51 protein-coding genes and 5 pseudogenes (1 of these 56 cut by a window edge) are annotated in these 56209 nt (G+C 71.1%); 32 read left to right on the top strand and 24 right to left on the bottom strand.

The window, feature by feature from the left end:
- Positions 1-624 carry a PIN domain-containing protein gene (locus ACZ3TI_RS34620; RefSeq protein ID WP_465733396.1) on the bottom strand — a complete coding sequence of 208 codons (624 nt, stop codon included), beginning with the start codon at positions 622-624 and terminating at the stop codon, positions 1-3.
- Between the two features lie 194 nt (positions 625-818).
- On the opposite strand from ACZ3TI_RS34620, the gene ACZ3TI_RS34625 reads away from it, so the two are divergent.
- Positions 819-1172, top strand: coding sequence for a transposase (locus tag ACZ3TI_RS34625; protein WP_465733532.1), 354 nt, complete (start codon positions 819-821; stop codon positions 1170-1172).
- On the opposite strand, the pseudogene ACZ3TI_RS34630 reads toward ACZ3TI_RS34625, so the two are convergent.
- The 5 genes and pseudogenes from ACZ3TI_RS34630 to ACZ3TI_RS34650 all read right to left on the bottom strand — a co-directional run.
- Positions 1085-1465: pseudogene (locus ACZ3TI_RS34630) on the bottom strand (HD domain-containing protein); the annotation flags it as partial. The gene ACZ3TI_RS34625 and the pseudogene ACZ3TI_RS34630 sit on opposite strands and share 88 nt — an antisense overlap.
- Positions 1466-2272: 807 nt before the next feature.
- Positions 2273-3610, bottom strand: coding sequence for a Tim44 domain-containing protein (locus ACZ3TI_RS34635; RefSeq protein WP_465733398.1), 1338 nt, complete (start codon positions 3608-3610; stop codon positions 2273-2275).
- A gap of 541 nt (positions 3611-4151) precedes the next feature.
- A complete protein-coding gene (locus ACZ3TI_RS34640; protein ID WP_465733400.1) occupies positions 4152-4718 on the bottom strand; it encodes a Uma2 family endonuclease in 567 nt (188 codons plus the stop codon).
- Between the two features lie 1637 nt (positions 4719-6355).
- The gene (locus ACZ3TI_RS34645) at positions 6356-6697 is read right to left on the bottom strand and encodes a hypothetical protein (protein WP_465733402.1); all 342 of its coding nucleotides are present in this window, start codon (positions 6695-6697) and stop codon (positions 6356-6358) included.
- Positions 6698-7096: 399 nt separating this feature from the next.
- Entirely contained in the window at positions 7097-7387 is a 291-nt protein-coding gene (locus tag ACZ3TI_RS34650) for a hypothetical protein (protein ID WP_465733404.1), read from the bottom strand.
- A gap of 777 nt (positions 7388-8164) precedes the next feature.
- Here ACZ3TI_RS34650 and ACZ3TI_RS34655 point away from each other — a divergent pair.
- Both ACZ3TI_RS34655 and ACZ3TI_RS34660 read left to right on the top strand, forming a co-directional pair.
- A complete protein-coding gene (locus ACZ3TI_RS34655; RefSeq protein WP_465733406.1) occupies positions 8165-9163 on the top strand; it encodes a hypothetical protein in 999 nt (332 codons plus the stop codon).
- Positions 9164-9186: 23 nt separating this feature from the next.
- Entirely contained in the window at positions 9187-9759 is a 573-nt protein-coding gene (locus ACZ3TI_RS34660; protein ID WP_465733408.1) for a GNAT family N-acetyltransferase, read from the top strand.
- 58 nt (positions 9760-9817) lie between these two features.
- Here ACZ3TI_RS34660 and ACZ3TI_RS34665 read toward each other — a convergent pair whose 3' ends face one another.
- Positions 9818-10858, bottom strand: coding sequence for an LGFP repeat-containing protein (locus tag ACZ3TI_RS34665; RefSeq protein WP_465733410.1), 1041 nt, complete (start codon positions 10856-10858; stop codon positions 9818-9820).
- A gap of 733 nt (positions 10859-11591) precedes the next feature.
- Here ACZ3TI_RS34665 and ACZ3TI_RS34670 point away from each other — a divergent pair.
- Positions 11592-12125, top strand: a complete 534-nt coding sequence (locus ACZ3TI_RS34670; RefSeq protein ID WP_465733412.1) for a hypothetical protein — start codon at positions 11592-11594, stop codon at positions 12123-12125.
- A 603-nt stretch (positions 12126-12728) separates the two neighbouring features.
- Entirely contained in the window at positions 12729-12863 is a 135-nt protein-coding gene (locus tag ACZ3TI_RS34675) for a hypothetical protein (RefSeq protein ID WP_465733414.1), read from the top strand.
- 356 nt (positions 12864-13219) lie between these two features.
- On the opposite strand, the gene ACZ3TI_RS34680 is transcribed toward ACZ3TI_RS34675, so the two are convergent.
- Positions 13220-13675 (bottom strand): hypothetical protein, encoded by a 456-nt coding sequence (locus ACZ3TI_RS34680; RefSeq protein WP_465733416.1) that lies wholly within the window; start codon positions 13673-13675, stop codon positions 13220-13222.
- Here ACZ3TI_RS34680 and ACZ3TI_RS34685 point away from each other — a divergent pair.
- The 3 genes from ACZ3TI_RS34685 (at position 13674) to ACZ3TI_RS34695 (ending at position 17899) form a co-directional block, all read left to right on the top strand.
- The gene (locus ACZ3TI_RS34685; protein ID WP_465733418.1) at positions 13674-13946 is read left to right on the top strand and encodes a hypothetical protein; all 273 of its coding nucleotides are present in this window, start codon (positions 13674-13676) and stop codon (positions 13944-13946) included. The genes ACZ3TI_RS34680 and ACZ3TI_RS34685 overlap by 2 nt on opposite strands.
- Before the next feature lie 803 nt (positions 13947-14749).
- Entirely contained in the window at positions 14750-16024 is a 1275-nt protein-coding gene (locus ACZ3TI_RS34690) for a serine/threonine-protein kinase (protein ID WP_465733420.1), read from the top strand.
- A 909-nt stretch (positions 16025-16933) separates the two neighbouring features.
- Positions 16934-17899 carry a hypothetical protein gene (locus tag ACZ3TI_RS34695; protein ID WP_465733422.1) on the top strand — a complete coding sequence of 322 codons (966 nt, stop codon included), beginning with the start codon at positions 16934-16936 and terminating at the stop codon, positions 17897-17899.
- 146 nt (positions 17900-18045) lie between these two features.
- On the opposite strand, the gene ACZ3TI_RS34700 is transcribed toward ACZ3TI_RS34695, so the two are convergent.
- The gene (locus ACZ3TI_RS34700; RefSeq protein WP_465733424.1) at positions 18046-18444 is read right to left on the bottom strand and encodes a zinc-binding dehydrogenase; all 399 of its coding nucleotides are present in this window, start codon (positions 18442-18444) and stop codon (positions 18046-18048) included.
- Positions 18445-18891: 447 nt separating this feature from the next.
- Here ACZ3TI_RS34700 and ACZ3TI_RS34705 point away from each other — a divergent pair, with 447 nt between their 5' ends.
- From ACZ3TI_RS34705 to ACZ3TI_RS34725, 5 genes are all read left to right on the top strand, one after another.
- Positions 18892-19557: a 3'-5' exonuclease gene (locus ACZ3TI_RS34705; protein ID WP_465733426.1), complete on the top strand. Its 666-nt coding sequence runs from the start codon at positions 18892-18894 to the stop codon at positions 19555-19557.
- Positions 19558-19795: 238 nt separating this feature from the next.
- Positions 19796-20020 (top strand): hypothetical protein, encoded by a 225-nt coding sequence (locus ACZ3TI_RS34710; RefSeq protein WP_465733428.1) that lies wholly within the window; start codon positions 19796-19798, stop codon positions 20018-20020.
- A 404-nt stretch (positions 20021-20424) separates the two neighbouring features.
- On the top strand, positions 20425-22128 hold the full coding sequence (locus ACZ3TI_RS34715; protein WP_465733430.1) for a hypothetical protein: 1704 nt from the start codon (positions 20425-20427) through the stop codon (positions 22126-22128).
- A 695-nt stretch (positions 22129-22823) separates the two neighbouring features.
- Complete coding sequence (locus ACZ3TI_RS34720) at positions 22824-23093, top strand: hypothetical protein (RefSeq protein ID WP_465733534.1); 270 nt, start codon at positions 22824-22826, stop codon at positions 23091-23093.
- The gene (locus ACZ3TI_RS34725; protein ID WP_465733432.1) at positions 23086-26172 is read left to right on the top strand and encodes an ATP-binding protein; all 3087 of its coding nucleotides are present in this window, start codon (positions 23086-23088) and stop codon (positions 26170-26172) included. The genes ACZ3TI_RS34720 and ACZ3TI_RS34725 overlap by 8 nt, the downstream gene beginning before the upstream one ends.
- A 269-nt stretch (positions 26173-26441) precedes the next feature.
- Here the strand turns inward: ACZ3TI_RS34725 and ACZ3TI_RS34730 are convergent.
- Both ACZ3TI_RS34730 and ACZ3TI_RS34735 read right to left on the bottom strand, forming a co-directional pair.
- Positions 26442-26678: pseudogene (locus ACZ3TI_RS34730) on the bottom strand (helix-turn-helix domain-containing protein); the annotation flags it as partial.
- 7 nt (positions 26679-26685) lie between these two features.
- Positions 26686-27027 (bottom strand): hypothetical protein, encoded by a 342-nt coding sequence (locus ACZ3TI_RS34735; RefSeq protein WP_465733434.1) that lies wholly within the window; start codon positions 27025-27027, stop codon positions 26686-26688.
- 776 nt (positions 27028-27803) lie between these two features.
- Between ACZ3TI_RS34735 and ACZ3TI_RS34740 the strand changes: the two genes are divergently transcribed.
- Entirely contained in the window at positions 27804-27992 is a 189-nt protein-coding gene (locus ACZ3TI_RS34740) for a hypothetical protein (protein WP_465733436.1), read from the top strand.
- 93 nt (positions 27993-28085) lie between these two features.
- Entirely contained in the window at positions 28086-29894 is a 1809-nt protein-coding gene (locus ACZ3TI_RS34745) for a DUF6895 family protein (protein WP_465733438.1), read from the top strand.
- 143 nt (positions 29895-30037) lie between these two features.
- On the opposite strand, the gene ACZ3TI_RS34750 is transcribed toward ACZ3TI_RS34745, so the two are convergent.
- A complete protein-coding gene (locus ACZ3TI_RS34750; RefSeq protein ID WP_465733440.1) occupies positions 30038-30640 on the bottom strand; it encodes a DUF2867 domain-containing protein in 603 nt (200 codons plus the stop codon).
- Positions 30641-30752: 112 nt separating this feature from the next.
- On the opposite strand from ACZ3TI_RS34750, the gene ACZ3TI_RS34755 reads away from it, so the two are divergent.
- On the top strand, positions 30753-31310 hold the full coding sequence (locus ACZ3TI_RS34755) for a TetR/AcrR family transcriptional regulator (protein ID WP_465733442.1): 558 nt from the start codon (positions 30753-30755) through the stop codon (positions 31308-31310).
- 608 nt (positions 31311-31918) lie between these two features.
- On the opposite strand, the gene ACZ3TI_RS34760 is transcribed toward ACZ3TI_RS34755, so the two are convergent.
- The 3 genes and pseudogenes from ACZ3TI_RS34760 to ACZ3TI_RS34770 form a co-directional block, all read right to left on the bottom strand.
- Positions 31919-33280: a helix-turn-helix domain-containing protein gene (locus ACZ3TI_RS34760; RefSeq protein WP_465733444.1), complete on the bottom strand. Its 1362-nt coding sequence runs from the start codon at positions 33278-33280 to the stop codon at positions 31919-31921.
- Positions 33281-33353: 73 nt separating this feature from the next.
- Positions 33354-33566, bottom strand: coding sequence for a hypothetical protein (locus tag ACZ3TI_RS34765; RefSeq protein ID WP_465733446.1), 213 nt, complete (start codon positions 33564-33566; stop codon positions 33354-33356).
- Positions 33567-34279: 713 nt separating this feature from the next.
- A pseudogene (locus ACZ3TI_RS34770) lies at positions 34280-34675 on the bottom strand (NUDIX hydrolase); the annotation flags it as partial.
- A gap of 211 nt (positions 34676-34886) precedes the next feature.
- Here ACZ3TI_RS34770 and ACZ3TI_RS34775 point away from each other — a divergent pair.
- The 3 genes from ACZ3TI_RS34775 to ACZ3TI_RS34785 all read left to right on the top strand — a co-directional run bounded on the left by ACZ3TI_RS34775 (position 34887) and on the right by ACZ3TI_RS34785 (position 36589).
- A complete protein-coding gene (locus tag ACZ3TI_RS34775; protein ID WP_465733448.1) occupies positions 34887-35342 on the top strand; it encodes a hypothetical protein in 456 nt (151 codons plus the stop codon).
- 64 nt (positions 35343-35406) lie between these two features.
- Positions 35407-36246: a transposase family protein gene (locus ACZ3TI_RS34780; RefSeq protein ID WP_465733536.1), complete on the top strand. Its 840-nt coding sequence runs from the start codon at positions 35407-35409 to the stop codon at positions 36244-36246.
- A gap of 82 nt (positions 36247-36328) precedes the next feature.
- Positions 36329-36589: a hypothetical protein gene (locus tag ACZ3TI_RS34785; RefSeq protein ID WP_465733450.1), complete on the top strand. Its 261-nt coding sequence runs from the start codon at positions 36329-36331 to the stop codon at positions 36587-36589.
- 957 nt (positions 36590-37546) lie between these two features.
- Here ACZ3TI_RS34785 and ACZ3TI_RS34790 read toward each other — a convergent pair.
- The 4 genes and pseudogenes from ACZ3TI_RS34790 to ACZ3TI_RS34805 form a co-directional block, all read right to left on the bottom strand.
- On the bottom strand, positions 37547-38710 hold the full coding sequence (locus ACZ3TI_RS34790; protein WP_465733452.1) for a ParB/RepB/Spo0J family partition protein: 1164 nt from the start codon (positions 38708-38710) through the stop codon (positions 37547-37549).
- Positions 38710-39348 (bottom strand): ParA family protein, encoded by a 639-nt coding sequence (locus ACZ3TI_RS34795; RefSeq protein WP_402223622.1) that lies wholly within the window; start codon positions 39346-39348, stop codon positions 38710-38712. The genes ACZ3TI_RS34790 and ACZ3TI_RS34795 overlap by 1 nt, the downstream gene beginning before the upstream one ends.
- Positions 39349-39944: 596 nt before the next feature.
- A pseudogene (locus ACZ3TI_RS34800) lies at positions 39945-40049 on the bottom strand (IS3 family transposase); the annotation flags it as partial.
- 304 nt (positions 40050-40353) lie between these two features.
- The gene (locus ACZ3TI_RS34805; protein WP_465733454.1) at positions 40354-40986 is read right to left on the bottom strand and encodes a hypothetical protein; all 633 of its coding nucleotides are present in this window, start codon (positions 40984-40986) and stop codon (positions 40354-40356) included.
- 153 nt (positions 40987-41139) lie between these two features.
- Here ACZ3TI_RS34805 and ACZ3TI_RS34810 point away from each other — a divergent pair, with 153 nt between their 5' ends.
- From ACZ3TI_RS34810 to ACZ3TI_RS34845, 8 genes are all read left to right on the top strand, one after another.
- Positions 41140-41271, top strand: coding sequence for a hypothetical protein (locus ACZ3TI_RS34810; protein ID WP_465733456.1), 132 nt, complete (start codon positions 41140-41142; stop codon positions 41269-41271).
- A gap of 100 nt (positions 41272-41371) precedes the next feature.
- Positions 41372-41956: a TetR/AcrR family transcriptional regulator gene (locus tag ACZ3TI_RS34815; RefSeq protein WP_465733458.1), complete on the top strand. Its 585-nt coding sequence runs from the start codon at positions 41372-41374 to the stop codon at positions 41954-41956.
- A gap of 82 nt (positions 41957-42038) precedes the next feature.
- A complete protein-coding gene (locus tag ACZ3TI_RS34820; RefSeq protein ID WP_465733460.1) occupies positions 42039-43274 on the top strand; it encodes an MFS transporter in 1236 nt (411 codons plus the stop codon).
- 48 nt (positions 43275-43322) lie between these two features.
- The gene (locus ACZ3TI_RS34825) at positions 43323-44273 is read left to right on the top strand and encodes an MBL fold metallo-hydrolase (protein ID WP_465733462.1); all 951 of its coding nucleotides are present in this window, start codon (positions 43323-43325) and stop codon (positions 44271-44273) included.
- A 105-nt stretch (positions 44274-44378) separates the two neighbouring features.
- Positions 44379-44588: a hypothetical protein gene (locus ACZ3TI_RS34830; protein WP_465733464.1), complete on the top strand. Its 210-nt coding sequence runs from the start codon at positions 44379-44381 to the stop codon at positions 44586-44588.
- A complete protein-coding gene (locus ACZ3TI_RS34835) occupies positions 44575-45966 on the top strand; it encodes an amidase (RefSeq protein ID WP_465733466.1) in 1392 nt (463 codons plus the stop codon). The genes ACZ3TI_RS34830 and ACZ3TI_RS34835 overlap by 14 nt, the downstream gene beginning before the upstream one ends.
- Positions 45967-46425: 459 nt before the next feature.
- On the top strand, positions 46426-46617 hold the full coding sequence (locus ACZ3TI_RS34840) for an Imm21 family immunity protein (protein WP_465733538.1): 192 nt from the start codon (positions 46426-46428) through the stop codon (positions 46615-46617).
- Entirely contained in the window at positions 46565-47188 is a 624-nt protein-coding gene (locus ACZ3TI_RS34845; protein ID WP_465733468.1) for an Imm21 family immunity protein, read from the top strand. The genes ACZ3TI_RS34840 and ACZ3TI_RS34845 overlap by 53 nt, the downstream gene beginning before the upstream one ends.
- Positions 47189-47345: 157 nt before the next feature.
- Here the strand turns inward: ACZ3TI_RS34845 and ACZ3TI_RS34850 are convergent.
- Positions 47346-48540, bottom strand: a pseudogene (locus tag ACZ3TI_RS34850) (serine hydrolase domain-containing protein).
- Positions 48541-49141: 601 nt separating this feature from the next.
- Between ACZ3TI_RS34850 and ACZ3TI_RS34855 the strand changes: the two are divergent.
- Both ACZ3TI_RS34855 and ACZ3TI_RS34860 read left to right on the top strand, forming a co-directional pair.
- Complete coding sequence (locus tag ACZ3TI_RS34855) at positions 49142-49282, top strand: hypothetical protein (protein ID WP_465733470.1); 141 nt, start codon at positions 49142-49144, stop codon at positions 49280-49282.
- 61 nt (positions 49283-49343) lie between these two features.
- Positions 49344-50054 carry a hypothetical protein gene (locus ACZ3TI_RS34860; protein ID WP_465733472.1) on the top strand — a complete coding sequence of 237 codons (711 nt, stop codon included), beginning with the start codon at positions 49344-49346 and terminating at the stop codon, positions 50052-50054.
- Positions 50055-50065: 11 nt separating this feature from the next.
- Here the strand turns inward: ACZ3TI_RS34860 and pspAB are convergent, their stop codons facing one another.
- The 4 genes from pspAB to ACZ3TI_RS34880 form a co-directional block, all read right to left on the bottom strand.
- The gene (pspAB, locus tag ACZ3TI_RS34865) at positions 50066-50317 is read right to left on the bottom strand and encodes a PspA-associated protein PspAB (RefSeq protein ID WP_465733474.1); all 252 of its coding nucleotides are present in this window, start codon (positions 50315-50317) and stop codon (positions 50066-50068) included.
- Between the two features lie 115 nt (positions 50318-50432).
- On the bottom strand, positions 50433-50663 hold the full coding sequence (locus tag ACZ3TI_RS34870) for a helicase associated domain-containing protein (RefSeq protein WP_465733476.1): 231 nt from the start codon (positions 50661-50663) through the stop codon (positions 50433-50435).
- A gap of 96 nt (positions 50664-50759) precedes the next feature.
- Positions 50760-51734, bottom strand: coding sequence for a helicase associated domain-containing protein (locus ACZ3TI_RS34875; protein WP_465733478.1), 975 nt, complete (start codon positions 51732-51734; stop codon positions 50760-50762).
- 685 nt (positions 51735-52419) lie between these two features.
- Positions 52420-52548: a hypothetical protein gene (locus tag ACZ3TI_RS34880; RefSeq protein ID WP_465733480.1), complete on the bottom strand. Its 129-nt coding sequence runs from the start codon at positions 52546-52548 to the stop codon at positions 52420-52422.
- A gap of 237 nt (positions 52549-52785) precedes the next feature.
- Between ACZ3TI_RS34880 and ACZ3TI_RS34885 the strand changes: the two genes are divergently transcribed.
- The 3 genes in view from ACZ3TI_RS34885 to ACZ3TI_RS34895 are tightly spaced (at most 7 nt apart) and all read left to right on the top strand, a layout consistent with a single transcriptional unit that may run on beyond the window.
- Positions 52786-53370 (top strand): DNA-binding protein, encoded by a 585-nt coding sequence (locus ACZ3TI_RS34885; RefSeq protein ID WP_465733482.1) that lies wholly within the window; start codon positions 52786-52788, stop codon positions 53368-53370.
- Between the two features lie 7 nt (positions 53371-53377).
- A complete protein-coding gene (locus ACZ3TI_RS34890) occupies positions 53378-55594 on the top strand; it encodes a hypothetical protein (RefSeq protein WP_465733484.1) in 2217 nt (738 codons plus the stop codon).
- Positions 55591-56209: the 5' portion of a helix-turn-helix domain containing protein gene (locus tag ACZ3TI_RS34895; protein ID WP_465733486.1), read on the top strand. 89 nt of this gene lie beyond the right edge of the window; the window shows 619 of its 708 coding nt (coding positions 1-619); the start codon lies at positions 55591-55593; its stop codon lies beyond the right edge, outside the window. Before ACZ3TI_RS34890 ends, ACZ3TI_RS34895 begins: the two co-directional genes overlap by 4 nt.

Below are 56209 nucleotides of genomic sequence, written 5' to 3' on the forward strand. Positions count from 1 at the left end.
CTACACGGCAGACTGCCGCGCGTGACCAGCACGAGCACCGGGGCACGGAATCACACCAGGCCCGTGACCTGCCACTTCACGATGCACACCACTCATTGGGTAACGGTAAGAGGTCCCGTCCCCGAAGTCCTTCTCGTTGTTCGTGACAAACCAGACATGAGCCTGCGGGTTCTCCCGCATGAACTCGAGGATCGAGAACCAAATCGCGGCATCCCGAGCGCCCTCGGAGTGGTCCTCGGCGCGCTTCGCTGGCGGCAGCGCCATGGCTTCCCGGGCCAGTGCCTTACGCGCGACGTCTCCGCTGGTGTCGATCACCTCGAAGATCTTCCCGTAGACGGCCCGCCAGTGGTCGAGAAGACGCTCCAGATCGAGCGGTTCCAGACTGCTCTGCATCGCCCACGGGACCTTCTCGGCCAGCTTTCCAAGCGCCTTCACCACCGCGTGGTACTGGGCCGGGTAGTGCTTGGCTTGGTGCGCGGAAAGCTCCTCCAACACCATCCACGGCACAGCCACCCGGTGATGGCCGGACTCCTTGAGCTTGCGGATGATGTCCGCGGTGAGACTGTCGGGGTTGAGTAGGTTCACCGCGTTCGTATCGAAGATGATCCACTGCTCGTCGGTCACCTCCACCTCCTCCCACTCGTGGACGTTCACCGTCAGTCCAGTCGGCCACCCAACACCAGACGCATCACTCTGCTCGGTAGATCGACGGCCGTCTAGGGTCTTTTCATAAGTGGATCAAGGTCTGCCATGATCCACTCGTGGGGCCTGGAGATCTGGCGAGCGAGCAATGGGCCAGGCTGGAATCGCTGTTGCCAGTGGGGAAGAAGCCGGGGCGACCTCCCGTCTGGCCCAAGCGGCAGCTGATCAACGGCATACGCTGGCGGACGCGGACCGGTGCGCCCTGGCGCGACGCTCCCGCACGCTACGGCAAGTGGGACGTCTACGGCCGGGCAGCGCGACGGCACCTGGAGCCGGATCCTCACCCAGCTGCAGGCCGAAGCCGACGCGAAAGGCCTGATCACCTGGGACGTGATCGTGGACTCCACGGTCGCGCGAGCGTCCGTTACGAGGCCACGGTCACCATTGCTTCGGGCGACTCCTTGCCTTCGTATTCGGCGACGAGGTCCTTCACGGTCGATGCCAGGACCTCGGGCATGCCCTTGACCTGATCGGCCGTGACCGTCTCGGGGTCGGCGCTGCTCGCGTACTTCTTGCCGACGTAGTTGACGTCGCCGGTCCGCGTTTCGGCGACGTCGTGCCATGTGGCGAGGAAGGCGGCCTGGGCGGGATCGGCGCCTTCGAGCTTGGCGATGATCGAAGCGAGAAGCGATGTCCTCCAGGAGTGTTCGGCGACCGACTCGGGATCGCGGACGCCGGCCATCCACCAGCCGGTGCGCTTGGTGTGCTTGAGGGTCCCCGCCTCGAAGAGGAACCGCGCCACCGGGAACAGGTCGTCGGCCACCGTCTGACTCCTCTCACGCCTCGGCGAGACGAATTGCGTAATGCATGTTCTCCAGCTCGCACCGTCGACGCAGCGGCACGTCAGCGCTATCCAACATCACGGGGAGCCTATTGCGTAGAGCGGCTGCTGCCACTCCTGAGCGAAGCAAGGTCGGTCGGACCTGGAGCAGCGACCGCGCTGGGCCTCTCGGTTCGTTGCTGGTGAGCGAGCCACGATCGGGTGTCGCTTCGGTCATCGAGGCCCGCGAGGCCCGCGAGGTAGAGCAGCTGCGTGCTGGTCCTCGGCCTCTGCGGTGCGACCGACTTCGAACTGCGCCGCCTGGCCGACACCGCCCTGCCCGGCGATGTCGCGTGGCGCTGGCCCGGCGCCCACGTGGTCGTTCAGGAGACGCCCGATGCGGTGGTGGTCCACACCGACCCTGCCGCTGCGTTCCCGGTCTACGCGACGCGATGGCGGGACGGGTGGGCCTGGTCGACGTCCGCCCGGACGCTGGCCGCTCTGACCGGCGGCGGTGTCGACGTCCAGCGGCTCGCCTGCTCGGTGTTCCTGCCGTCCGTCCCGGCCGTGGCGGGAGCTCGCATGTTCTTCGCCGGGATCGAGCAGCTGCTGCCCGGCGCGCGCACCGAGCTGCCCGCCGACGGCATCACCGAGGACACGTCGCTGCGAGACCTGCTGCCCGACGTACCGGACGAGGCACCCGGCGGGCGGGTGACTGTCGGGCAGATCCTCGCGCACAACTCATTGCCTCTACCGCCCGGGACAGGGGGCTGTGGGGGCGAGGACCCCATGGTGGCGGTGGGGGTGTGGCTACTGCGTGTCGGCGGCGACCACGGTCCATGCCTTGGCCGAGGTGTCGTCCAGCCGCAGGTCGAAGGTGAAGGCGATCGGCCCGCTCTTGTGTGCGTCACCGCGCAGTACCTGTTCGGTGCGGCGGTCGACTTCGTAGTAGACGCCCTGCGCGTTCACCGCGACTCGGAAGACGACCGGGTCCCGTGAGACCAGCGAGCGCACCGTGACCGACGTGACGGTGGCCTCACGCAGGACGGTCCGGCGGGCCGTGCGGACCGGGGTGAAGTCGAGGCTGCCGTCGTTCATGACCCACTCCTCGAGGAACCGCTCGACGGCGACCTCGAGAACCGCTCTGTCGAACCGGCCGTCGAGAACACTCAGATCGCCGGCAGCATGGTCGGCGTCCGTGCTCCACGAGATGTTGGTGAGGGAGAGGATGTCGCTCGCCCCGGTGACCGTGCTCCTCTGCGCGACCTCGAGCACCGCATCCCGGGCAACATCCTTCTGATCCCAGCCGTCAGTCTCGATGGCACTGCTCAGGTGATGCGCTCCCTCGGCGGCCTGCTCGAGTGAGGACACGATCCACTCGCCGGCCGCGCTCTTGCGAAGCGTCCAGTACTCGACCGGGCGCGTCGATCCGTCCTTGCGCACAGCCTGCCGGCCGTCGCCGCGACGTACGTAGTCGCGCAGCGTCGCGGTGATCCGGAAGGTGACGGTGTCGTTCACCTCACCCGCCCGGTTGGCGACGTCGACCAGCTCGACCACCGGACCGTCGACGATCTCCACGACGTTGACCTCGCCACGCGACTCGTAGTCGCGCAGCTCCTCGGCCCACTTGCCGTACAGCACTGGGGACAGGATCCGCTGCAGCGTCGCGTGATCGTGTCCGGTCCACGCCCGCTGGGCCGTCACGTACAGCCACACCGCGCGGCGCTCGAGCGCCGCGCGGTCGAAGGTCGCATCGGTGTCGGCGATGGCATCGACCCGGGCGGAGACCCGGGCAGCGCGCTCGCGCGCCTGTGCGTCCGCGCGGTGCGCGGTGCGGTCCGAGACCGTGTTCAGGCCACCTGCCAACGCCGCCTTGCGGCGCCGGGACCTGAGCCACAGGATCAGCAGGAGCACGGCCACGATCACCAGCACGGCGACGAGCCCACCGCCACCGGCTCCGAAACCGGTCCCGAAGCCCACTCCGGAGCCGCCGCCCGTCGACCCGTGGAAGCCGCCACCACCACCGCCATGGCCGCCACCGCCACCCCCGAACCCGTGACCGCCGCCCCCACCGCGGGCATACGCGACCGTCGGGCTGCTCAGCGCGACGGCTCCCGCGACCACACATATACACCGGCGGACGCGCACCGGGCCCTCCCTTCAAACACCGCAGATCTTCCAAGCAGGCGCAAGCGTACAAGCCGGGGGTGAGCGGGAAGCCTTCGAGACGACGGGCCGCCTCGGCAGGAGCGCGTTGCGGGCCAGCGGACCGACGAGCCGCGCCCTGCTCACCAGTGGGAGGGCCTTGGGACCGAGGCTGCGCTGGGGGGCGAGCCCCTGGTGGACGGTGGTGTCCAGGGTGCTGAGCGGCCCCACCGCGCCGCGGCCGACAGCGCCGGGCACAGCCGGACCGACCGCCTGCAGACCGGTCGCCTCCCCTGCACGAACGGCAGCGGAGGCCGTTTCTCGGCGACGGTCAGCGCTCCGGTCCGGGCCGATGAGTGTCCGAGGCGGGCGTCAGGCTGCCGCGGCCCTGTGAAGGCACCAGAAGCCGCCACCCCGCAGGGTGCCGGCCTCCCGACGTTCCGTTCATGGCTCCGTCCTCGGAGCAGGCCCGGCGTCTCAGGAGGCGCTCCGTGCTCCGGTTCCGCCGCCGCGCTTCACAGCGGTGACCGTCGCCTTCGCGGACTCAGAATCCCGCTGTGTCGAGTTCGAGGTTCAATGGCGGCGGGAGCTGCAGCGGCGTGCCGAAAGGGTGGGGGCCTTCGATCAGGGTGTAACCGAGCTGGCCCGGCTGGGAGAAGAGGGTGCAGGTGCGTTCCTGGCGGTCGACCAGGAGATACACAGGAGCGCCGAACTGCGAGTACCGCCGCCGCTTCGCCGTTCGGTCGGTGTCGCCGTTCGACGGCGAGGTCACCTCGACGACGAGTACCGTCTGGTCCGGCAGAAGCGCCCCTTCGGTCTTCGCCAGCTCGGCGGGTACGACGGCGAGGTCTGGGACGTAGTAGTTCTCGGTGCCGGGCAGGTCGAGGTTTCCGGAGCCGGCACGCAGGCCGAGTTCGCGCATACGGGGACCGATCTGTTCGCGGATCAGGTCGACGGCGGTCTCGTGGGCCCAGGATGGTGACACGGGGGTGATGACTCCCTCGACGATCTCGACGCGGTCACCCGCGATGTGCTGAATCGCGTACTTCAGTGCCTGCTCCGGATTCGGCACCTGGCTGTAGTCACCCGGGCTGGCATGCGCCGTGCTCACCTGCTGCTCTCCTGTCCGGATCTCAGTCCTCGGAACGAATCAGTGACAGTTGGATGTGGCCCGGCTGTGGTCCGGCTGTCACAGCTGTCGTGTTGGGCAGGCTCCCGCCGAGCAGGGGTGCTCACGGGAGCCCGGCACTTGGTAACGTTAGTAGGTGCCACCCTGGGCCATCTCCACATCGGCAGAGCGGTCAGCGGAGATCACCCAGGGTCTGCGTCCCGAATTTCGGGAGTAACTCCCGCGAGCGCGGGGCCGACCCCGCCGAGGCGATCCGGTCCGGCAACGTTACCCGGCTCACCGGCTACCGCCCACGTCGCTCGACGCACAAACAGCGGACCGACGGCCGCTCACGCCACGGATCCTGCCGAGGCGCCGGCCGTCTTGATCTTGGTTGTCAGAGCGGCAGAGACCTGCCCGACCAGCAGGATCGCCAGGACCGCGGCGGCGGCGCGCAGACCCGATGTGGTGGCGCCACGGGTAGGTACTGGCTTCACAGACGGTTCCCCACAAAGGTGTCCGCGGTGATCGTCACCACAGAGATCGCCTGGAGAACAGGAGGAGTTCGAACGAATGTCCATGGGTCGTTCTGGGCTTCTCGTGGCGCCAGGAATCGGAAGACATCGGCCGCTCGGCGTGCCGCGGCCCGGCGGGACGGCCCCGTGAGCCGTCCGCGGCACGCCGACTCCGGAGGAGGCGAACGGCGGTGGCGACGGCACAGGGGCAGCGACGGCGCAAGCGACGGCAAGGGCAATCCGGTCGCCGACGGCGAAGACGCCCCGCCACCCGTCCGATGCCACCGTCCCGTCGGGCTCCTGCCAAATGATCTGCCTACGCGAGGTCCCCGGTGACCGACTTCGTTGGATGGCTGCTGACCTGCTAATATTCTTCACGTCGCGAGGGAGATGATTCCTCACCAGGCGTCAGCGGTGCTACCAGAGCACGTCCTACTTTCAGTAGGAAGAGTCCGTGCAACCCGGGCCTGGCGCTCCACTGCAAGGCGAGGCCCAGTACCCACCCGGGTACTGGGCCTCGTCGGCGTTTGCGGGCCGGCCGCGGGCCGGAAGAACGACGGCCGCCGGCGCGGGACAGCCGCCCCGGCCCGGGACACAGAACGTCAGGCTCGCACCCCTATCGTCCGTCGGCTCCCGACGACGAGTGCCACCGAGGCAAGCAGGCCTCCCGCCCCGAACAGCCACCCTCCCCTGGCCGCTTCAGGAACTCCACCGCACGACCGTGCAGTACGGCGATGCCGCGGGCCGCCGGCGGAGGTCGGGCCGGTCCCGGTCAGCCGGACGCGGCGGTGCGCCAGTGGAACTGGTCGGTGGCCGGCTCGGTCCGCAGGGCGGGTGTGGGCGTGCTGTCGTCGGAGGCTCCGAGGAGGATGCGGTTGTCACCACGGTCGTGTGGAGGAAGACCAGGGTGAATCCTCCCCGCGAGCCCACCTCGGCGAGATGACGAGGCGGAAGCCGACGGCCGGCACGTCCAGGGCCTCGGAGGAGAACGCCTCGACCCGCGCGCGCGGCGAGTCGACGTTTCATCCTGCAGCCGGTCCGACCGCTGCCGTACACCGCGGCAGTCGACCCGTTGAGGCGAGGCGCCCCCGCCCCGTGAGCGGCGTGGTACGGCCGCGGCTGCCGTCAGTGGTACCAGGCCGTGCTGTTGCTCTGGCTGCCGTTGGAGATCGCCATGGCAACCTCGTGGACGCTGTCGTGGTAGAACTGGCCGGTGTCACCATGCCCACCCGGCCCGTAGGAGATGGTCTGGGAGGTCTGTCCTCCTGTCTGGTCGTTCCGCTGGAAGATGGTCAGCCAGCAGGTGGTGGTGTACGAGTCCAGGTGGCCGTAGGCCCAGTTGGCTGAGAGGTTCAAATGGCCGATGCAGCCGGGAACCGAGATGCTCACCGAACCGGTCGTGCCCGCATGGGCGGTTCCCGACATGCCGACGACGCTGATGCCGGCCAGTGAGGCGGCAGCGATCATTGCTCCGATACGACGACGCATGGTTCCTCCGTGATTCGTTGGCCTGGGCACTGAACGGCGGACAACAGCGATCTCTGGCATCGGGCGCCCCCGTCGTTGTCCGCACAGCAGCTTGCCCGTGCACCGGCACGTCGAGGAACGACGTTAGCCAGACGTTTCCCTGATGCTTCGCCTGTTGCGCATCCGCCGGCGCAGCCGCGCGGCGATCGGGCAGTTGGTGCTACGCCGAGACGTGGTGCCGAGCCGGCGGCGAGGGCGAGGGCGGCGGGGGCGGCGGGGCCCGCGGACGTAAGCCGCTGGCACTCATCCAGTCTGGGCCAGTAGTTTCCCTCCAACATCGGCTGACCCCCCGCGGGTGCGGCGAGACCGGCTGGCGACACGAGGTCGAGGCGTCAGGAGTCAGTTCGGCGCCTTCTTCTGCAGGTGCCCTGCAGCCTTCCCGGTTTGGTCCCTCCGCATGGCGGTCATGGAGAGCGCGGCGAGGCGGGGAAGGAAGTTCACGTCGAGCTGTTCGACCGGGTGCAGGAGACCTCGGTCGCAGGTATCGGCGTCCCACACCGTGCAGTTGGCCCGCGGGTAGGCGGGGTTGATATCGATCTCCCTGGCGCGGTCGTCTTCGGCAGTTGCGCTCGCCTCGCTATCCGCCGGGGGCCGCTCTTCCGCCATGCGTCGGGTCGTGGCGTTGTCCATCGGATCCCTCCCATTGCCGGCCTCGGGCCGATGCGCCCGTGGCGCTGGACGGGGTGATCGGCTGGTGCTGCAAGCCGCCCCGATCTCACTCTTCGCTGTCAGTTGTGCGCGGATTGCGAAGTGTCGTCAGCATGGCTGCGGGTGGTGAGGCATGGATACGACGTCGCCGCCGTCATGGTGGCGTCGTCACCGGGCGCTGGTTGGCGTGGCCGACGGCGACGTGCGTCATGACCACCGTCATGGCTGCCGTCATCTGGCCCGGGTGCCCTCCGGACGGGTTTCCTGCGGACCGACCATGGCTATCGTCAGAGCAGACGAACGGGGACGGAGAGGATTCGCAGTGGCCGAAACTCCCACGCTCTTAAGGGTATTGACGCTGCAGCGGCACTGGTAGGTCTACGAGACCTTCCGGCTCCGGTTCGAGGCGACGGCGAACTCGGCCGCCGAGCAGGAGAACGACCCCCGGCTCCGGGGCCTGTCGGTCTCCAAGCGGCAGTTCGAGCGCTGGTACGGCGGCGCGGTGAAGACCCGCCCCTACTGGACCAGTGCCGGGTGCTGGAGGCGATGTTCGGCGTCAGCGTCGACGTGCTCCTCGCGGCCGCACCTGCCGCTTCCCTGCCCGCACCTGCGGTCGCCGCCTCCTTCGTCGTCCCGCCGTCACGGCCGGTCCCTGTCCTTCTCCCCTCCGAGCAGGCAGCGGCACCGCCTGCTGGTAGCCCGTTCAACAGCGAGACCCGCTTCGACGCGGGCACCACGGAATTGGAAAGGCAGGTCGCAATGGCGGCTCGTCGTGCACTTCGGTTCACCGCGATGGCCGAGGGCAGCAGCATCGGCCCGGAGACCCTGGGACAGATCCACGACGAGGTGCGGCGGCTGACCGTCGCCTACCCCAGGCTGGCGCTGCCGACCCTGCTCGGCGACCTGGTCGAGGTCCAGGACCTCACGTTCCGGCTGCTGGAACACGGCCGGGTCAAGCCCGTGCAGGCCCGAGAGCTGTACCTGCTCGCCGGGATCACCTCCGGCATGCTCGCCAAGGCCAGCCACGACCTGGGCAACCCGAGCGCCGCGATGATGCAGGCCCGCACCGCCTTCGTCTGCGCCGACAACGCCGGCCACCACGCCATGCGCGCCTGGGTCCGCTCGCTCCAGTCGCTCATCTCCTACTGGGCGGGCCGCCCCGCCGAGGCCGCCGACTATGCCGCCCTCGGGCAGAGCGCGGCCGGCGACGTCCGCGGCACCACCAGCGTTTGGCTGGCCTGTCTCTCCGCCCGCGCGCACTCCCTCCTCGGCGACGGCGAGTCCACCCGCACCGCAATCCAGCAGGCCGAGGATGCCCGCGTGGCCGTCGAACCCGATGACCTCGACGCCTTCGGTGGCATCATGACCTTCCCGATCCCCCGCCAGCTCTACTACGTCGCCGAGGCCACCGTGCAGCTCGGCGAGGACGCCGCACTCGGCGAGAGCCGGTCCGAAGCGGCCGTCGCCGCCTACCGCAGTGCCTCCGAGGACGAGTGGCCCTTCGGTGACGAGGCCGGCGCCCAGACCGACCTCGCCCTCGCCCGCATCGCCCGAGGCGAGGTCGAGGGAGCTGCCGAGGCCGTCCGCCCAGTGCTCGACCTCCCCATCGAGCGGCGGAACTTCGGCATCGTCAGCAGCGCCCAGCGCGTCCACGCCGCCCTGCACGGCGACGGCCGCCGCAACGGCGGTGCGACGGCCAATCTGCGCGAGGAGATCGAGGCCTACACTGCGACCCCGACCTCGGTCCTCGTCCGGTGACCCCACGGATAGGCTCCGCAGCCATGACCCCAGTCCACCTGGCCGGCCCCCGCCTGGACCTGCGCGAAGTCGAACCCGAGGACACCGACGACCTCCTGGCCATCTACGGCGACCCCGAGGCCACCCGGCACCTCAGCTTCGAACCCCGCACCCGCGAGCAGGTCCAGGCGATCACCGCCCGTTCCATCGCCTCCGCGAACGCCACGCCGCGAACCGAGTACTGCCTCGCCATCACCCGGCTCGGCGAGCACCGGCTGATCGGCTACGCGCGTCTGGCGAACGAGCCGCAGCAGGCTGCCACCATCGGCTTCGCCCTCCATCCGGCCGAGTGGGGCAAGGGCCTCGGCACGGAAACCGTCCACCTGCTGCGCGCCCTCGGCTTCAACGTCCTCGGCTATCTGGGGTTCTCAGGAGCTGTAAGACACGTAAGGGAAGTAGGCCAGACGGCCACGTGCCTGACAGATATCCGGGGGTTCGTCAGCCACGTTCGGTACTCAGCCACCTCGGATGTTGCTGCCGGGTTCCTGTTGCCGGACGACGTCCGCAGCGGCGGCTCGTGTCGCCACGTCGCGGCGCTCGCGCGGATGCTGGGCTGACGCAGAAATAACGAGGTCCCCCTGCCGGCTCGGCAGGGGGACGTGGGTCAGGCGGGGGCTACTCTCCCCAGTTGCATCCGGTCTGGAGTGCTTTGCTCGCGTCGTAGGGGACCATGTCGTAGTGCCAGGCTTCCAGGTCCCAGGTCTCGCCGCCGTAGTGGCTGTCGTCCTTGGGGTAGGAGTACGACGCGTGGCAGTACAGCTGCTCGTAGGTCGAGTGCATCTCGCCCTGCGTGGCGTGCGGGAACATGAGCGTGTTGGACCAGACTTGCTTCCAGTTGTCCGCCGGGTCGCTGGAAGCGGTGTCCGAGCTCGAGGTACTCGCGAACGCGGCGTCGGTCGGGGTGACATGCGTGGAGCGCTTGTTCTGGTCCGCCAGGTTCATGTAGACCTCGGTCTTCTTCACCCACTTCGTGTTGGTGATGCCGCCGTAGCCGATGCATGCGGTGTGGCAGCTTTCGAAGGCGTTGGGCTGGCCGCCGCTGTACAGGATGTAGCGGCCGGACTGGAAGTTCTGCCGTTTGCCCGTGTTGCTGACTTCGGTGCCTCCGACGTAGACCTCGTTGTATTCGTCGGACGTCGGGTAGCCGTAGAACTTGCTCTCGTACCCGTTCTGTCCCCACCACCAGCCGATGACGCCGTGGACGGCGTGGGCGCCGCTGTACTGGCTCCAGTAGACGGTGCCGCCCTGGAACTGCTGGCGTACGCCGTAGCCGTCGGGGTTCGTGAGCTCGTCCGTGAGGGGGTAGCCCAGATAGCCGCGCTCCCAGCCCAGGTCGGCCCAGTACTGGCGGATCGCGCCCCACACGGCGTGTGCGCCGGTGTCGGGGGTCCAGTAGATCAAGCCGTTGTCGAAGCCCTGGAAGCGGCCGATGCCGTCGGGGGTGCCGAGTTCGTCGTTGGTGGGGCAGCCCAGCGACCGCTGGACGCCGGGGGTCTGGGTGTACTCGGTCCAGATGGCGCCGTCAACGGAGTGGGAGCCGCAGAAGACTTCGGCGGACGCGGGGGTGGCGCCGATGGTGAAGCCGGCAGTGACCAGGGCGAGGGCGACGACCGGGGCCGCCAGGAGCGTTCCGATACGCCTGAGTAAGGGATGCATGTCTGCTTCCTGCCCCCGCCCTGGGTACACCAACCACTGCCAGTCGGACGGCCGATGCCCGTGACTGCCTTTGAGCCGAACTTCAACCAGACGACGAACAGCCCCAGTTCCTCGGCCGCCACCCGCCAGTCGCGACCCGTCCGTATGCACCAGCGCAGGTACAGCGTGACGTGCCCGGCGTGCGTACGGGCCGTCAGCTCCGCCTGGTCCTTGCCGAACCGCACGTGCCGCAAGAACGCGTCGGCCGCGGGAACCACGACGAGGTCGTATCCAGCACGGTCCAGTACCGGACGCCAGACGGGAGTTGAACAGGAAAGGCCCGCGAGGGTCTCCTCCATCTCTATGTGCACCGTGTCGCAACGATCACGACAGCCCCCAGAGATGCTGGAGAAATCCCCGGGTCAAACAGTTAGTGCACTGTCACACCACACCCAGAGAAGCCCGGGAGAACGGCGTACAGGACGGTCAGCGGCTTCCCGTGCGCCCGGTTCTGCCGGACGGCCTCGTAGACGAACGTCTTCGACGACTGCCCCCGGCACGAGTACAAGCCGGCGCCCCACTTCGTGGTCACCGGGTACAGCACGCCGGAGATCGAGTCCGTTATCCCGCCATATTGCTCACGCCCGGTTGGTGCGTAGAACCGAGAGAGTTCCCAGCTCAGGCCAGTGAACAGGTCTGCGGCCCGAGCAAATGGTGTTGCCCCTCTGGGTGGTCCTCACGTTTGAATACGGTCATGGAAAACGCTGTGTGGGGCGCTCTGCCCGCCGGAGTGCAGGACCGCGTAGATGCCCTTCTGGCGAAGAAGCACCACGTCCAAGCGATCAAGGCCATCCGGGACGCCTCCCCGCAGCCCGTGCCGGGCATTCATGAGTGCATGGACCTGATCACGGAGCGCTGTGCCGTGCTGGGGCGGTTGCGTGTTCCCCGTGTCCCGACCGCGCCTTTGGACCTCGACGCGCTGACCGCCAAGGTAGAAGGGCTTCCCCGTCGGCCAGCCGCGATCGAGGCCGTGTGGGACGGAGACACCGAGGGATGGTGCGTCCGCCTCCTCGCCGTCATGACCGCGCCGAACGCCGAGCACGACCTTGCGCTGGTCCAATTCGGCGGAGACCTGCGCTTGTTCAATGGCGAAGTGCCGCCCTGGCCGGAGGCGGAGGATGCGAGCACCGTTGGGCGGGCCCTTGCGGAGCGATTCGGGGTGCCGTTCCACTTCGAGAGCCCTGAGGCGCCGACCGACACCTCCTTGCGCTGGTGGGATTCACTCTGAAGAGCACCCGGCCAAGAGGAGCCTCCTTGCGTCAGCGATCTCATGGCATGTGCGGCCGCCGTGGCATGGCTCGGACCTTGGCCGCCTCGGCATCCCGGCCGGACAGTGCTGCATTCTCCAGCGCCATCAGATTGAGGGCGGTCGCGTAGTTCTGGAGCCGCACCTCCAGGAACCGGCAGTGGGCCTGGAGGTCGGTGTGCTTCCTCTTGAGCTCCTCGAAGGCGTTGGCGGACCGGACGTAGCTCCGCCGCTGGGCCTCGTCCGCAGCGACCCGTTCCTGGAAGAGGTCCTTGAGGTCGGGGTGCTGGTGGGTGAGGTGCCAGCGCTTGAGGGCGGCTCGATGGCCAGCTGGGTGACGTTGAGCCGGCCGTTGGACCGTTGCGGGGCTCCGGCGAGGAGCCGGTTGATCGCGGTGATGATCGCCCGACTCCAGTCAACACGTCCCGGACCGGCCGGGTGATGTGTCCTACGTGCCTTACTACTCTCCAAGGCGCTGACCAGCGAGAACGAGCCGGACCACCAGATAATGACAGCCTGCGCCGCATCTGGGCGGCCCGCTCACCGCTCAACGAGGCATCGGCGCGCACCCTGTTGCGGGCCGGCATGACGAAGGACGGGCGGATCCGCGACCACGTCTTCGTCCACGGCGCCTGGCGTGACTCGATCACCTACTCGATCCTGGAGCACGAGTGGTCGCCGAACGGCGTGCTGGGGGTCGCCGCCGAGCACGAGAGCTGAGTTCCGGGCCTACGGGCGGTAGCGGGCCTGCTGGCCGCCCCCGACACTGCCAGCGTGGCCTTTCGCTGGTGGTGGAGCTCCATGATCTGCACGTCTGCGCGCGGGTGATCTGAAAGGCCCACCTGCGCGACCACCTCGTCGTATCGTAGGGATCGCTCCCGAACGTTCCTGGTCAAAGCACTTGTGGTGGCGAATGGCCGGGCCCCGCAGGATCCACTGGTACGGCCACATGCGCGCTCACTCTCGTGCGAGGACTCCAGCGACCGCTTGTCCGGCACCGGTACTGCGGGTACCGGGATTCCGCGGCCGACTGATGAGACTCGGATGCATCTCCCCGTCCCCGTCGGGCTCCGACGTCAGCCGGGTTGGGTCGTTGGGGTTCCTGCGGCCGTCGCCAGGGCGGCGAGCCGGTGGATCTGGGCGGTCACCAGGTCGGTGCGCAGGGCGGGGGTGTGCGAGGTGTCGTCGGAGGTGGTCAACAGGATGCGGTTGTCGCCGACGGCCGCGTAGAGGAAGACCCAGGTGAATCCCCCCTGCGAGGTCACCGCACCGGTGGGAGAGAGAACGCGGAAGCCCACGACCGGAGCCTCAAGGACGTTGTAGGTCACCGGTTCGACCCGCAGCCGGGGCCTGTCCTCGGTGAGCCGGAAGCCTGTGCAGCCACCTTCGTAGACGGCCGCCTTGAGCGAGTCGAACCGCTCCCGTGACCGGCCGTCGGGAAGACTGCCGAGGTCCACGGCGGTCCGGTTGCCGAGCGTGTTGTTGCCGGTGACGTACACGACGCGGGCGGCCTCGGCCGGGTGCTCGAACATGGCCGTGATCACCGGTGCACACGCCGGGTACCGCTGCGCCGCGTCGGCGACCATCGTGTCGGTGGCACCGGACGGCCTCTTCTCGGCTTCGGTGGTGCTGTCCGGCGGCAGGTCGGCGCCGGATAGGAGAGCGGCCGTCAACTGGTCCCGCGAGAGTGGTGCGAGGGGACGCCACGCGGACACGGCCCCCGGCGGCACGGACGACGGCGGCCCGGAGGACGGCAGCGCGGAGGACGGCAGCGCGGCCGACGAGGTACGGGAGGAGGCATGAGGACCGGAGTCAGCCGAGCCGGCGGGTGAGCTCGCGCAGCCGGTGGTCAGAGCGAACAGCGTGAGGATCAGCGGTGCCATGCGGATGGCGAGCCTTGCCACGGCCATCGTGTCTCCTGTCTCGAAGTTCCCGTCGTTGGACGCCCCAACTGCAGGACTGCGCGGCGGGCCTGGGCCATTGTGACCGTTGACCGGGCGGGCCGCCCCGGGTTTTTCGTCCGCGAACGGCGGCAGCTGAATCCGACCGCTGTTCTTCAAGGGGCCTCGCCGTCGGGCAGGACGTACGGTCGTGGCCTCACCCGTGCCGGCGAGCGGCTGCGGTCGGCACAGGGAGAGCGGTCCCACCGAAATCCTCGCCCGAGAACGTCGGCATCGTGGGCACCGGGTCGAGGCCGAGTGCCTCCACGTCCACCTTCCCCGCGTCCTGAAGAGCAGCGGCGAGTCGTGATGAACAGTTCGGTCGATCGCTCGGCATTGCGTCTCGAACCACGACCTGATGCTGTTCCCCATGAAGGCGTTCGTCCAGCCGGGCCCCTTGTTCGCCCAGCTGAGCATGGCCGCGACGACCTTGTCCCGCGAGACCGTCCGGGTCTGAGAATGCTCGGCGGGAACCCGTCCCGGTACTCCAGCCGGAACGCGGTTGGCCAGTACGACCGCGCCGCTTCTCATCACCGGCATGCCGAGATCGTCTCCCGGACGCCTGGCAACCCTCGGTCCGGAAATGGCTGGGTAGCATCGTGTGCCTACTGCGGCGATCCGACACGGGGGACAGGTGCAGTGACGACAAGTCAGGACCGGGAGCGCATGGCGCCACTGCGGCCGGGGGATCCGCAGGACGTCGCGGGCTACCCGCTGCTGCGTCGGATCGGCGAGGGCGGCATGGGGACCGTCTTCCTGTCCCGGACGCGCGGCGGCCAGCCGATCGCCCTGAAGGTGATCCGCGAGGAGTATGCCCGGGACGCGGGGTTCCGGCGCCGGTTCCAGCAGGAGGTCCGCGCGGCCCGTACCGTGCACGGCTACCACGTGGTGCCCGTGGTCGACCACGACACCGGCGGCACGACCCCCTGGCTGGCCTGCCGGTACGTTCCCGGCCTGACGCTGGAGCAGGCGCTGGACCGGTTCGGCCCGCTGCCGCCGCTTACCGGGCTCCAGGTGGTCGGCTGCGTCGCCGAGGCGCTGCGCGCGGTGCACGCGGCCGACATCGTCCACCGGGACCTGAAGCCCGCCAACGTCCTGCTGGCCACGGACGGCCCGTGGGTCATCGACTTCGGCATCGCCCGTGCCGGGGACGGAACCCAGCTGACCGCCAGTGGAAGCCTGATCGGCACGGCCCAGTACATGTCGCCCGAGCATGCGCTCGGCGAACCCGTGACCCCCGCGAGCGACATGTTCGCCCTCGGTCTGATCGCCGCCGTCGCGGCCACCGAATTGCACCCGTACGGGGACGGCAGCGCGATCACGGTCGCCACACGCATCGCCAACACCGAGTTCCGCCCCCCGGACCTGTCCGGCTACCCGCCCGAGATCCGCTGGCTGCTCATCCGTTGCCTCACCGCCGATCCGGCGGACCGGGCCACCCCCGAGGAAGTCATCGCCCTGTGCGACCGGGCACTTTCGCGCCCACGGCGCGCCTTCGAGGGGTGGTTGCCCTCGCCCCTGGCCCAGGAGCTCGCACGCTGTGAGGCGACCGTCCGCCAGGCCCTGGACGACGACGTGCCGGATGCGGATCCTGCAGGGACGTTCACACCCACGTACGTCCCCACCGAACGAGCCGCCCCTATCCCTCCCCAGGCACCGGTGCCCGACGCCGCCTCTCCACGGCCGCCAGTGCCCGCCCCGCGGGTTGTCCAGCCGTTCGAGTCCCTCCCGACCGCTTCCCGTCCGTCGGCGCCCGCCCCGGTCCGGCCGCCACATCCTCCGCAGACCCACCAGCCACAGCCTCCCGCACCGCAGGACGCCGTACCGCAGGACCCCGGTCCGCAGGACCCTGCCGAGGGAGAGCCGCTACGCCTCGGGCTGGGGAAGATCTGGCTGCTGCTGTTCGTGTTCCTCCTCGTCATCTACGTCTCGTTCAAGTAGCCGGACCACTGGGGCGCTGGAACGTTCACCACCTGGACAAGCCCGTCGAGCCCACCGCCGGTGACCACATCGACCTGCGTCGGCCTGCAGGTCGGCGGCCGGAGGGCGTGCGCTGGCGACGGACTGCCTGTTGAGATCCAGCGCAGGGCTCTGGTGGCGGCTCCGTGAGGCGCGGGACCGACCACGGAGCCCAGGCGTGAGGAGGGGTTCGACGGGCACAACTGTTGACTCCTCGGCTGACCCCCGCGGGTGCGGGGAGGACCTTCGCGACCTGGGGCGATGCGGTGGCTTTGCCACTTCTTTGCAAGGTTTGATGCGCCGTCGTTCCAGCGTCTCGACGTTGCGCGTGAGCTGTTGAAGTGTCAAAGGGCTCGCAAATCATCCCACGCGTCTGTACCGAGGAGGTGGCCGAGGGCTGCAGTGCGGAGCGCTCGTGGCCGCGAACGTTGCAGTGTGCCGAGTTCGGGGTGATGCGTGGCCTTCCGCGGCGGGGACGCGGAGCCCTTCCCGGACGAGCCAGCCGTGACGGATGGTCGACGATGCGAGTATTCCGTTGCGCGGCCGGTGTATTCCGGCCAGGAGGCGAGTGGCCAGCTGTGCTACCCGCCCGCCCTGTCCGAGCGGCGGTGCCGGGGGTGCGAGGCGGTGCTTCGACACTCCTGACCGTCTCATTTCCCCACCCGCGCACCCATCGGACGCAGGCCGGGGATGGGGAGCCGCCGGCACGCGAGGGCGTGTGGCGCTGCTCGAACGGGCTTTCCCCTGGCGGGAGTTGTGGTCACATCTGTTTCAGGAGAACAGCCCCTGCCCCGGTGAGCGGCGTGGTACGTTCCGTAGCCCAACCGAAAACAGGCGACCCCGGCGGTGCTGGTAACACCCCGGGGTCCGGCACAGGAGCTGACACTCCCGATGCAGATCCATCGTAGCGCCCCCGCGCGCAACTTCACCGTGCTGCCCAACGCCCTGTTGCAGGGTCGGCGGCTGAGCTTCACCGCCCGCGGCCTGCTGGCCGATCTCCTCTCCCGCCCCGACGGCTGGCGCGAGGACGGCCGGCACATGGCGGACTCCAGCCCACAGGGGCGCGGGGCCATCCGCAAGGCACTCAAGGAGCTGACCCAGGCCGGGTACTACCGGGTCGACATCGTCCGAATGCCCGACGGCACCATCCGCTCCGAGGCCCACGTCTACGACACCCCGCAGCTCGGGCCGCCACCGGGTGTCGCCCGTCCGGCCTCCGGTACAGCGACGACCGGCGCCGCAGACGCCCCTCTTGTAAAGAACCGGCAGAAAGGACCCACCCACCCCGCCGAAGCGGCCCCCGACGGGCCCGAGCAGCGGGAGGACGGCCCCGACCGGAACCCTCCCGCACCGCCCGACGAGCAGACCCGCGAGGCGGTCGCGACCCTGTTCCGCGCCATCCGCCCGGAACCTCGCCTGCGCAGCGGCGAGGCCGAGGCGCAGGAACTGGCCCTGTTCGTCGCCACCTGGCTGCGACGCGGCGCCACCACGGCCGACCTCGCCCGGGCACTGCTGCCCGGCCTGCCCACACCCCTGCACCACCCCGTCGGCGTGCTGCGCCATCGTCTGCAGAACAAGCTGCCGCCCACCCCGAACCCGCAGCAGCCCGCCAAGCCGCGCTACGCCGAATGCGCCACGTGCCACGACCCCGTATCGAAGCCGGGCATCTGCGCCCCGTGCGCCGGCCTCGGCGGACGAGGGGGACAAAGGGGACGAGGGCCCGAGCCCGGCGGCGGTGCGGCAGTCGCGGCCGCCGGAGCCGCCCGCGTCCGAGCGGCGATGCTCCCCGCCAGGGCCGCACTGGGCACACCACGACTCGCCGGACCGGGCGCCACCCCGCCGCTCTGCCCTGCGTAAGGTTCTCGGGCACGTGATCCTTTGGCCGGTTCGCGAGGCCAGAGGATCAAGGAGGCCACGACGGCTCCGGTGCGGGCCGCCGACCGTCGAGCCGTCCCGCCCGCCCCGCATGAGGTGAATCGAGCGGACGGGATGGCGGTTCGGGGTCAGGGCAGGAGGATGACCTTGCCCCGGACGCGGTGGGCCTCGATGTCGGCGTGGGCGCGGGCCGCCTCGGCCAGCGGGTAGGTGGTGCCGATCGGCAGGTCGAGCCTGCCGGCGGCGGCGAGTGCGGCCAGCTCGGGCAGGGCCTGCTCGAAGCGGTCGGCGGGACCGCCGCTGCTGAAGCGGATCCCGTGCTGGGCGGCGGTCATTCCGGCAATGGTGATCACCTGGGCCGCGTCGCCGGTCAGAGCGACGGAGTCCGCGAGCACGCCCGCGCCGGAGGTGTCGAAGACGCGGTCCCTGCTATGGCCGCACGTGCTTCGCGATGAATGATCCCCCTGCTGACTGTCGCCGTAGTCGGTCCGATTGCAGTGGCTTGTCGGCCCATCGGAACAGTCCACTCGCTTCGCGCGGTTTGCATCCGTCTCCGGCGGACCGACCGTGCAGGCCGCTTCCGCTGCCTGGGTTGGTTGCGCGCTCGAACGTCCCAACGGCTGGCCGCTGTCAATCTCCCAGGCGTCCTGGCTGCTCGCCGTCGGATTCGTTGGGCGAGCAGTAGCGCCGAGTGGCCCTTCCCGAGGGCGTGGCAGACGTCCCGGGTGTCATTCGGTTTCCTGCCGAACGGTGCCGATCGGTACCGACTCAAAACAGTGCAGATCGGTACCGCTTGGCATCGAGGGTGGTCCGGATCGGGTTCACGGCAGTCAACGCGCGGGCGCGCCCGCTGCGCACGGACGGCTCCTTCCCCGCGCGCACGCTACGGTGGACGCCCCTGCCGGCCGTCCCGTTCACCGAGCACGACACACCGTCCGGCAGCGGGCGCTGACGATCCGACAGGAGACCGCCGTGTGGACCGGCTGATGCAGGACCCGCGCTTCGCCGAGACGACCTTCGTCGTGATCGACTTCGAAGCGCTCACCCCCGCCGGGCGGGCCGCCGAGCCGATCGAGGTCGCCGCTCTCGCCCTGCGCGCCCATGGCGGCCGACTGGTGGAGGTCGGCCGGTTCGAGGAGCTGATCCGACCGCCCGCCGACGTCCCCGTCACCCCCATGGACACCGCGCAGACCGGACTCACCGCCGAGATCCTCGCCACCGCGGCCCCGGCCTCAGCGGTGATGGCCCGGCTCGACGCACACCTGAGCGCGCCGCCGTACCGGCTGGTGGCCCACCACGCCCCCACCGAGGCCGCGCTGATCGCCCGCCAGCGCGAGCACTGCCCCGTCCTGGCCGGCACGCCACTGCTCGACACGGTGCGCATGGCCAAGCGCGTCCTGCTCGGGCTCGGCTCCTACCGGCTGGACAACCTGCTCGGCCACTACGACATCCCCAAGCCCCCGGACCGGCACCGGGCGATACCGGACGTCGAGGTCACCCACCAGGTCCTCGGCCGGCTGCTCACCGAGGGAAGCGCCTCCGGCCGGTGGCGCACCCTGCTGGAACTGGACATGGCCGCCGGACTCCAGCCCAAGCACCTCACCCCAGGTTCACAGGCGGAGCAGAGCTCCCTGTTCTGACCCCGGGTCTCATGCCGCCAGGCGCAGTGCCTCGCCGACGATCACACCGAAAGGCTGCCTCACCTGGAGGTGGGAGGCCTCGGAGTAGCCGGCGGCTCCCTGCTCGGCGAACCGCCGCACCACCTGCCAACGGCTCCGTCGGCAGCGCCGTCCAGTACCCGGGCGACGTCCGCGGAGGCGGACGAGGCGACGACTCCGGAGCAACACCGCCGTCGCGGCGGACGACCGCACGATCACGATGGAGGTCGCCTGGAGCGGATGCGACTACAAACCCGACCTGGTGGTACGGGAAACAGGCCAGAAGGTCACACTGCTGCTCAAGCGCCGCGACGCATCGGGCCCGGACATCGGGTGCGAGGACGGCGGCATCGCCGAGCTCAGCGCTGTCCTGCGCCGACCACTCGGCAGCCGGGCCCTGATCGACGCGGTCACAGGCGAACCCGTTCCGCACGCTCACGTCTGACAGCAGCCGACCTGCGGACCGCCGCCCGGACCGCCTCCACCGCGAGCCCGGACGCTCCTGACGACCTGCGTTCAAAGGTCCCGCCAGCGTTTGCCCGGGTCAGGAATCGAACGGGCGGTGTCTCAGACATGGGTGTTGCCCCAGGGCCCGAGGTAGTGGGTGGTGTCGATGCGCGGTGTCGACACGTTCCTGCGGCGTGGTTCCGGTCAGGCAGGGGATCGATTCGGGCCAGAGCCAGAGGATCGCGGGGTTCGGCGGGTGGGGGCTGCATACCGTCGACGGGTCTGCACCTGTCCCTGGGCCAGGCGCGTGGCATCGAAGGATCTGAACTCCGTCAACGCCCCGGCTCCTCCGCGCTCCTTCTGTCCGCATCGTGTGAAAGCCAAGGTAGGGAGTCTTCACCCGTGCCCTCCGTGCTGCACTACGAGATCGTCACCGATCCGACCTCACTCCAAGCCTCGCGCCCTGGGGCACCGTCCGTCGGGACGGTGTACATCGTCGTCTCCAATACGCACCTGTCCAAGGTGAAGTGGCAGCACATCGATCTGCTGATCCCGATCGGTACCGGCAGCGGCGACCTGACGGACAAGGCCACAGCGATCACCGCGAGTATCACCAGGAGCTACCCGACGCCGCCCGGCGAGGACGACCCGGACTTCGATTGGCACAGCGGGGGCCGGTTTCGGGCCGCCTCCCCCTCGGCACGGGAGATGACGCTTCCCGCACAGAAGTCCTTGATCCTGAAACTGGAGAACATCCCGGTTTCCGATCATGCGGGGCTGGCTCTCGTCGAGATCCATGAGCTGGCCCACGGCGGCGACGACAAGGCGCCTGCGTTCGACTTCCCCTACATCACCAGGCTCGCGCTGGTGAAGCAGACGCCGCCGGTCCCGCAGAACTTCCGGGCGGAACACTCCCTGGTGGGCGCGGGACAGGACGTCGTCCTGCGTTGGGACGGGCCGGACAGCCTCCGGTACTGGATTCGCTATCCGGACGGGGCCCTGGAACCCGTCGATCCGCCAGTGCGGCCCGCTCCCACACCGTACGGGCCCCACCACCACACACCCGCCCGCCCGCTGACGCGCGGCACCACCTACACTCTCGTGGCCGGCACGGCCGACGGCAACGGGCAGGTGCAGGAGGGGTACTTCCTCACCACCACCGTCCACGCGCTCATCCCCGCGTTCGAGGGCGGGGCGCGAGCCCCGTGGGTCGAAGGGACGACAGACCGGGGCCGGGTCACCTTCACCGGAGACGGCGTGAGGGTCGACGACCGGAACCAGGGCCTTGGGACGGTGAGGGCCGGGACCACCGACGTGCACGACGTGAGGACCGGGATGGTCAAGGGACGGACCGCCGACTCCGGCTGGATCGACTTCCCCGGCACCGGCATCACCGTCCACCATGGCCCGGGCCAGGACCTCGGCTCCGTCACCGCCGGGCGCGTCGACGCCCTCGGCGTCAACACCACGTGGGTCGGCGACCGCGACGGGGGCAAGGGCTGGATCGGGTTCCCCCAGTCGGGGATCGACGTCCGCAAGGACGGCGGCCAGGACTGGGGCACCGTCGCCGCCGACAAGGCCGACCTCAACGGCATCAACACCTCATGGGTCCAGGGCCGTGGCGCCACCGACGGCCGGATCGAGTTCCCCCAGTCCGGGATCAAGGTCCGCAAGGACGGCGGCCAGTCGTGGGGCACCGTCTCGGCCGACACCGCCGACCTGAACAGCGTGACGGCACAGTGGGTCCAGGGGCCCGACGGCACGAAGAGCCGCCTCGCCTTCACCGACACGGGGGTGAAGATCACCGACCCCGACGGCCACAGGGGCACCATCGTCGCGGGCGAGACCAACGTTCGCAGCGTCGTCACCCCCTGGGTGTCAGGCCCTCAGCCCGGCGCGGGATGGATCGCCTTCCGGGTGGAAGGGGTGGACGTGATGCGGGACAGCGAGGTCTCCTTCGGTACGATCCGCGCCGCCTCCCACGAGGACAAGCACGGGGGGACCGGACGCCCCCTGCACCGCAGGCTGCCCCCGTACGACTGGCCGCCGAAGTCGGACAAGCGGACGCCTTCCACCTCCAGCGGCCTGAGCAAAGATCCGGAGTAAGCCGCCCAGGCCCGTCGCGCTCCACCCCTGCGTGGGCATGCACCGCCGGCACCGTTCTGCGACAGAGGAACACCCTGCGCGAGCGCCGCCGCTTGGCGACGCCGCCCGCCACCGGAACCGGGGCCGCCCCTTCTCGCCTGTCCGGAGCGGGAAGGGGGCACAAGACCTTCGCGACAGCCGGTGATTCCCCAGGGCTGTGATCACGTCGTTCCCCGGGCCCTGCCCGCCGACATGAACCGGCCGTCCCGGCCCGGGCTGTCGGCCGATCGAGGAGGCCTACCGTGCCGGTCGCACCACAGCGCGACGAGAAGGCCCCTCCGAGCCGCCTCCGCGTGGAACCCACGCGGTGCGCCGAAGCGGGCCCAGCAGGTACGTCGTCGGACCGCCGATCGCGCGAAGCCGCGACACTGCCTGCCCAGGTGACTCGCGGCACCCCTGGCGTGGGACGGCTGCGACGCGGCTGCGACGCGCCCGCGCGGCAGCCGACAGGGGCTCGCCGCAGTCCCCGCTCGCGTCCCCGCCGGCGCAGGCTCGGGCCGTTGGCAGAATTTCATCACAAATCAGGCCGGTTATGCCGCGATGGTGATCATTTAGGAGTACATGGCGAATGTACGGAATATTCCCCTGCCCTCCCGTCAGGTGTAGGATGCTGAACCCGCGGCTCCGTGCCGGGAGCAATATCAATGGGGGCAGGCATGGCTCGTGGATGGGAAGCCGATCCTTCTGCTTCGCTCGAGAAGCGCCTGGGAAAGTCCGCGAAAGAGCTCGGGACGTCCGAAGGCCGAGACGAATGCCCGGACATCTGGCAGCTCTCGAACGGCGATATCGCCGTGATCGGCCGCGACCTCACGGAGCACTACAGCAACCGCCTCCCCGACGGTGTCGTCCTGGGCCCGGGCGAGCGGCTCGTCGTCATTCCCGGCCTGATGCTGAGCGCGGCGAAAGCGGACATCGCGGATGTATGACCGGCGGGCCCCCGAGCTGCGGCCCGAGTGGGGCGAGGTCCTTGCCCGCCAGGACTACAAGCGCGACTTCCGCGAGCGGGACGCGCGGGTCCGCGGCCGCGACTCCTGGAAGCTGGAGCGGCGCCAGCACTTCGAGGAGCAGGGAAGCGCGAGCTGGGACGCCGTGCGCAGAGGCGACTGGAGCGAGGCGCTTCGCCTGCTCGAAGGCCGCCGCGAGGCGCTGCTCGCGATGGGCCGCGAGGACGAGGAGCGCCGGTCCTTCTTCCACCGCGTCCGGGTGGTCGAGAACCCGCTGACCACCTATCTGCAGTGGGAGCTGCATTCACTGCGGATCCGCGCCGAATGCGGAGAACGGATTCGCATCGTCGATGCCGGATCGATCACCGATTCCGGCGACGAGGAATCCGGCCCGTTGCCGGAAATCGTCATTCTCGGCGGCCTTACGGCCTACCAGGTCCGCTATTCGGAAACAGGGGCCCCACTCGGCGCCGTCCGTTACACCGATCCCGACATCGTCCTCCGCTGGGAGGACTACATCAAGGACCTCTACCGCACCGGCGAGGACGTACTGGCCTACTTCGACCGCGAAGTGGCCCGCCTCCCCCCGCCCACACGGAATCGGAGCACAGTGGCAGGCGAGAACGCTGGGGACACCAGCGGCCCCGGACGTACGCATTCCACCATGTCCGGGTCGTCGGCCCACGACGTCGTCCAGGCGCGGGACATCAGCGGCGGAATCCACTTCCACCGCCCACCCGACCACCAGGGCGCCGCCCCGAAACCCCGCCAGCTGCCCGCCGACGTCCGCGGCTTCGTCAACCGCGTCCACGAGCTCCACGCGCTCGACGCCACCCTGACCGGCGCGGCCGAAGGCCTCCCCGGCACGGGAACAGACGCGGGAACCGGCGCGGACACACGGACCGACGCGGCCGTCATCGTCATCGCCGGCACCGCCGGCGCCGGAAAGACCTCACTTGCCCTGCACTGGGCCCACCGGGCCCGCGACCGCTTCCCCGACGGACAGCTCTACGTCAACCTCCGCGGCTACGACCCCGGCCCGCCCGTCACCGCCCACGAAGCCCTCCACCGCTTCCTCACCTCCCTCGGCGTCCCCGCCCCGTCCGTCCCCACCGACCCCGACGCGGCCGCCGCCCTCTACCGCTCCCTCCTCGCCGACCGCCGCGTCCTCGTCGTCCTCGACAACGCCGCCACCGCGAGCCAGGTCCGCCCCCTCCTGCCCGGCAGCGCCGGCAGCCTCGTCCTCGTCACCAGCCGCAGCCGCCTGTCCGGCCTCGCCGTACGCGACGGCGCCCGCCGCCTCACCCTCGGCACCCTGCCCGAACCCGAGGCCGTCGCCCTGCTGCGCGCCGTCACCGCCGGCCACCGACCCGAAGACGCCCCAGAACAGCTCACCGAACTCGCCCGCCTCTGCGCCCAACTCCCCCTCGCCCTGCGCATCGCCGCCGAACGCGCCGCCAGCCTGCCCCACATGGGCCTCGACGACCTGATCGCCGACCTTCGCGACGAATCCGCCCTCTGGGACGCCCTCAGCGTCGGCGAGGACGAGGACGCCGACGCCGTCCGCACCGTCTTCGCCTGGTCCTACCGCGCCTTACCCGACCAGGTCGCCCGCCTCTTCCGCCTCCTCGGCCTCCACCCCGGCCCCGACTTCGGACTCCACGCCGCGGCCGCCCTCGCCCACCTCACCCCCAACCGCACCCGCCAACTCCTCGACTCCCTCGTCGGCGCCCACCTCGTCGAACAGAGCGCCCCCGACCGCTACCAGTTCCACGACCTCCTACGCGCCTACGCCACCGACCAGGCCCACCGCGAAGAAACCCCGGAAGAACGCCACGCCGCCCTGCGCCGCGTCCTCGACTGGTACCTGCACACCGCCGACGCCTCCCAGCGACGACTACGCCCCACCGAAGCCCGCGTCCCGCTCGACCCGCCCGCCGACGGGATCCAGCCGACCGCCCTCGCCGACTACAACACCGCCGTCGACTGGGCCGAACGCGAGCGCGCCAACCTCCTGTACGCCGTCCACACCGCCGCCGCCGCGGGCGAGGACCGCCGAACCTGGCAGCTCGCCGCCGTCCTCTGGAACGCCCAGGCCCCCTCCGCCCCCGGCGCCGACTGGCTCCCCGCAGGGCACGCAGGCCTCGCCGCCGCCGAACGCCTCGGCGACCACCACGCCCGCGCCCTGCTGCTCACCGACCTCGGCATGGCGTACACCCGGACCAACGCCCTCGACGACAGCCTGGAGCACCACCGCGCGGCGCTGACGCTCTGGCGCGACCTCGGCGACCGCCTCAACGAGGCGCACTCCCTCAACCTGATCGGCCTGGTCCACCTCCACCGCAGACAACTGACCGACGCCGCCCACCACTTCGAGCAGGCCCTCACCGCCTTCCGCCGGCAGGGCGAAGCGCACTGGGAGGCCACCACACTCGCCAACCTCGCCAGCACCCACTACCGCGCCGGCCGCCTGCCCGAAGCCACGGCCGCCGTCGACGAGGCACTCACCGCCCACCGCGCCCTGAAGAACCAACGCGGCGAGGGTAACGCCCTACGGCTGCGCAGCGACATCCTCCGCGAGGACGGCGACACGGCTGGAGCGCTCGCCGCCGCCCACGCCGCCCTCGACATCGCCCTCAACCTGAGGGACCACCGCCTCGAAGGCTTCTGGCTCCTCACCCTCGGCGACGCCCAACGCGCCGACGGACAGCACACCCACGCCCTGGAGTCCTACCAGCGCGCAGCCGCCCTCCACCGCCGCCTCGGCGACCGCAGCCGCGAAGCCCAGTCCTGGCACGGCACCGGCGAGACCTACCGCTGCCTCGACCGCCCCGCCGAAGCCGCCGCGTTCCTGCGCCGGGCCGCCGCCACCCACCACGACCTCGCCGACCCCTGGCACGAGGCCCTCGCCCTCGCCGCCCTCGCCGCAGCCCTGGCGGAAGGCGACCCGTCAGCGGCGCGACGGCACCGGCAGGACGCACTCGCCCTCCTGGCCACCTACGACGACCCGCGCGCGGCCGCGGTGCGGGACCGGATCGTGCGGCAACCGGAGAACGACTGACCGCATTTGCACCGCCCGGGCCGTGGCTCAAGCCCCCGCGATGCGGGGAGGACCGCCGTGCCAACTCGCTGTCGGGTCCCTTGTACGGCTGACCCCCGCGGATGCGGGGAGGACCCTTCGCGACTTGGGGTGATGCGGCGACTTTGCCACTTCTTTGCACTGTCTGCCGCGTTTGAGTCGTGCGAGCGTTTCAACGCTGGAGATGAGCTGTTGAGGTGTCAAAGAGCCTCTGAGATCCTCCCATGCGCTGTGGCGCCAGGGTGGGGTGTGGGTGGCATGTGGGCGGCGGTGATGCGGCGCGGCCTCTCCGACTTGGACACACCGAACAGCGGTGCGATCTGCCTCAGCGTGAGGTTGGTCCGCCAGTAGGCCGCGACCAGCAGGACTCGGTCTTCCAGTGGAAGGCTCCAGGGTCGGCCGGGCCGCACGGTGTCGGCATCTTCGCGGCGGAGCATCGTCATCAGCGTTATCCAGGAAGACTCCGACGCCGTGATCACACCAGCCATGCCAAGATCATTCCACTGCTTCAGGATCATCCTTCACGTAGGCAGCCCGGCAGCGTTCGACCTGCTCGGTGACCTGCTCCATGAACCAGCGCATGATCTCGTACGGGATGACGTGCTCGTCATGGCTGTGGATGTGGACGATCGGTTCCAGAGTCGGATCCTCGTCGGGGACGAACGCCGCCAGAAAGCCAACCCCGTGCGTATGAGTCGGTCTGCCGGGGATCTCGGCCCACGCTGCCGGCGCTGGCACGGCCTCGCTCAGCTCCAGGGTCCAGGCGTCGTCAGGTCCCGCGTAGAAGGACAAGACGGCGTAGTGACGGCCCGCGTGTTCTCTCAGCTCTGCTGGCATGTCCGCAGGCTGCCATAGCCGTCGGGCCGAAGTCGCGCGGATATCTGGCCGAGGACCCCGCTCCTCGGAGCCTCAGCCACGCGGCTCAACCAGCGGTTACGGGACAGCCCTTGTGCAAGACGGCCGCGGCGCCGGCTCCCAGCGGTCGGCCGGGGTGTGCGGAAGCCGTCGATCGCGGCAGACAGCTGGCCGACGCCGCACGGAACTTCGAGCAGGCGCTCGCCGCGTTCCGACTCCCGGACGACGCGCACTGGGAGGCCGCCACCCTCGCCAACGTTGCCGGAACCCCCCCCGGCAGGCGTGGGAGGAGACTTCCCGAACCGGGGCGATGAGGGGTTCCGGTAACGGGTGAAACAAGGGCCGTGGGCAGCGGATCACATGGGCGTGGTGGCACGGCTCCGGCCTCGGACCGGCCGCCGGTCTTACGAGTCTTCCCCGGGGCCGCGACACGAACGACAGCCGAGGGACGCGCGCGTAGCGCGGCCCGTCGGCAGTAGGGAGCGGAGACCTGTCCGTCGGCTGCCGGGCGGGAGCGCGGCGGACGGCCCCGCACCATCGGGACGAGGACGGCCGGCAGGTGTACGGCGCTGTGCCATCGGTTGAGGTGACCACGGTGGAGCTCCCGGCCGAGTACGGCCCAAATAGTATTCAGAATGGCCCGTTCGAGTGAATCATGGTATTCGCCGATGACACTCATGCGAACCATAGACACAATCGAGAACGAGTGCTCCGCGTGACGGAATTCGCGGAAAGCATGCCATCGCCGGAGGTTCGCCATGAACAATTGCTCTGCCGTCGATACCCGGGCCGCGCTCGCTTTCCTGCAGAACAGCGGGCTGATCGACATGAACACCACTCTGGAGCAGCTGGTCAGTGCGACCACCACGCTCGGAGAAGTGGCCGGCTATGTGCTGGCCTGGGACAAGTACGTGCTTGTCGTCCCGTCCGTGGCCGCCGAGGCCTAGCCTGCGACCGCGTCGTGCGGGGTGTCCCGTGCCAGGCGAAACGCGGTCAGGGTCGGATGGCATCGATTCATCAGGGGGACGACTGTGACCGGCATGTGGCGCACGGTGGAGCGGGCGGCGGTCTCCTGGCTCGCGGCGCACCGCACCCGCTTCGACCCCGGCACCGCCGACAAGGGGCGCGTGCTGTTCGTCCGCAAGGCGCTCGTCGAGGTCGCGTTGCTGGTCGGGCTGCGCGCCCGGGCGGGGGCTGGGTCCTTCGACGGCGATGACGCCGACTACCGGACCCTGTCCGACCAGGTCGCCGAGGTGGCGTCGCGTGCCTCGTACCGTGAGCTCGTCGCACGCGACGAGCGGGCCCTGCTGCTGTACGCGGGCACCTACGCGTCGCAGAGGTTGTGCGGGAAGCGCGATGACGAATTCGAGCGCCTGATCGGGCAAGCGGTCGCCGGACGCTATGCGGCCTGCTTCGAGCGCATTCCCTTCCGGCAGCTGGACCTGCTGCACACACTGGAGTTGTCCGGAATCGACCACGGAATGCCGGCGGACAGTGCCGTACTGCCTTTCTCCCTGCTCTGTGCGGACCCGTCGGTACTCAAGCTGAGCGACGGCGATATCTACGCGATCACGCACACCGTGTTCTACGCCACCGATTTCGGTCGGCGCATTCCGCGGTGGCCCGCCGGATTCGATCTGCCCCGGGCCGTGGAACTGCTGGAGGCACTCAGTCTCCTGTGCCGCCGCAGGGAGAACGCCGACCTCGTCGCCGAGTTGCTCTGCTGCCTGCTGTGCCTGGGGCTCCACGACTCGCCCGAGGTGGCACGGGCCTGGGCGTATCTCGCCGATGTGCAGGAACCCGGCGGGCGGGTCGCGGGGCCCGAAGGCATCCTTCCGCCGGAACTCGAGAGCGGCGACGCGGAGTACCGCGACTGGGCCACGGGCTACCACACCACGATCGTCGCCGCGCTGGCCGGGCACCTCGCCCGCGACGCGGCCGTCGTCCGGCAGCCGCGTCCCTCGCCTGCCCGGGCCACCGACCACGGACGGCTCGACGCCGCGATCCGGTGTGCCACCGCCTGGCTGACCGACGCCGCCGCCGAAGCGACCTTCGACGACGCGGTCCCGGCAACGGGCGCGGCCGCGCGAGCCGCACACGCGCTGGGGGAGCCGCAACTCGCCGCCCGGGCGCTCACCGGGCTGGCGCAACGCGCCGAGGACGCCGTCGACCAGCCGGTGGCCTGGGGCCGGCACGGCGTCGACGCCGTTGCCGAATGCGCGCGCGGCCTTTCGGCCTGCGGAGTGACCTGCGCCTCCCTCGACCGCTTCCTGACCGACACGGCAGCAGCGCTCACCGGACTGACCGCCGTTCCCGCGACCGCGGCCGGCGGAGTCGCCCGGCTGCGGGATCTGGGCCGGCTCACCGAGCAGCAGGCGGGCTCCCTCCTCGTGTCCGCGGACCCCGCGAGCCTGCTGGCCGAGAACCACGAGCCCGCGGTCACCGCCGCAGCCCTCGCGCGGTACGCCGACGCCCGACCGCACTGCCTCGGTGGTGACGCCCTCATCTGGCACTCCGTCGCGGAACGGTTCGCGGCCGCGCTGCCGGCCGCCTGCCGGAACTACCGACTCGAAGAAGTCGCCGCGCTCCTCCAAGGGCTGGGCCTGCTCGGCTGGGCCGATCACCGGATCACCCACGACGGGGTCGACTTCCTGCTCCGCCAACAGCACCCCACCGGCGCCTTCGGCTACCCGGCGCACGACGGCCACCGGGAACGGGCGACGGCGCTCCGCATCTGGACCCAGAACTGCGTCGTCGCCCTGTCGAGCCTGTACGACGCGCAGCAGGGCGACCAGCGTCGAGTGCGACCCGGCGAGAGTCCGTACTGCTCACGCCGAACCGCGGGTTGAGCCGCGCACGGGGCTTCCCCGGGGTGTGGACACCGGGTGCTGTATCTGCCGTCCCGGTGGGGACGGCACGCGCTGGGTCTCGCCACCTGCCGATGGCGAACCGCGAGGCGCCCACCCCCGTGGGCCCCTCGTGGCGGAGCCGGTCAGGTGCGCGGGGCGGTGCCGGACTGCTTCTGCCAGCGCGTGCCGATGGTCCGCAGCAGGCTGTCGTAGACGCCGAGGTAGCGGAAGGGCTTGATGACGGCCATGTAGAGGTGGCCGAACGGGCCGTTGGGTTTGACGAGGACGGCCATCTGGCCGCGGTGGCCGCCGGAGCCGTCGGGGACCCAGCCGAGGTGCAGCACGCCGTGCATGGTGCGGTTCGCGATCTCGGCCGCCCACTCGTCGTCGGTCTGGTAGACGGCCGTGAAGCGGGGGTTGCGGGATGGCGGGAGCTCCCCGCGGAGGTCCTCCGGCAGGCGGTCGCGCAGGGTGGGCACGCGTGCGCCGAGGCCCGCGTCCGGCCTGTCCCAGCCGAACAGCGCCCCGAGCTTCCAGCGGATCGCGAAGAGTGCGCGGGCGACGGGCGAGGTGAGGAAGGGCTCCTGCCGGGCGGGTCCACTGTCGGTGAACACGCGGACGAGGCGCGGGAAGTCGTCGGGGCCGCCCGGGGTGGGCAGGGCCCACACGTCCTCGACGCGGAAGTCGTGCGCGACGGCGTGGATGCGCCAGGGACGGGTGGTGTGGGCGGTCCTGGGCAGTCTCATGGCCGAACCCCTGTCTATACGGTGGCGTATGGACCTAAGGTAGAAGAAATATACGGAGGCGTCTATACGGACCCGTATATCCGCCGTGAGCAAGGAACCAGGAAGGCACCACATGGGCGTGACCCGTACGCCGCGCGACGCGTGGATCGCGCGCGGGCTGGAGGCGCTGGCCGTCGGAGGCCCGGACGCGGTGCGCGTCGAGGTGCTGGCACAGGCGCTCGGGGTCAGCAAGGGCGGCTTCTACGGCTACTTCCGCAACCGGGACGCGCTGCTGGAGGAAATGCTCGACACCTGGGAGCGGGAAGCCGCGGAGGCGGTGATCGAGGAGGTCGAGGGTGGCGGCGGGGACGCCAGGGCCCGGCTGGACCGGCTGTTCACGATCACCGCGGCCGCCGACGGGCCGGCCCGTGGCGTCGCCCTCGAGCTCGCGATCCGCGACTGGGCGCGACGGGAGGCGTCCGTGGCGGAGCGGCTGCGGCGGGTGGACAACCGGCGGATGGAGTACCTGCGTTCACTGTTCGGCTCGTTCTGCGCGGACGAGGAGGAGGTCGAGCTGCGGTGCATGCTGACCTTCTCGATCCGGCTCGGCAGCCATCTCATCGCCGCCGAGCACGGGGGGCTGAGCCGCGGACAGGTGATGGAGCTGGCCAGGAAACGGCTCCTGGCCTAGGCACAGTCCGGCAGTCCGCTGGTCGATCGCAGGAGAGCGGGACCGGGCAGTCCGCGTCAGGTGAACTGGCGCCTGCGCGAGCTTGCGATCAGTCTTCGGGTCCGCCCTCATCCGAGGACGGACCCGGTACGACCGTGCTCGTTGCGAGCAGGCAACTTGCCGACGAGTCAGCGGACGTCGGTCTGGCCCTACCCGCCGATCGTCAGGTTCGGACCGTACCCGGAGAGGCTGCGGGAGCCGTTCGAGGGGGTGGTCCGGCCGGTCGAGCGCGGCCTCCCGATAGTGCGCCAAGACTGTCCCGGCGAACAGCCGGAGGGCGCACATGGCGCGTGCCGTTCGGTGGACCTCTGGGCGCGCTTCACGACTTGGCCGCCCCGTACGTTCTGGACGATCACCCCGACCTGCTCTTTGAGGTCTGGGGCACGCACGAGAAGGCAGGACCGCTCCTCAAGTCCGCCAGCCGCACGGGCTACCCTGCGATCGGGCTCGCCCACGCACTCGGACCCGAGCGGTTCGGCGCATTGCCCGCTGGCCCCTCGACGGCCCCGAACCGCCGGATGCGCCCGCGTAGGCCGGAGACCACCCGCCACACCGGGCCGCAGACCGCCCTACCGGGCCCCGGCGACCGCCGCCACCGCCCGCGAACCCGCCACCGCCTGCGAACCCGCCGGCGACCCTGCGCGGACGACCCTCGGTGACCCCGCTGCCCCCGACGGTCGGCGCACTGCCACCGCCAGCCTGCGCGGCTGCGGCGCGGTCGGCGCCCTGAGGCCCGCGAACACGTCACCGTAGACGGGCACCGGCGCCGGCGCGGGAGCCTTCGCCCAGGTGCTGCGCCTGGCCGCGCCGAGCCGCTGGGCGTCCTCGTAGGCCTGCCGGAGAAGCACCGTCAGGTCGGTGACCTCGGACCTCAGCCTGGTGACCTCCGCGTCCAGGGCTCCGGTGCGGCTGTGGGTGTCGTCCAGCCGTTCCGCCAGCTCGACGGTCAGCGCCGTCCTCGGGCCGGTCGCGTTCAGCGCCCGCCACCGCAGCTCGTCGAGCCGACCGCGCAGGGCCTCGGCATCAGCGGGGTCGGCGGCGGTGAAAGCCGCGAACCCGTCGACGAACTCCCGGGGCGGGATCCTGCGGCCGCTCAGGTACCGGGACATCGTGGCGGGGCTGACGAAGACCGCCATGGCGGCCTGCCGCAGGGAACAGCCCTGGGCGAGGAACCGTTCCCGAAGGGCGTCGGCAAGCTCTGCGGCCTCCGCCGGGAGGCGGTGGTCGAGCGAGCCGAGCCGCTTCGCGGGACGCCTCTCCGAGACCCCGGCCGACCGCTCCGGCGCCGCCGTCGGGCGGCCCCCGTCCCGGGCCGCGCCGGAAGCCTGCCGCCGCAGTCTGTGCCAGGCGTCGCGGTACTGGGCGGGGACGTCCTGTCCGGAGCCTCGGCCCCCGTACACGGCCCCGAAGTGCAGGCAGGCGTGGACGAAGCCGGTGACCAGGGGAAGCGAGGGCAGACTGCGGCGGTTCGGGTTGAGCGCGTCGCCCACGGTGCTGCGGCCCACCCGGGCGCCGAGCAGGCCGGCCACGTGCCGGGCGATCCAGCCCAGTGACGGGTCGCCGGCCCAGGCCTTCAGGTCGCGCAGGCAGCGCACGAACTCGCCCACTGTCCGGCAGCCGGTCGGCTCGGGGCGCAGTCCCGGGCCGGATCCCGCCGGGTCGGCCGCGGTGTGTCGGGCGCGGGCGACGCTCCACTGCGCAGACCAGACTTCCGGGTCGCCGCCGCAGGCGCTGCCATAGGCTACGGTCAGCTCCAGGCTGGGCAGCCGTCTGCCGGAGGCGGCCTGGGAGAGCGCCGAGACCGAGAAGCCGGTCCGGCGCGCCAGCGCCTTGTAGGGCGGCAGTCCCGCCTCCTCCCGGGCCCGGCGCAGCAGCATGGCGAGCCCCGCGTAGGGGGCCCGCGGATCGATGGGGTTCTCACGACGTGGCACGGCGCACCTCCTCACGGTGCGCGGCGGTGCCGCAGGAGCGCGGCACCGCCGCGGTGGACACGGGACCGGACCGTCAGGAGGACTGGCCGAGCTCGCGCGCGACCGCGCCCATGGCGAGGACCGCCGCGACGGCGGCCTGGACGTCGTAGCCCAGGACGACGAGCACGACGACCGTGACACCGGTCGGGACGATCCAGGGCACGCCGAGCGTGCGGCCCCCGGGGAGGTGGATGCAGAACGCGGTCCCGCTAGCGGGCACCCGCGAGGGATGACGGCGCATGGCCATGGTGATCATGTCCTTTGGTCCGGACGGTACTTGACGGTTCATCACGGGTTGCCGCCCGCGACGCGCCCAGCGTTTCACGGCCGCCCGGCACCGCCGCAATGGCCTGGGGCGGGCGTTTTTCCACCGGCCGTCCGGGGCGGCCCCTAAGTCGGCCCGGACGGCGGCCGAGCATGTTTCGTCCGAACCGGCAAAGGGTGGACAACCTCGACATCCCCGCAGGCCGGAGGTGCCGTTGTGCACCGCCGTCCGGTCTTGTTTGCGAAACAGTTCCCGCCTTGGGCAACACCCGGTCGCCTGCCGAAGGTGGCTGCGGCGCTCCCTCCCGGAGCCGCCCACCACGGCGCCCCGATCCCTTGGTCCGGACGGTCGCCGCGCACCACCCGAGGCCCGCCTGTTGCCGCAGGCCCCTCACCCCGCCCGGCGGTGCCGCACCTCGCGGCACCGCCGGCGGCGTTCCTGCCGCTGCCGGGGCCTGTCACCTGGGTCGTTGCGGCAGATTCTCGCGCGTTCGGGGAGGACTTGCCTGCCAGTCCGGTGATGAATGCGAGCGACGCCTGGCCCCCGCAGGTGTCAAGGGAACGCGGTCGAGCCTCGGAGAACCCGCAGTACTCGGTGACGAACTCGGGCACGGAGCCTTCTGCACCCGAAGGACCGGTGACCCACCGGGTGCAGGGCTTGGCCTTCATGCCGTGGCCGGCCTGTGACCGAACCGGTCAGGTCTGCCGGGCCAGCCGGTACGGACCCAGGTAGTAGCTGAGCGCGGCATGCGACGGGCCGTCCGAGATCTCGCCGCCCGTCAGCAGCTTGACCACCTCGGACTGCGGCAGCCACTCCACGCGGGTCGCCTCGGACACGTCCTGCGGCGTGCTCACCTCGGTGCAGCCGGTCACGTGGTACGAGCGGAAGTGGGCGTCCGAGATGCCGGCCATGGCGTCGTACTCGGTCAGCAGCTCGACACGGCCGGGCCGCCAGCCGGTCTCCTCCTCGACCTCCCGGGCGATCGCGGCCGCGGGGGCCTCACCGGGTTCCGCCCACCCGGCCGGCACCTCCCACCCCCAGCGGCCGGTGATGAACCGGTGCCGGTAGCGGAGGAGGAACTCGCCCTGCTCATTGAGTGGTGTGCATCGTGAAGTTGCCGGTCACGGGCCTGGTGTGAGGGTCGGGAGAGCTACTCGCGCTGGTCGTCGGCGGGTGTCCATGGCGAAGATCGTCTGACATGTCGTTGGGGGCCGTCTTCGGGTTCTGCTGCGCTTGCTGCGGTACCGCTCTTACGATCCGTGGCCGGGCCGGTACGCCGGAAGAGCGTGGGAGGGTGCGGGGATGCAGGAGTTGGAGTGGATCGCGGCTCGCCGGAGTGAACTGGACACGCTTGCTGCGGAGTTGGCCAAGCAGCTGCAGGAGGTCCAGGCCGAGAGGGAGGAGCTCGTGATCGCCGAGCGGGTCCTGAACCGGCTGGACGAGCAGGACCGGGCCGCGGCGGAGGCCGCCGCGGCCGTCGCCCCGACTCCCGCCCGGGTGGCGGGGCGGGCGGTTCTGCTGATCCCGCACCGCAGCGAGACTCCCGACGAGGCCGCCCTGCCCGGCGACTACCGCGAGATCCTGGCGATCGTGCGGGCCGCCGATGGCCCGGTACAGGTCAGGGGCGTCGGCGAGGAGCTGGGCCTGGAGGTGACGGCGCGCGGCAAGCTGGAGCCCTTGCGCGCGAAGCTGACCAAACTCGCCGACCGCGGCTGGCTGCACAAACGCCCCGACGGCAGGTTCACCGCACGCCCGTAGCCGCGCCGCCGGCGGGCGTCTGAGGGCCGTAACCGACGTGCCTCCGGCGGCAGTTGAGTTTGGTGTGAAGAAAAACAACGGTCTCGCCGGGGGCCCTGACGGCCTTGTCTACACTGCCCGCCTGCCGCTGTCGAGTGCGACCCTGAACTGGCTCGCCAGCCTGATACGCAGCCACTGCAAGAAGCTCGGCTCGCGGTGGCGGGCCCTGCCCGCGGGGAAGATCGCCGCCATCGTGCTCGCGGTGCTGCGCTGTGACCAGCGGCCGGGCGACCTGGCCGGCGGCAACGGGATACACCGCACCACCGTGACCCGGTGGGTCAGGGAGGCCGTCGGCCTGCTGGCCGCCCGCGCCCCGCGCCTGGACCGCGCCCTGAAGAAGGTCACCCGAACGGGGGGCGGGGTGGTCCTGCTGGACGGTTCGCTGATCCGCACCCGGCGGCGCACCGGGACACAGAACCGGAAGAACTACTCCGGCAAGCACCAACACCATGGCCTGCTCGTGATCGCGCTCACCGACGACCAGGGCCGCTTGGTGTGGGTCTCGGCGGCCCGGCCCGGACGCACCTCGGAGATCACAGCCTGCCGTCACGACCGGCTCACCGTCAGGCTGCGGGCGGCCGGCCTCGGAGCCATTGCTGACCTGGGATTCGTCGGGCGCGACGATAGCGGTCCCGACGCCGGCCCGGCGGTGATCACCGGCTACAAGGCCGCCCGGAACCGGCCGCTGACGCGCGGGCAGAAGCTGTCCAACAAGGCCCTTGCCGCGGTACGGGCGCCGGTCGAGCACGGTTTCGCCCACCTGAAGAACTGGCGCGTCCTCGGCAAGGTACGCACCGACCCGAAGTGGGCGACCGCCCTGGTGAGGGCTCTGCTGGTCCTGACGAACCGCGAAGTCTCCCGGTGACCGACGATCTTCGCCGAAGCGTGACGGGCGCCGATGGCACCGGGCCGCCGCCCGCCGCCTACGGCGTTTTCTGGTGCCATCCGTGCGTGAACCGGACCGGGACCTCCTGGCGTACCTCCTGCTCGACCACCCGCGCAACGGCTGCTGTGCCGTCGGCGAGCCGCTGGTGGCGCAGGCCGTGCGCCGGTGCTACGCCAAGCAGGTTGACACCGTTCGGCAGCTGCTGGGCGACGACGAGGCCGTGCGGCGCTGGTTCGGCGCCGGAATGCTCGACAACGTGGTCGCCGTGCTGGGCCTGGCCGACATCGATGAGCCGTGGGCGCACGTCCTCACCGCTCGATGACCCGCCACCGGCAGTTCGGCGACGACGGCCCCGAGTCTTCCTCGTAGACCAGATCGGCCGGTGGCACTCGGCTTCTTCGCCCAGCCGCGGGCAGGCTGCTTCAGGGTCAGCCTCCTCCCGGGCGGGCGCCGGGGCGACGGCCGCGGCGGCCTCCGCCCCGGCCCGGGCCTGCTCGTCCAGCCGGTTCAGGACCCGCTCGGCGATGCGCAGCAGGGACCCGAGGACGGCCCCGAACGACATGTCAGACGATCTTCGCCATGGACACCCGCCGACGACCAGCGCGAGTAGCTCTCCCGACCACACACCAGACCCGTGACCAGCAACTTCACGATGCACACCACTCATTGTGACGACGGCGGTGGTCGACGCCTTGGGGTAGCGGACGACGTGGTGGTCGGTCCGGCCGACGCCGGGCACCTCGACGTCGTCGAGCCACATCTCGACCCATGGACTGCCGTACACCCGCCGACGCCCGAACGTCTCCCACACCACGGTCGGACTCCACACGCGCACAAGTTGCGCTCCGACTCTCTCACGCAGGCGTCCAGCTCCAGCACGGGTCTCTCGCGAGCCCATGGGGCAAGGGCCTTCTGCAGCGCCCGAGCTCGCAGGACGAGCGCACGATCGTGGCGCTCGCCAGGCCGAGGGCGTCCCTCGCGATGGTGCACGCCTCGTCGACGTCTCCCTGTCCAGGCTTTGCCATTTCTTGACTGATGGGATTGCCAGCGACGGAGAACCTTCCACCGCTGTGGGGCGGAAGCGGCGTGTCGCTGGCACGGTTGGGCTGTTGAGGAGTCAAAGAGCACCTGACATCGTGCCACGTGCACCTGAAAGCTGTGTCTCGGTTGGTCGTCCGATTTGGGGAGGACGCTGAGCCCTGGTGACCCGCTATGGGCCCGCGAACGAGCAGTGGTGTCCCGCCCCACCCGAACGGTGGGGCGGGACACCACGGATGCGTCAGCTGCTGGTCGTCAGCAGACGGTTGGCCAGGGCGTCGGCGAGGCGGTAGGCCTCGTCGGCCGAGAGGGTACGGCAGATAGCGTCTGCCAGTTCCTCGACGTTGTGCCAGTCGACGTTGCCGAGATCCGCCTGCGGGGTGGCGGTTGCCGGCTTCTCGCGCTGCTCCGGCATCGGGAGCGGCTCGGAATTTTCCGCGGAAAATCGGTCGGTGCTCGAAGCGGGCTCAGCGTCCGCGCGCGGAGCCTGCGGGGCGGGCTCCGGCCGGGGCGCGGCGGGGACCGCAGGCTCCGCCCTCGACGGCGTCGCCTCTGCGACCGGCTGGGCGGCCGGCTGGGCGGCCGGCGTAGGCGTGACCACCGGCTGCGGAGCCGGCGCGGCAGAAGGTACGTCCGCAGGAGCGGCCTTGGCCGCGGCCTTCGCCTCCAGCCTCGCCGCCCGCTTCGCTGCCACCGCGTCCGCGTCGGACTGGAGCAGCTGATCCAGCTCGGCTGCCTGCTCGGCCAAGGACATCTCCTCGATGCCCTTCACCGACCCCAGACGCCGCGCGACGTTGATGGAGATACCCTCCTCGCCACGCGCCTTGGCCCGCACCTGGCGCTGCAGCTCCGGGTGGAGCTTCAGCAGGTTCTTGCGGTGCGAGATCCAGCTCTGGGACCAGCCCTCCGCCTCGGCGGCCTCCTTGGCGGACGGGTACTGCGCCACGATGAGCAGGACCGCGTTGGCCTCCTCGATCGGGTCGAAGTCCTTGCGCGCCATGTTCTCGTCGAGCGCCGCCCGCAGCAGGGTCGCCTTGGACTCCGCCACCGTGTCGTCGACGACGACCAGCAGTTGCTCCCGCCCGTACAGCTGCGCCGCTGCGCGGCGGCGGTTGCCGTTGACGATGACCACGTCCTGCGGACCCGCACCGAGCACCTGCCGGTCCTCCGGCCACAGCCGCAGGTAGGCGTCGGGGGTGACGGCGAGGCAGCTCTGCAGCTGGCGGTCCTTGATGCTCGCCAGGTCGGAGAGGTCGCCCAGCTCGTCGCGGGGGTTGCGGGGGTTGGGCAGGCAGTTGGCGGTGGGGACCCACCGCGCCGGGGTGTCCTTGGTGCTGTCCACACCCGGGGCGTCGACGACCGGGTCGGCGGCCATCGACGCGAAGGAGACACGACGGCCTGCCATCAGCGACCCCCGTACCCGAGCTCGAGGGACAGGCGGAAGAAGTCCTCGCGCGCCCGGTAGGCGGTGCCGCTCTCCTTGTACTGGGTGACGACGGTGCCCTCGGCGACCGCCCGCGAGTGGATCTTGTAGCGGCGAAGGACGGTCTTGGCACGAGGCCAGCCCTTCGCCGCGATGTACGCCTCGGTGTCCTCGAGGTCGGCGCGGCCGTCCCGAGGGTCCCAGTTGTTGACGACGATTCGGAAGGGGATGTCCATCGGCTCGATGACCTTCTGGATCGTCCGGGCCGTCGGGTCGAAGCACAGCGGCTCGGTGATCATCGGGACCAGGACGTCGTCCGCGATCTCCAGAGCCCGGCGCAGGATCTCCTCGTCGGCCAGGGTGCCCGGCGTGTCGATGAAGATGTGCTCGTACTCGTCCTTCTCGCCGAGGACGTCGAAGGTGCACGCCGCGAGGTTGACCGTGGTGGTGGTCTTGCCCACGCCGCCCTTCTGGTTGGCGATGACGTGGATCTTCGCGCCGGTCTTCTTCAGGTGGATCAGCTGGTCGGCCTGCTCGTGCGCCGCCATGAAGTCGAAGGGCAGGTTGTCTCCCACCCGCTCCGCCCAGACGACGGCGGACCCCTGGGGGTCGGTGGACACGACAAGCACAGATGGCTTCATGATGTTCCGTTCTCTCCGTGGGCTTCCCGGGCGGTGTTGCCCGGTACTGCGGATGCCCGCCGCCAAAGCCATGGACGGCGGACGGGGAACAGCATTCCAGATGATCAGGTAGGGGCCTGACGCGACCCGCGTGTTATTGAGCACAATGATCGGATCGATTCCGCATCGAGACCTGACTACTCCTCTCCGAAGTGGGTCCTGACCTTTTTCTCGACGGGCATGGAGACGCATGCGCGGCAGAGGGGGGAGGGTGCATGAAAGGCAGTTACTCGAGCACGTGGATCGAAACCCGTGGGTGCTTCGATGCCCGGTTGCTGTTGCCCAACCCATGCGTGGTGGTTCGGGTTGGATCGCCGTCGCTGGTGTGGCGTCGTGTGGGAGGATGTTCCAATCCTCCGGGACGGTCCAGCAGCTTGGTTACTTCTGGCTCTGCCGGGTGCCACAGCAGGTCAAGAAGTCGCAAAGGTGCTGCATCGTCCCAGGTCGGGAAGTCCCCTCCCCGCACGTGCGGGGGTCAGCCCCGGCGCAGGTTCCACGACAGGGCCAGCACCGGCTCCTCCCCGCACGTGCGGGGGTCAGCCGATCGGCCGACGCGGGCTGACGCCCTGGAGGCCGGCCTGGCGCATCAGGCGTTCGACCCGTTTTCGGCCGACGCGGGTGCCCTCGCGTCGCAGGACGGCGTGGACGCGCGGGAGCCGTAGGTTTCGTCGGAGTCGGCGTGGATCCGGCGGATGTGTTCGGTCAGCTCGGCGTCGTGGCGGTTACGCTCGCTCGGCTCTACGGCGTCGCGGCGCAAGCGGTAGCAGGTGGAGGCGGGGATGTGCAGTTCCCGGATAACGGGCTCGGCCCCGAAGCGGTCCTGGTGCTCGTCGATGAGCTTCAGTACCGTCGCCGGGTCGGGTCGAGCTCCTGGGCGAAAAAAGCGAGGGGAGGGCGGCGCCGGGACGGCCAGCAGGGCCGCCAGGGGCGGGGCCCGCTCGTCTCCTACGGCTCGGTCCACCCGCACGCCCGCCCGTCCCGGCCGCCGAGCGGGTGCCAGATCGGCGCGGACGGTCCGCGCTGGACCAGGTCCTCGATGCGGGCGGCGCCGGCCGGGACAGCGGCCAGCATCTCGGCGACAGCCGGGTTCTCCTCGGCGGCCAGCCGCAGATCCGCCACCGCCGAGCGCACCCCGGATGCCGCCGTGCCGACCAGCACCACCAGCAGCCACGGGAACGCTCGCCAGCGCCGCTCCCACGCCCGACCGGCCCCGTCCTCGCCCGCCTGCTCCCACACCCGGGCGCAGGCCGCCAGCTGCGCCGCGGTCTCCTCGGCGCCGACACCGGGGCGGTGCCGTTCGACGAACGCCCGCAGCCGGTACCGCTCCTCGCCGAGGCCGGCGGTGTAGGCGAGCTCGGCGGCGGGCCGGTACACCCCGCGGCTCCCGACCGACAGCTCCAGGCCGGGGAGGAGGTCGAGCGGCCCGCAGGCCTCGCCACGGGGGCGGGCGTCGGCGACGAAGGCGGCGTGGATCCGGCCGACGTCGAGCAGGTGCTCGCGCCCGTGCCGCACGGCCAGCTGCTCCCCGTCCAGCGCCTGGGCGGTCGGGCGGCGAGCCTCGGGGCAGGTGGCCGCCACTGCCGCGCCCTGGGCGGTGAGGTGCCAGGCCTTCGCACGGCGGCCTGCGGCAGGGTCACGAACTCCGCCAGGCCCTCGGCGTGCAGGCGGGTCAGCCTCGCGGAGAAGGCGCCCGAACGCGACCTGGAATGGTCCGACAACAACCTGATCGGCATGAACGCCAGGCACCGGCTCAACTCGCTCGACGACTTCGCCCCCATCCCGCACGCCCACCTGCTGGTCGACAACACCCGCCTGCGCCCCGACGAGGTCGCCGTCCGGGCCATCGAGCACTTCGGCCTCTGACCCGCGGACGGGATCACGGCGAATCGCCGGTCCGCTCCGCAACGGCCCCGCCGGGGTAACATCCCGGCCGGACGCAACTCCTTCGCATTAAGGTGTGGGCATGAGTTCCCGAGCGACCACACGCCCCGGCGGGCGCAGCGCCCGCGTCCAGCAGTCCGTGCACCAGGCCGTCCGCGAGCTGGAGGCGGAGGTGGGGCGGGAGGCGCTCACCGTGCCGCTGATCGCTGCGCGTGCGGGGGTGACGCCGTCCACCGTCTACCGGCGCTGGGGGGACCTGCGGGAGCTGCTGTCCGACGTGGCGGTCGAACGCCTGCGCCCGGACGCCCCGCCGGCCGACCACGGCAGTCTGCGGGCCGATCTGGAGGCGTGGGCCGCGCAGTTCGCCGAGGAGATGTCCTCGACGGCGGGCCGCACGTACATCCGCGACGCCCTGCTGGGTGATCCCGAGCAGGGCAACGCGGTCCGCTGCTCCGACTACGCCGCCGAGCAGTTGACGGCCGTCTGCGTGCGCGCGGCCGGGCGGGGGGAGGGGGTACCCGGCGTGGAGACCCTGCTGGACGTCCTCGTCGCCCCTCTGATGTACCGGATCCTGTTCCGCCCCTCGGAGCTGTCCGGGGCCTACACCGACGGCCTGGTCGCGGCGGCGCTCGGCGGCGCTGCGCCGCCCCCGCCCCCGGGCCGCTAAAAGCTAAATATTTGCGTCATGGGCTCCCGGGTGCCTAGAGTGATTAACGCAAAGCATTCGCCTTAAGGGTTAGAGGTGCTCCATGACCAGCGTCACCGCCCTGCCGTCCCGCCCCCGCCGCCTGCCCGCGCCGAGCCGCCGCAGCGTCTTCCACCTGCACGCCTCGGTCCTGGCGGCCCTGCTGGCAGCCTCCAGCGCACCGACCCCGATCTACCCGCTCTACCAGCACGCGTGGCACCTGTCGGCCACCACGCTCACCGTCGTGTTCAGCGCCTACGCGCTCGCCCTGCTGCTGGCCCTGCTGACCGCCGGCACGCTCTCGGACCGCCTTGGCCGGCGCCCGGTCCTCGCCGGGGCCCTGCTGGCCGAAGCCGCCGCGACGGCCGTCCTCGCCACCGCCCAGGGGGCGGCGACGCTGATCGCTGCCCGGATCCTGCAGGGCCTGGCCACCGGCGTGGCCACCGGCGCCGCCGGAGCCGCCCTGCTCGACTTCGAGGACCCCGACCGCCCCGGCCGGGCGACGGCCGCCAACGCCGTCGCCCCCGCAGTCGGCATGGCCGCCGGCGTGCTGGCCGCCACGGCCCTCGCGCAGTACGCCCCCGCCCCCACCCGCACCGTCTACCTGCTGCTGCTCCTGCTCTTCGTCGCGCAGACCGCCGCCGTCCTGCGCACCCCCGAAACCGCCCGCCCCGAGACCGCCCGCCCCGGACCCGGCGCCCTGCGCTCGCTGCGCCCCGCGATCGCCGTCGCCCGCGCCTCCCGGCCGGCCCTGGCGCTCGCCGCCCCCGGCATCGCCGCCGCCTGGGCGCTGGGCGGCTTCTACTCCTCCCTCGGCCCCTCGCTTGCCCGCCTCATCGCCCCGCACACCGTCCCCGCCACCGGCGGCCTGGTCTTCTTCACCCTGACGGCCGCAGCCGGCCTCACCGGCCACGCCTGCCGGGCCCTGCCCGCCCGCGCCGTGAGCCTGACCGGCACCGCGCTCCTACTCCCAGGGACCCTGCTGCCCCTGGGCGCCCCCCACCTGCACAGCCTGGCCGCGCTGTTCGCCGGCGCCGCCGCGGCGGGCGCGGGCTTCGGCGCCGTCACCCAGGGCGCCCTGCGCCTGCTGCTGCCCCCGGCCGCCCCGGGCGAACGCGCCGGCACGCTCGCCGCCTACTACCTCCTCGCCTACCTGGCGATGAGCGTGCCCGCCGTCCTCGCCGGTCGACTGACCGACCTGTACGGCCTGCCTACCGCCCTCGCGCTCTACGCCGCGACGGTCCTGCTGCTCGCCCTGGCCGGCCTCGTCCGCGGCCTGCGGCGCCCGCCCGCCGCCTGAGCACACCCAGCCCGAGCACGCCCCCGTACTGCCCGAAAGGACCCACCGTTGAGCACCGCCACCCCCCGCCCCGCCGCCTCCCGCACGAGCACGGGATGGAGCCTCGGCGACATCACCGTGCGCCGCGTCGACGAGATCGAACTGCCACGGCAGACCGGGCCCTGGCTGCTGCCGGACGCCACCAGGCAGGTGCTCGACCAGGCGCCGTGGCTGCGCCCCGACTTCGCCGACGCCGACGTCCCCCGCCTGGCGAGCCACGGCTTCGCCGTGGAGGCCGGCGGACTACGGATCGTGGTGGACACCGGCATCGGCAACGCCAAGCCGCGCGCCAACCCGGCGTGGAACGGCCTGGACACCGACTTCCTGGAGCGCCTGACCGCCGCCGGCTTCCCGCCCGAGTCCGTGGACCTGGTGATCACCACCCACCTGCACACCGACCACGTCGGCTGGAACACCCGCCTCGACGGTGGGGGCTGGGTCCCCACTTTCCCCAACGCCCGCTACCTCACCAGCCGCACCGAATGGGACCACTGGGCCGCCGCCGACCTGGACGAGGCACGCGCCCAGATGTTCCGCGACTCCGTCCACCCCGTCCGCGACGCCGGGCAGTACGACGCCGTGGCCGTCCCCGATCAGGGGCACGGGAACACAGACGGGTACGAGGTCGCGCCGGGCGTCCTCCTGGTTTCCGCCCCGGGCCACACCCCGGGGCAGGTCGCCGTTGAACTGCGCGGCAGCGACCGCCGGGCGCTGATCACCGGCGACAGCATCCACCACCCCGTCCAGCTGTCCCACCCCCACGTGCACAGCTGCGTCGACATCGACCCCGCCCAGGCCGTCCGCACCCGCGCCCGGCTGCTCGACACCCTGGCGGACACCGACGCGCTGCTCCTGGGCACCCACTTCCCGCAGCCCACGGCCGGCACCGTCCGCCGGGAGAACGGCCGCTACCGGCTGCTCGCCGAGCCGGGCTCCGAGCTCCCGGCCACCGCGGCCTGACCGCGCGGGCCGCGGCGCCCGCAACCATCTAAAGCAAGCCATTGGCCTTTACGGTCCCCGATCGAGAACCCAACCGAGAACCCGACCGAGCAGGAGAGCATCCCCGTGTCCACCGTCGAACTCACCCCACCGGAGGCCGCCCGCTGGGCCGCCCGCTCCGGACTCGTCCTGCCCGCCGAGCGCCATGCCGCGGTCGCCGCGGTCGCCAACCACATCCACACGGTCGTCTCGGTCCTGCGCGAGCTGGACTTCGCGGACGTCCCGCCCGCCGCCGCCTACCGCGCCGCACAGGAGAAGCACGATGCAGCCGTATGAGCTCTCCCTCGCCGCCGCCGCGGACGCGATCCGCGCCCGGCGACTGTCCCCCGTCGAACTGGTCGACTCCGTCCTCGACCGCATCGAGAAGACCGAGCCGCAGCTCGGCGCCTACGTCACGGTCACGGCGGAACACGCCCGCCGCGCGGCCACCGAGGCCGCGCACGACGTGGCGCACGGCCGCCACCGGGGACCGCTGCACGGCGTCCCGATGGCGCTCAAGGACCTGATCGACGTCGGCGGGATGGCCACCACGGCCAGCTCCCGCGTCCGCGCCGGCCACCGCGCGGCGGCGGACAGCACGGTCGCCGCGCGCCTGAGCGCGGCCGGCGCCGTCCTGCTCGGCAAGACCCACACCCACGAGTTCGCGTTCGGCCTGACCACCCCGCAGACCCGCAACGCCTGGGACCGCGGCCGGGTCGCCGGTGGCTCCAGCGGCGGCTCCGCGGTCGCCGTCGCCGCGGGCGCCGCGACCTTCGCCCTGGGCACCGACACCGGCGGGTCGATCCGCGTGCCCGCCGCACTCAACGGGGTCGTCGGCCTCAAGCCGACCTACGGCCTCGTGCCCCGGCACGGCGTCACCTCCCTGTCCTGGTCACTGGACCACGTCGGCCCCATCACCCGCACCGTCGAGGACGCCGCCCTGGTCCTGACCGCGCTGGCCGGACACGACCCCCGCGACCCCGCCTCGCTGTCCGTGCCCGCCGCGGACTACCGGCCCGGCGACGCAACGGACCTGACCGGGCTGCGCATCGGCGTGCCGCGCACCTACTACTTCGACAACGTCCACCCGCAGGTGGAGACCGCGGTCCGGAACGCCATCGGGCAACTGGAGGCCCTGGGCGCCCGGCTCGTCGAAGTCGACATCCCGATGACCCGCTACATCCAGGCCACGCAGTGGGGCCTGATGGTGCCGGAGGCCGGCGCCTACCACGAGGGCAGCCTGCGCACCGTCCCCGAGCTGTACCAGGACGACGTCCGCATCCTCCTGGAGGCGAGCGAACTGATGAGCGCCGGTGACTACGTACGCGCTCAACGCTCCCGCACGCTCATGCGTGCCGAGTGGGCGCGGATGCTGGCGGAGGTCGACGTGATCGCCGCTCCGAGCGTCCCCATGCCCGCGGTCGGAGCCGACGAGGAGACGGTCACCTGGCCGGACGGCACGGTCGAGAGCGTCTCCGACGCCTACGTACGGCTCAGCGCCCCCGCCAACATCACCGGGGTGCCCGCCCTGACCGTCCCGGTCGGCCACGACGAGGCGGGCCTGCCGATCGGCATGCAGCTGCTCGGCCGGCCCCTCGGCGAGCCGGTACTCCTGCGGGTCGGCTACGCCCACGAGCAGACGCGGCCCGCCCCGGCCCTCGCCCCGGCGGCCTGAGCGAGGGCGCCCGGGACGGAGGCCTCCGGGGCGGCGGTCACGCCGACGGTGCGGACTGGACCACCTTGCGGCCGCTGCTTGGACGCAGACGGCCGCTCAGTCCCCGGCCCGTTCAGGGGCTCACCGCGACGGTGGTGGTCTCGGGGTTGGCGCCGTTGCCCTGGTACACGCTGTCGCCGCTGTAGACGGCCGTGACGAGGTGCCTGCCGGCGGTGCGGAAGGAGGTGACGACGCCCGCGGCGGCGCATTGTCGAGGCCGAGGAACAGCGGCCGCGGGCCCAAGGACGTGCCGGTGGTGGTGTCGGTGAACGTCACCGTGCCGGTGGGCCTGGTCGTGGAGCCCGTCCCCGGGCAGACCAGGTGGGCTGCTCGGTTGTCACCGGTCAGCGGCACACTGCGCGCATGAGTTCTGATCGACATGCTGTCCGGAGGTCCCTCGATCCGACCTGGGCCGAGTCCATGGGCGGTCCCCTGATCGTCGTTCCGGAGTCCGCGCTGTCCTCCTGGGGCGGATGCACCGAGGAAGGCATGGTCATCAGCGACGGTGACCGGCCTGATGACCACGACCGGGCCTGCGAGGTAGCGGGCCTGGGCCGAGGTGATCGGCCTGCGCGGTCACGACACCGTTTCCGCACTGGTGCTGGGCGATGAGGGTGCCACGACCTGCTACCTGCCCGACCGGCGGGCCTTCGTTCGCCGGCTCGCCGCCGACTCGTTCGCCGCGGCCGAGACCGTACTGGCCGATCCCGCGACGCGGTGGGAGGAGTGCGGGTTTTGGGACACTGACGGCCCGGCAGTCCTCATGGACTCGGCCGAGGCCGGTCGGCACCTCGGCGTGCCCTACCCGGACGGCCGAGGCCGCGCCGGCCCTCACGGTCATCAGCATCCGGGCGACCAGCGGGTGGGTATCGGCGACGGCCTGGAGGTCGCGGATGCGCTGCCCGGCGGCGCGCTCGCCGGTGTCGGCCAGGACGAACAGCAGCCGCGGGAAGACCACGTAGTGCTGCTGCCAGGCTGGCAGGATGCTCTGTGCGCGCCGGCGTTGCGCCGCAGGTGGGGCGGGATCGGGCGGTGGTCGCGGAAGGTGGTTCAGCAGGGTGGTCAGGGTGCGGTGGGCGGGGTGGCGGGACCAGACGGTCGGCAGGATCACCCCGGCGTACAGGAGCAGGAAAATGACCAGGGCGGCGGTGCCGAAGCCACTCCGACCTGGCGCGGAACCTGACTCTCAGAGGCGGTATGCGAGGTTTTGGTGGATACCTGACTCTGTCGTGGGATTGGCGTGCAGGTCAGGGGGCTGTTAATCGAGTGCCCATTGTCCAGGCGACGCCCGGAGTTGTGCCCTGCTGCCGTGACCTCCCCCGCGTCGCCCGGGGCGCGTGTCAGGCCTGGTCGGAGGCGTCGCCGTAGACGTTGCCGGGGCTGACCACCTGGGTGATGGCCCGGCCGAGCAGGGTGCTGGGATTCTCGCCGTTCGAGGGGATGTCCGTGTTGAGCAGGATCACCATCGTCGCCTTCTGGGCGGGCAGGTAGACCGTCAGGCTCTGGTAGCCGGGCAGGGAGCCCGCGTGGCCGATCCACCCGTGGTTGATGTCGATGCCCAGCCCGTAGGCGTCACCCGGCGCGCCGGTGGGCTGCGCGTCGAGGCGCTCCGCCTGGGTCTTCGGGGTCAGCAGGCCGCCTGTCGCGACGTTCTCCGCCCAGGAGCGCATGTCCTCGAGGTCCGAGATCATCGCGCCGGCTGCCCAGCCCCAGCTTGGGTTGAAGTCCGTGGCGTCCGCCACCGTGCCGTCCGGCGTCACGTCGGTGTAGCCGTGGGCGTGCGGCAGCGGGAACTCCGCCGCCTCCGGCAGGAAGGTGTGGTCCAGGCCGCTCGGCCGCGTGATCAGGTCTCGGATCACGTCCCGCAAGGGGCGGTGGGTGACCTTCTCGACGACCAGGCCGAGCAGCACGGTGTTCGTGTTGGAATAGTCGAACTGCGTGCCGGGCGGGAACTGGTTGGGATGCTCGAAGGCGATGTCGAGCAGCTCACTCGGCGACCACTGGCGATGCGGCTCGGTCGCCAGCAGGTGCTGAAAGCCCGTGTCCTTGCTGTAGGCGAACAGGCCGCTGCGCAATATCCGCGAGCTGACGCAGCGTGATGTGCTCTCCGTCGGGCACTGCGTCGACGTACGCGGAGATCGGGTCGTCCAGGCCGACCTCGCCGCGGTCGACGAGTTGGAGCAGCGCGGTGACGGTGAAGGTCTTGGTCTCGCTGCCGATCCGCATGTTCAGGTCGGTTCGCATCGGGGTGCAGTCGCTCGTGTCCGCGACGCCGAAAGCCCGCACGTAGCGCGGCTGTCCGGGCTTCCAGACGCCCACGATCACGCCAGGGACACCAGCCTCGGTGGCCGCCTGCTGGATCACCCGGTCCAGCTCCGCCGCGGTCGCTTCCCAGGGCTGTGACGCGGCGGCCGGTTCCCTGGGAACCGGTACGGCCGCTGCAGGCGCGGCGATCGCGGGCAGGGCGGCTGCCAAGCAGGCAGAGATGGTCGTCACGGTGCGAAGCAGGGCAGATCGGCCCGTCCGGATAGACATACGTCCTGGATAAGTCGCTTCAGGTTTTTGCCTGTGGTACCACACGGGCCCCCTGCGGACATTCATCCGAACGCCCTTGGGATTGCGGTGCAGCGGACCCCGACGGCTGCCCCCGCACACAACGGCGTCAGCGCCCCCGGCACCATCGAAGTGTGGCGGTGAGGCAGATCTGAACGGATTCCGACGTAGGTGGTCGAGCCCGCCGCAGCGTTACTTCACCAGGACAGGACCATCTTCGGTCTCGACGGCCGTGAGCTGCTCGAACCCAGCGAACTCTTCCGGACTTGGCCCGTGAATTCTCCTTCCCGGGACTTCAGGAAGAACTGGGAATGCCACGGTGGAGTGCATCTAGGACCACCCGCACCACCTTACCGGCCTCGCGATCCTTATCGAGCACGCCGACCCGCTGCTTACCGCTCTCCATATCGGCATCCTCGTCTCTGCGCTCTGCCAGGCCGCCTGGAATGCGAACCTCGGGCTTGTCGCCGACCGCGTGCCCGACCAGGACCAGGCCCGTGACCGGTCACCCGTTTGCAGAGCCACACGTTCAGGCGACGACGAAACCGACATTGGATCACGTACCGCCCTCTCAAAACCAGGGATGAAACGCCCAGTCAACGAGGGCATGGAGGAGGGCTTCGCACAGCGCCTGAAGATCTGCGAGGACTGCCTGGCGTCCCACGCCGGGCCGGTGGCCTACATCGACTGCCCCTCGTGCACCGGCTGGAGGGATGCGGCGTGAGTGTGCGGAAGGGCCTGTGTGGGAGAGTACGTGGCGATCACGAATCCTGGGGGTGGGATCAGTGCGCACACGTCACTGCGCGGTGGTGGGGATTGTTCTGGCGGTTCTCGGCGTGTCGGCCTGCACGGCCGACCGGAAGGCCGGGCCGGAGGCAGCTGCGGCCTCCGGCCCGGTGCCTGCGCCCAAGAGCCTGCGCGAGGGCCTGCTGACCCAGGAGCGGCTTCCCCGGGGGTTCCGGCTGAACAAGGTGGAGGTCGACCCGACGTCGACCGCCGCTTCGGCCACGCCCGTCCCCATCGCCTCGCTTCGGTGCGACGAACTCGAGGTCGACTCCTTCATGACGACGCACGCCCCACCCTTGGAGAACGTGGCGGCGGACCTGGAACGGACGCCGACCGGCGGCGAGGGCGACGGCTGGTTCGGCCGGGAGCTGCTCGACCGCTACGCGCCCGGCCGAGCGGCCGAGGTCATGGACGCCATCCGCGGTGCCGCGAAGCGCTGCGCCTCCTTCACCACCACACTCACGGACGGCACGAAGATCCGGGAGACCGCGTCCGTCACGCCAGCCGGGGTGCCGGCTGACGACAGCCTCCTGATCCACTTCACCTCGACCTTCCCCGGGGCCTCGAAACCCTTCGAGAAGGTCACCGGTTTCGTCCGCCAGGGCGACGTGATCCTCGTGGTGCAGCACTCCTCCAGCCAGGAGCCGTCCACGGACACCCAAGAGGTCCTCGCCGCTGCCGTGAAGTCGTACCGTTCCGCCAGCGGCTGACGCCGCGCGCCTCAGTCCTCCATCTCCGAGGTGCCCCAGAGCGGGAACCAACGGGAAAGGTCCGGCTCGATACGAAGATCGTTCTTGAGCATGTTGGAGATCTCGACTTCCAGAGGATTGTTCCGCTTCTCCTGCCCACGCTGTTTACACATCGGGTAGAAGATGCCGCCGCGCGGCCGGTTCGCCGACTCCGCGCCGCCGTCGCTGCTCCGCGGGCCCTGATCGCCGAGTGCAACGCGGTACTGCAACGCGGGGTGCAACACGCTGCAACGCGGAGCTCGCGTTGCACCCCTGAGCTGGGCATTCACCCCTCTTGAAGGGCGGCCGGGCCGCGTTGCAGCGGGCGTGTTGCGCCCCTGCGCGCCGGCCCGCGTTCGGCTACTCCCAGCGCATTCCGAGCTCGGTGAGCCGGGCGGCGCGTTCGGCGGGGATGCCGGCGCGCCTGCTGCGGCTGTTGGCGATGAACAGGCCGAGGCTGATCCGCACGGTGGTGCCGTCGGCCAGGACCAGGGATTCCTTGTGCGTGCGGGGGACGTTGAGGTGCCCCTCGCGGGCCCGGTACTGGGCGGCGGCTGCCAGGTTCCGGGCCTCCTTCTCCGCCTGCGTCACCTTCGCAGCCGGCTTCTGCTCCGGCGCCAGGGGTTCGAGTCCGAGGACGTGTTCCAGCGCCCACTGCTGGGCTGGTGCGAGCTTGTCCCAGCCGACCTACTGCGCGCGGCCCCAGCCCGCCAAGTCCTCGCCCTGGACGATGATGCTGCCCGGCTCGGCACCGGCCAGCATCCCGCCGTCCTTGATGTGGCGCCAGGCCAGGATGAAGCACCGCCGCCACTCCACCGGCCAGGACAGGCACCACCCCGGGTCGATGGCATCGAACGCCGCCTTCCGGTCGGCGGGCAGCGCCCCGGTCCAGTCCAGACCGGTCTCGCCGGCCTCCGCCCGGCGTTGGAGGGCTTCGGTGCGCCGCTGCGCGGTGCGAGCGTTCTTCATGCTGACCCCGACCGGCCGCCCGCCCCACACCGCCTCGTTGGGCGGGCAGGCGTGCCCGTGCTCGGCCGCGTAGCCGGCCACCGAGGTCAGATTGTCGGTGAAGGCGGTGTCGAATGCCGACCAGACCATGCCCAGCTCGTCGAGCTCCTTCACCCGCTCCGGGTCGAGGACGTCGGCGGCCTTGTCACGGCGCTGGTCGGCCACCCACACTCCCAACCGGTGCCCGGACGGGGCGACGTAGGCGTACGGCACCTTCACATCCCCGAACGCCTCCCGGTAGGCCAACAGCTCCTCCAGACCCCGCCGGAACTCAGCCCGCTCCGGCTCCAACACCCGGGTCCGCACGAACGCCGCGATCACCGCCGGATCCCGCTGCGTGGAGAACTGCAGCAGCTGCGCCTCGGCGCCGGCGGAGCGGAACTCCTCCGGCTCCCCGGCGTGCCGGGGCTCCCACGGCGGCCGGGTCTCGGACTGCAGCATCGCCAGGCGCTCCACGGCGGCCGCGGCGTGGGCCCGCAGCGCCATCAGGAGCTTGGCCAGCCCGTCGAACGCCTTCGAGCTGAGCGGCTGCCCGCCGGTCTCCCCGCGGCCGAGCAGGACGGGCACCACGATGGTGGCGACCTTGCCGCTGCCCGGCGCCATCCGCAGGGCCCGGCCGACGGCCGGGGCCAGGTCGACCGTTGACCCGCGCACGTCGGCGAAGAACGGGCCCGTCCGGCGCGGTGCGGGTGCCCCTTGTTCGGAGTCGGACGGCTGCCCCGGGGTACCGGCCGGACCGGACCGGGCGGGCGGCCTCCGCCGTATCTTGTACACAATCAGGTGGCGGTCGCCAGGCGCGATGGCTGCTGCGCCGTCGACCGGATGGTTCCGTGGATGTGATCAGTGCTTTGGACTGCAGTCCGGGCAGATATTGTCGTCGTTGAACTCAAAGTGCACGTTGCTCGGCTGTAGATGGTTGGACCTGCAGACAGTGCACAGGTCCCCGCCGCAGCTTCCGCAGCCTACGTAGCGTCCGCCGGCGTACTCGTAGCGACGCTTCTCAATCCATGGGTCATCACAAGCCATACCGGGTTCCCTTTCAGCGAGATCATCTTCTTTCACCTCGGGCTAACGAGTGCACCCCGCACGATGGTTGCAGGGGTCTCTCCGTCGTCCCGGCCGCTGTGGCCGCTGTGGCCGCCGTCCGCAAGCTGCGCACCCCCGAGGCCCCGGCCGCCCTGCCGCGTCCCGGGTTGCTGCGGTGCGTGCTCGGCGCCCCGCCCCGAGGCCGGCGCGGAGTAGGGCCGGGAAGCGGCCGGCCCGGCCACCGTGGTGGTGACCGGGCCGGACCGTGCGGGCCGTGCTCAGGCGTTGCGCAGGGCGAACGCGACGCCCGCGCTCAGCGCGGTGAGCTGGGCCGCGTTGAGGCCGAGCACGCGGGCCTGGCCTTGGCGATGTTGCCGAGCAGGCAGGTGCCGACCGGGGCCGTGCCGAGGATCACCGCGGCCTTCTGCTGGCGAGCACTCATCTTCTCCGCCCCCTTCCGGGGTTGGTCACCTACCACGGTCCCGCCAGCACTGACAAACCGGGGCGGACCGACCACCCAGGCATGCTTGTGCGACTTACTGAAAAGGCGTGGACAGTGTCGACGGGGAGGCGTAGGGTCGCCCTAGCGTTTCAAGTTGGATGGATAGGCGTGGAGGTTGTGGGTGTGTTCGTGACGACCGGGCAGGCTGGGACGGCTATGGGGTGTTCGATCCCGACGGTGAAGAAGCTGATGGCCACCGGCGTGGTCCCGGGCGTGCGCGATCAGGGTCGGCAGGTGTTCCCGCTGGCCGCCCTCCAGCGGTTGCAGGCCCGCCCGGCCGCCGACCTGACAGCGCTCGCCGCGCCCGAGGTGGCGGTGCTGCGCTCGGACGCTGCGGCGCGGGTCGAGAAGCCGGACCCGAAGTGGAACCGGGAGTGGATCGGCTTCGGCACCGCACTGGACCAGGCGCAGCTGCTGGCCGCGCTGTCCGGGTGGTGGCGGTGCGACCCGGCGCGGGTCGCGGCCGGCGCTGTGCTGCCGGTGACGGTGGCCGGGTTCGTCGTTGCGGTGCTGACCGGCCTGGAGGAGTGGGAGTCCGACGGCACCGCCGGCACCACGGGCCGCTACCGCTTCCCGAAGGCGCGCCTGGCCGGCTACCTGACCGACCTCACCGCCCCTGCCAACGCCGCCACCCCCGCCGATCCGGAGGATGCCCGCCTCGCGGGCCTGCTGCTCGGCACCCGCCTGGCGTCCGTCTCCGGTGGCCCGATCGCCTACGTCACCACCAACCCGACCACCGCCACCGTCATCGAGGGGGAGTGACCCGCTGATGGACCGTAAGACGTACACCTCCGAGCTCGCCGGTCTGCGCGAGCTGCGCACCGAGATCACGGCCGCCGAGAAGACGGTCGCGGCCGCGCAGAAGGAGCTGGACAAGCTCACCGCCCAGCGTGCGCGCCGGGTGGCCGGGCTCGCGGGGTACGAGGGCGCCCAGGCCGCGCCGATCGCGAAGGCCTCCGGGTTGTCGGTCGGTGACGTGGTGCGGATCGCGCCGCTGCTGGACCCGACCCCGGCCGCCGTGCGCGCTGCCAAGGCCGACGACCAGGCCGCCGCCGACGCTGTGCCCGCCCCGGGGCCTGCGGTCGAGCCGGTCGCCGAGCCCGTGAGCGTGGTCGCTCCGGCGTTGGCCCGCCCCGCCGTCGTCGTCGAGCAGCCGACCCAGGCCGCCCCGGCCGTCGAGGCGCAGGCCGAGGTCGAGGACCAGGTCGTCCTCGAGCAGCCCACCCCGGCCGCGCCCGTCGCTGCTGCGCCGGTCGTCCCGGCGGCTCCGGTCGCTCCGGTCGCTGTGGGGCCGCGCGAGTTGCCCACCCTTCCCGAGGGACCGGCGGGCGCGCGGTTCGAGGCGGTGACCACCGGGCTGGTGTCCAAGCGCCCGAACTTCGTCCAGCAGGCCCGCGCGACGGTGTTTCTGGACGCCGCGACCGGTGACCTGGCGGTGCGCGACCGCGTGGTGCGCCTCGACCTCGGCGCCCGCACCCCGGGGGAGATCCTGGACGCCGTCCTGCAGGCCGCGCCGGGCACGGAGCGGATCTACATCACCGCCGGCGCCCCCTGGCACGACGGCGCTGAGCGCTACAGCACGCTCAAGGACGCGGTGGCGGCCTGGCTGAACACCCCGTCCGAGCGGTGGACGACCGCTGTCGGCTCCGGCCGGGACAAGCTGGCCGGGCACTTCGTGCACCAGCGCCAGCCGGTCGGCCGCTACGCCCCCGCCACCGCACCGGACAGCGGCACCACCGAGATCCGCTCGATGGGGGAGTGGTTCGACCCGGACGGCGCCGGCGTCGTCACCTGCCGCCAGGCGTTCACGCTGCTGTGGCAGGCGCTGCGACGCCACTGGGACGACGCCGTGCTCATGGGCTCCCCGAGCCAGACCGGCCGGGACCTGTGGTCGCGCACAATTCCGACCACCGGCAAGTGGGCCGGCGGCTACCCGGTCCTCTCCGAGGAACTGCGCGGTCTCCTGCACGCGACCGGCGGGCAGGGCCGCACCGAGCTGATCCTGCCCCCGCGTGTCCCCGAACAGCTCCCGGCCCTGGTCGAGTACGACCGCACCTTCGCCTACGCCAAGCACCTGTGGAAGTCCCCGGTCGGCACCCCGCGCCGGATCACCGCGGCCGCGTTCGCCGCGATGACGGAGGCCGAGCAGACGAAGGCGCTGATGTCCTGCTCGCACTGGAACGTGCGGCTGACCGTCCCGGCCGGGTGGAACCACGTCGGCCTGCTCCCGGCGCCGGTCACCGGTGACCGCGCCTGGGTCTACCCCTCGGAGCCGGGTGCCACCTTCACCACCTGGGCAGGTGGCGCGGAGGTCCACCTGGCGCTGTCCAACCACCTGATGCCGTGGAAGGTCGAGATCCTCGGCGGCCTGCTGTTCGAGGACGGCAAGCCGCTGGACGAGTGGGGCAAGCGGTTGAAGGCCGCCTGGGCGGACCTGACCAACCTCTCCCGGATCCACGGGGACGAGCGGCAGCGGCAGGCGGCCTACCTCGCCTCTCGTGCCGTTCGCTCGGTGCTGCTGTTCGGCCTGGGCGGCTTCGCCCAGCGCCCGCGCCTGGTCTCCGGCACCACCCCGGTCGGCGAGAGCCTCCCGGCCGGGGTGGAGATCCTCGGCCAGGACGGCGACGTGGTGACCTGGCAGCGCCAGGCCGGCTTCTCCCGCGACCCCTACGCGCACCCCGAGTGGGCGGCCTATGTGTGGTCGGGGGCGCGGGCGGCGCTGCTGGACATGAAGTACCGGCAGGGCAAGGAGGTCATCGGCTACGCCGGGGCGCTGCACGCGAAGCCGGGAACGGTCGTGTACTTCGGCACGGACGGCATCGCGCTGACCGAGCGCCAGCCGTGGCCGTACCGCGGGGAGCCGGGCGACTACCTGCTCAAGGGCCATCTCACCGGCCCGGTGGAGCACCCGGTCAGCCAGGAGCAGTACCTGAAGCTGCGCGGCCTGGGCCGCGCCGAACTCGCCGCGAAGGGGACTGACCAGTGAGCCCGGCCGACCCGAACCAGCCGAACGAAGCCGCCCGGTTGACCCAGGAGCTGCTCGACCAGGGCTACACCAAACGCCAGGTCGCCAAGATCCTCGGCCGCGACGCCAGCCTGGTGTCCCAGTTCTTCACCAAGGGCAAGGGCAAGGCATTCGTCGCCGCGCTGCGCCAGGTCGTCCGCGCGGTGCGCGGCGGCGAACGCGACACCGAGGCGCTCGGCGCCGTCGCTCAGGAGAACGTGGAGCGGCGCCGCACGAAGACCGGGCAGAAGGCCCGGGTACGCGGGAAGGACGTCGTGGGCGAGGCGGGCGGCTCGATGGCCGGCCGCGCGGGCAAGCAGGCCATCCGCTCCGGCGCCTCCCACCTCGCCCCGGTCGTCCACGAGACCGGCCAGGCCGGAGGCCGCCTCGCCTTCACCGTCCGGATGAAGGCCAACCAGTACACGATGTCGGCCGGCTCCACGGAGGACTCCCCGGGGCTGCGACGCGGCTTCATCCCCCGCGCGGACGGCACCGAGGAGCGCACCTACGGCTCCGCCAGCACCGGCGGGTTCGACGCCGCCGAGTGGTCCCAGAGGGTCGCCGACCACCACGGCGACGTCACCGAGGCGATGCGGG

The sequence above is a fragment of the Kitasatospora sp. NPDC023120 genome (assembly GCF_055560835.1).

What these genes read in the sequence shown, in the direction of transcription:
- ACZ3TI_RS34645 (WP_465733402.1), bottom strand. Translation starts at nt 6,697, where the DNA reads ATGATCGCTGCCGCCTCACTGGCCGGCATCAGCGTCGTCGGCATGTCG.
- ACZ3TI_RS34815 (WP_465733458.1), top strand. Translation starts at nt 41,372, where the DNA reads ATGAGTTCCCGAGCGACCACACGCCCCGGCGGGCGCAGCGCCCGCGTC.
- ACZ3TI_RS34710 (WP_465733428.1), top strand. Translation starts at nt 19,796, where the DNA reads ATGGAGGTCGCCTGGAGCGGATGCGACTACAAACCCGACCTGGTGGTA.
- ACZ3TI_RS34750 (WP_465733440.1), bottom strand. Translation starts at nt 30,640, where the DNA reads ATGAGACTGCCCAGGACCGCCCACACCACCCGTCCCTGGCGCATCCAC.
- ACZ3TI_RS34670 (WP_465733412.1), top strand. Translation starts at nt 11,592, where the DNA reads ATGGAAAACGCTGTGTGGGGCGCTCTGCCCGCCGGAGTGCAGGACCGC.
- ACZ3TI_RS34880 (WP_465733480.1), bottom strand. Translation starts at nt 52,548, where the DNA reads ATGAGTGCTCGCCAGCAGAAGGCCGCGGTGATCCTCGGCACGGCCCCG.
- ACZ3TI_RS34690 (WP_465733420.1), top strand. Translation starts at nt 14,750, where the DNA reads ATGGCGCCACTGCGGCCGGGGGATCCGCAGGACGTCGCGGGCTACCCG.
- ACZ3TI_RS34820 (WP_465733460.1), top strand. Translation starts at nt 42,039, where the DNA reads ATGACCAGCGTCACCGCCCTGCCGTCCCGCCCCCGCCGCCTGCCCGCG.
- ACZ3TI_RS34725 (WP_465733432.1), top strand. Translation starts at nt 23,086, where the DNA reads ATGTATGACCGGCGGGCCCCCGAGCTGCGGCCCGAGTGGGGCGAGGTC.
- ACZ3TI_RS34655 (WP_465733406.1), top strand. Translation starts at nt 8,165, where the DNA reads ATGGCGGCTCGTCGTGCACTTCGGTTCACCGCGATGGCCGAGGGCAGC.
- ACZ3TI_RS34720 (WP_465733534.1), top strand. Translation starts at nt 22,824, where the DNA reads ATGGCTCGTGGATGGGAAGCCGATCCTTCTGCTTCGCTCGAGAAGCGC.
- ACZ3TI_RS34660 (WP_465733408.1), top strand. Translation starts at nt 9,187, where the DNA reads ATGACCCCAGTCCACCTGGCCGGCCCCCGCCTGGACCTGCGCGAAGTC.
- ACZ3TI_RS34775 (WP_465733448.1), top strand. Translation starts at nt 34,887, where the DNA reads ATGCAGGAGTTGGAGTGGATCGCGGCTCGCCGGAGTGAACTGGACACG.
- ACZ3TI_RS34790 (WP_465733452.1), bottom strand. Translation starts at nt 38,710, where the DNA reads ATGGCAGGCCGTCGTGTCTCCTTCGCGTCGATGGCCGCCGACCCGGTC.
- ACZ3TI_RS34855 (WP_465733470.1), top strand. Translation starts at nt 49,142, where the DNA reads ATGAAACGCCCAGTCAACGAGGGCATGGAGGAGGGCTTCGCACAGCGC.
- ACZ3TI_RS34740 (WP_465733436.1), top strand. Translation starts at nt 27,804, where the DNA reads ATGAACAATTGCTCTGCCGTCGATACCCGGGCCGCGCTCGCTTTCCTG.
- ACZ3TI_RS34890 (WP_465733484.1), top strand. Translation starts at nt 53,378, where the DNA reads ATGGACCGTAAGACGTACACCTCCGAGCTCGCCGGTCTGCGCGAGCTG.
- ACZ3TI_RS34695 (WP_465733422.1), top strand. Translation starts at nt 16,934, where the DNA reads ATGCAGATCCATCGTAGCGCCCCCGCGCGCAACTTCACCGTGCTGCCC.
- ACZ3TI_RS34755 (WP_465733442.1), top strand. Translation starts at nt 30,753, where the DNA reads ATGGGCGTGACCCGTACGCCGCGCGACGCGTGGATCGCGCGCGGGCTG.
- ACZ3TI_RS34675 (WP_465733414.1), top strand. Translation starts at nt 12,729, where the DNA reads ATGACGAAGGACGGGCGGATCCGCGACCACGTCTTCGTCCACGGCGCC.
- ACZ3TI_RS34810 (WP_465733456.1), top strand. Translation starts at nt 41,140, where the DNA reads ATGAACGCCAGGCACCGGCTCAACTCGCTCGACGACTTCGCCCCCATC.
- ACZ3TI_RS34685 (WP_465733418.1), top strand. Translation starts at nt 13,674, where the DNA reads ATGGCCGTGATCACCGGTGCACACGCCGGGTACCGCTGCGCCGCGTCG.
- ACZ3TI_RS34835 (WP_465733466.1), top strand. Translation starts at nt 44,575, where the DNA reads ATGCAGCCGTATGAGCTCTCCCTCGCCGCCGCCGCGGACGCGATCCGC.
- ACZ3TI_RS34650 (WP_465733404.1), bottom strand. Translation starts at nt 7,387, where the DNA reads ATGGACAACGCCACGACCCGACGCATGGCGGAAGAGCGGCCCCCGGCG.
- ACZ3TI_RS34745 (WP_465733438.1), top strand. Translation starts at nt 28,086, where the DNA reads ATGTGGCGCACGGTGGAGCGGGCGGCGGTCTCCTGGCTCGCGGCGCAC.
- ACZ3TI_RS34840 (WP_465733538.1), top strand. Translation starts at nt 46,426, where the DNA reads ATGGGCGGTCCCCTGATCGTCGTTCCGGAGTCCGCGCTGTCCTCCTGG.
- ACZ3TI_RS34765 (WP_465733446.1), bottom strand. Translation starts at nt 33,566, where the DNA reads ATGGCCATGCGCCGTCATCCCTCGCGGGTGCCCGCTAGCGGGACCGCG.
- ACZ3TI_RS34665 (WP_465733410.1), bottom strand. Translation starts at nt 10,858, where the DNA reads ATGCATCCCTTACTCAGGCGTATCGGAACGCTCCTGGCGGCCCCGGTC.
- ACZ3TI_RS34680 (WP_465733416.1), bottom strand. Translation starts at nt 13,675, where the DNA reads ATGTTCGAGCACCCGGCCGAGGCCGCCCGCGTCGTGTACGTCACCGGC.
- ACZ3TI_RS34735 (WP_465733434.1), bottom strand. Translation starts at nt 27,027, where the DNA reads ATGCCAGCAGAGCTGAGAGAACACGCGGGCCGTCACTACGCCGTCTTG.